Source organism: Ferrimonas sp. YIN67 (genome assembly GCF_057219095.1).
This window is the reverse complement of the sequence record NZ_JBXVVJ010000002.1, coordinates 115,343-173,013: the sequence shown is the minus strand read 5'-3', so window position 1 is coordinate 173,013 and position 57,671 is coordinate 115,343. Positions and strand designations below refer to the sequence as shown.

Genomic DNA, 57,671 nt, shown 5'->3' with positions numbered 1-57,671 from the left:
GTCACTGCCATCAGTCTTTTTCAGAACCAGCGTCAGGGTCGCACTTTCTCCTACCTTTAACAGAAGATTATCCGCACTGAGCGTCGATTGTGAGCCGCTGGGCGCAGGATCTGAGAAGGTGACGCTCTGCGACCCTATCAACTCGCCATCGTAACGCACAGCAATACTCATGGACCCTGCCTGCGTGGCACTAAAGGTGGGATCATAATGGCCACTGCCCAGCGCCCCCTTGGACACTAGGCTGACGCCTGCAGGCAGATCGAAGGTCACCAGGCTGTCAGTACTGACAAAATCGTCCCCAGCAAAGTCCTTGAGCTGAATGTGCAACTGCACCGTGTCACTGCCATCGGCCAAGGCCGTGTTCGTCATGGTGCTTAAATCCGCCCGAGCGGGATCCAGCGCCGCCGTGAAGCTGGCGTTTTCAGTGCTGCCCACGACACTGCCGCCGTAGGTCGCTGCCACCGTCACCGCGCCCGCCGTGGAGCTGGTGTAGCTCTGGCTGAAACTGCCATTGCCGTTATCCACCACGCCCCCGGATGGCGTCATGCTGCCACTCGGTGTAAACACCACCTGGCCACCGTCACCGGCGATCCCATTGCCCTCAAAGTCATTGAGCTGCACCGTCGCGGTCAAGAGACTGCTGCCATCCGCGGCCACACTCGAAGCCGACAGGCTCAGGGTCGAACCACTGAGATCCAGCGCCGCCGTGAAGCTGGCGTTTTCAGTGCTGCCCACGACGCTGCCGCCGTAGGTCGCTGCCACCGTCACCGCGCCCGCCGTGGAGCTGGTGTAGCTCTGGCTGAAACTGCCATTGCCGTTATCCACTACGCCCCCGGACGGCGTCATGCTGCCACTCGGTGTAAACACCACCTGGCCACCGTCACCGGCGATCCCATTGCCCTCAAAGTCATTGAGCTGCACCGTCGCGGTCAAGAGACTGCTGCCATCCGCGGCCACACTCGAAGCCGACAGGCTCAGGGTCGAACCACTGAGATCCAGCGCCGCCGTGAAGCTGGCGTTTTCAGTGCTGCCCACGACGCTGCCGCCGTAGGTCGCTGCCACCGTCACCGCGCCCGCCGTGAAGCTGGTGTAGCTCTGGCTGAAGCTGCCATTGCCGTTATCCACCACGCCCCCGGATGGCGTCATGGTGCCCGTTGGAGTAAAGACCACCTGGCCACTGTCACCGGCGATCCCGTTGCCCTCAAAGTCATTGAGCTGCACCGTCGCGGTCAAGAGACTGCTGCCATCGGCGGCCACACTCGAAGCCGACAGGCTCAGGGTCGACTGACTCAGATCCAGCGCCGCAATAAAGCTGGCGTTTTCGCTGCTGCCCACGGCGCTGCCGCCGTAGGTCGCTGCCACCGTCACCGCGCCCGCCGTGAAGCTGGTGTAGCTCTGGCTGAAGCTGCCATTGCCGTTATCCACCACACTCCCGGTCGCATCCATCGTGCCACTCGGCGTGAAGACCACCTGATCACTGTCGCCCGTCACCGGGTTGCCCAGATAGTCGTTAAGCTGCAAAGTCGCCACTAAGGCGCTACTGCCATCGGCGGCGACGCTGGGCGCCGACAGACTCAGCGTCGACTGACTGAGATCCACTGCCGCAGTAAAGCTCACGTGTGCTGAGCGCTCCAATGCCGTACCGCCAATACCGGCCGTGATCTCCACATTGCCGGGTGTGGTGGCGGTTAGCGTGGCGTTATAACTGCCGTCGTTGTTGTCGATAACGTCACTCGTCGACACCCCATCGCTAGGGGAAACGAACAACTGGAGCTCGCCGCTGCTGGCACTCCTGGCGTTGCCAAAGCTGTCGGTTTCCTGAACATGGATAGAGATCTCAGTACTCCCATCAGCGGGAACCGACGCTGGGGTTGCAGTTACGGTCGATTGAGCATAATCGATGGGATCATCCGCCATACACCAGGACTGAGACGAGACCAGCGGAATAAAGATCTCGATGACCTCATCCTCCTCGGCGGTGAACTGATAGCGCCCGCTCCACCAATAATACTGTTCAAACTGGGTATAGGCATATGTGTAGTAGTCCACCGAATCAACCACTGCATTAAAAAATGCCTCGCCGTCGGCGTTTGCGGTTACATATTGATACTGGCTGTAGTCGGTGCTGTAGGTCCAGTCCCGAGCCCCCTCGGCCGGTCGTGACTTGAGGATCGTGCCATCATCATCCAGACATGCCAGTGAGAAGGTCGCACTCTGACGGATGGTGGGACACGCCGCGAGATTGTCGAGGACGATGTCAATTTCGCCTTCAGCGGCAACAAACTCGGTTCTCGCCCGGGCCTGACCGCCATAGTAATAGAGGTTATAGGTTGAGCCTTCTGTCAGATTGGTCAGGGACAGGGTATCCCCCTCCAGGTAACCCCAGGATACCCAGGTATAACCCTCTCTAACGTAGTACCAGCCCTTGGTGACCTCACTGGTCTTATCCAGATCAATGGGACAGGCCATACTCAGCTTGAGTCCGGCATCCACCCTCGGTGGGTTATCCACCGACAGGGTGGCCTTAAGAGTTTTGACTTCATCCTGGCCCACGCCAAAACAGAAGTTATCCAGGGATACGCCATTATCGCCCGCATCGTAGATCTGACCATCAGCCTCGATGGACCCCAGGATACCGTTGCCCGCACTGTCTAGAAAATCAATGGTTCCGGCAAAGGCCGGAACCCGGGCGATCTCCAGTTTATTTAACGGTTCCCCCCAGCCTGACTTAGTTCTTGCCCAGCCGCCACCGGCTTTGGCAAACGCCAGCGTCACACTCTGGTTATTGGGGTCCCCTTGGGCGTCGACAACATCGATCTCCAGCGAGCATCGATCGCTGCCATACCAGTCCAGATTGTACCGTGACAGATGCGTTAGCTCAGCCTGAACCGCCAATGTGTCCTCGGAAGAACCCACAATGGCGGCATCCCCCTCATAGCGCCAGCCCTGCTCCGACTCACTGTAACTCCATAAGGGGATGCTGCCATCCGTCTCCGTCAGGGCAACGCCCGTCTCTGGATTGAGGGTACTTTTGGGCACATTCATAGTCAGGATGGCACTGTCCCCGGCAAAACCGGTCGCCTGATTGCCCTGATCGTCGCGGATCTCGATCAACACCAACCCGGCACTGATAAAGTAAAAGCCGTTGCTAAGATCTACGCCTTCAGGACCATCACCTAAGATACCGTCGATGTCCATGCCTCCGGGAAAGTTCAGCAGAGGGCTTTGTGCCGGAGGTGTCAACCCCTTGGGATCGGCGGAGAGCAACATCGCCGAGATCGTCACCTCACCCTGAGGCTCAAACGGCTGGCCATCACTTGCCAACAGCTCAAGCCCGGCCGGCAGGGACAACCAAAATGACGCTCCATCGAGGATGGCTGCCGCCTCTGAATCATCGGTTAAGGCGGGCGCGGAGAGTATTAGAGGCGCAACCAGTTCATTGCCAGCAAGCTCAAGGGTCTGCTCAACATACAGTGCGGGGTGCTTATCGTTGCTGCGTTTGGCCAGCAACTGCACCTCATGCTGTTGGCTTGTATCTTCCGTCAAGAGATCAATGGCCAGGCTCTGATAAAAATACTCATCCGATATCATTCCCAAGGTAAGCTGAGCAATCTGATCCACGCTACGGACCAATTGATCAGAACGCACCTCCAGTACCAGGACGCCAGAAGCCGGAACCTTAATATCTCCCAACTGAGTGCTCGACTGCGAAGACCAGCGCGCGACCGGTTGTTCATCGATATCCAGCACCAGAACCTGAGCTTCGGGATCCTGCCCAGTCAATGTCAGCGCTGTGGTGATATTGAGCTCACTCAGATCCCCGCCATCCACGACATTCTCAAAGTGGATGATCAACTCAATCGAGCCTGCCGGGACCACCACAGGCGGATCGACTTGATCAGGTTCAATGCGCTGATCACTGCAAGCGCTCAGGAGCACAAGGGATAGGAATGATAAAAATAGCCATATCACGCGACCGCGTGTCCGAAGATGATTTAACCGGGTGAGCATGGGTGATCCTCCTTGATTCTTCCCTATTCGAGTATAGACGGCATTTTGCCAACCCATTCGGCTTTCCCCTTTATTTACAGCAAGTTCGCGCCGAACAGTCGCGTCAGAATAACGCGCCACCAAGCCGCACCCGCCCAGCCCAATACACTCCGCACCAGCTGCAACTTAGAGGAAATGTTCACAGACAGCTAAAGGTGCCTTCGGCAGAGGGAAAATAATCCGGTTAAATAGCCACCCAACGCCTCAGGCTACCAACAGATCCGACAGAGGAACGTCGTAGTGCGCGCACAGACGCCCCAGATGGCAAAACGGCCCGCAGCTGAGCTTGCGGGCCGTTTCTCTCTTTGGATGCGGGGAGCTTTACCCTTAGCCTTTATAGATCTTGGGGTTAAAGGCTTCCTGCAGCCAGTCGCCCAGCAGGTTGATCACCAGCACCAGGGCCACCAGCACCAGGCCGGGGAACAGGGTGATCCACCAGGAGCCGGAGAAGATGTAGTTGAAACCTGAGCTGATCAGGGAGCCCAGTGACGGCTGGGTCGGTCGTCGGTCGGTCGGTCGGTCAGCATACGCCACACAGCAGCCATTCGACAAAAACGGCTCAGACTTTCACTTTTCGCTCATTTTATGTATTTGGCCTGTCCGCTTCCCCTAATCTGGGAACAATCGCCCAAATCGTTCTTTGCCTGATCGGGCAAATGACACAGGCCAGCGGACGGCATCGTCAGTTCCAGGCCAACACCGTCACTAAACGCCGTGTGCTAAGCCTGTGCTATCTCGGGCTGCGTTTACTTCATGCCAACAGGATAAGTTTCACGCCCCAACAGTGGGCAGACGCCATACAGCAATTGGAAGCAACAACAAGGAGCTAAAGCGATGCTTGGCTTAATTAAATTCGTTGGGCCCCCTCAGACCCTAAGTATTCTTTTACTACGAGCTTGATGTCTTTGACCGAAGCACATTGCTTGGCTTTCATTCCATCGTCCCAATAGATTTCTAGCATCTCACCGCGAAGGAAGACAAATCGGTCTCGGGCAATCAGAGAAAACCGGGGACTTTTCGAAAAGGGGTATACAATACCCGAGGTAAAGCGATTTGCGATATCTGTTCGGACTTCGAATTCAGGACGCGGAGTAAGGTTGATCTCGAGTTGAAGACTCTCTTTACCCAACCTTTCGTGAAATACGCTAAGCCATCTACCCATAATTTCCGTCCGGAAAGTCATGCCAAAACAGGAAAATGTAATCGGCCTGTCTGCTGGGTAAAGCTTGATAGCGGGCCAACCATTTCCCACATCAGCAAAATATATACGGCCTTGTATTGAAACTCTGGCAAGTCGATGCACTTCTTGCCCCCTGATAAAACCAGTATGCAAGGCAGCATCAACTCCCGCTTCTGTAGCCGCAGCAATGAAGCTGAGTGTTTTATCAGAGCAAGTTCCTCCAGGAAGGCTTTCAAACACCGGGTCTCGGAACTGTCTTGCCAGATTATGAAACGGCTCTGTGGCGAACTTTTCCCACAGCAAGCCCTCAACCTGCCGCACTTTGCTTAGGTGACCGCTATCCATCATCGATGCTGTTCCCCCCTTTGATCGATCGCGGCGTCAAAGACGGGATAGCGATGAAAATAGGCAGGTTCGGCATCGTGTTGAAAGCACTGTGTCCAGATCCGTTTCAGTGCCAACCGTTCGCTTTGCCCATTGCGCCTTAAGTGGCGGACCACCAGGCCTCGGATTCCACTGCCGACATCACAGGAGACTTTCCGGCGCCCAATGATCTGTGCAGGTAAATGTTGGGCGAATGCCTTGCGTAAAGCGATTTTATTGTTGGTCTTACTGTACAGTTGTTCGTAGCTCAGCGTTTGCGCTGCAAAGCACACTGCGGGGTCAAGAAAGGGACACCGTGGCTCAACACTATGGGCCATGCAGCTTAAATCCAAACGACGCAGTTCGGTGTACTCCATATCGTCAATCAACTGTTGCCGTGTCGATTGCCATGGCGCTAGCCGGGAAAACTGATGATAACCACCAAAGAACTCATCAGCCCCCTCCCCAGTCAGAACCACTTTAATGCCAGCCCTATGCGCAGCTTGCGCCAACAAATAGGTCGCCAAGCCGTTACTGACGATCGACGGATTGAAGCTCTCGGTACAATAGACCACTGACTTCAATAATCCATCGAGCTCTTCTGGCTTGGGCAAAGCTATGAACCTCAGATCCTGGATTTGCAATGCTTGAGCCACTAACCGAACGGCCGCCACATCTGGACTGTCCGCCTCTCCCAAGCAAAAGAAAGTCGCATTGGGGCGATGTCGCATCACAAGGTAGGCAATGATAGCGCTGTCTAAACCACCACTGAGAAATACCCCCAGAGGCTGGTGCGCCTTGGGAAGACGTTTGCGAACACTGTTATTCAACAACATCTCGATCGATAAGGTAGTTGGCTGTACCGTATGCTCGGCTAACAATGTCAATTCGCCCGTGTTGAGATCAAACACGGATAGTCCCTTAGGCAGGGCAGTAAAGTCGCTCAGTCCCTCAATGGCTTTCAGCTCACTCGTGATAAAGTGCTCACTACCCGAGGTGCCGACAAAAAGTGGCTTCTTGCCCATCCGGTCCCGAAAGCAATAGACCCGTTGGACTGCTGGGTCAACAATCACCCCTGCGTAGAATCCATCCAGATTGGCCAGAACCTCAGTGCCTAGGCGATGAAATAAGGGCAAGATCACTCGCGTATCACATTCAGTAGCAGGCAGATCAAAACCTCGAGTTAATGCCTCGTGGTTGTATATTTCACCATTAAAGGCTGCCACCCATCCATTACTGCGGTAGGGTTGACGTCCCGTCTCCCGGTCACCATTGATCGCCAATCGGTTAAAACCCAGGGCCAATGTGCCCTCATTCCAAATGTCAGTATCATCCGGCCCACGGTGGCGCAGACGTTTGAGCCCCTTCGCCAAACGGTCATGAGCTTTGGGGCCACTCATCAATAATATTCCACACATATTAACCGTCCTAGCTAACGCGACTCGTCTGCACACCACCCTGATGAAGTTCCTCCCTCACTTGCATTAAGAGCACGCCTAATCGGTTCCGGCCCGAGCCGTCCCCTCCATCGCCCCAATAAGGATCCAGCTCAGTATGTTCGATCAATTGGCTTTGACCACTGGAGAGTAATCTGGTTGCCAGATCGGGATGCTGGTCGAATTTAGCACGCAGTGCCTCAAGCATAACCAGCTCCTTTTTGTGTTCCCAGCCAGGAATCACAGCCAGCGCTCCAGCACCGTTAGCAGTGCGCTTGGCGGCCATTGGTGTCAAACACTGCCTTATGGTTTCCTGAAGGAAAGTTCCCCCAAACTTCTGGGCTTGATAGTAATGTTCAACGGTTGGCCATATACGATTTTGTAAATAAATTGCATGCGCAGAGAAGTTAGACAGCTCTCCCCAAGATTGATCTGAATGGTAGAAGTGGATCGCTTCAGTGGCGGCCACCGGTGTTGTCAGGGGTAACCGATGTCCAAGTTTATTGTTTTTACTATGCAGGTAGTCCACATTCTCGGCACGGATCTTAGGGTGCGTGCTAACCGCCTTAACCCGGATTCCTCCCTCCTCGAGATAAGCTATCTTACGAGGGTTATTCGTGATTAACCGGACCTGATCAATACCTAGCTCTCGCAACATGGTGATAGCGGGTTGATAGCTCCGAATATCTTGTTCCAATCCCAAGGACTCGAAGGCTTCCACCGTATCCAGATCATCACGTTGCATGGCGCGCACGGCACGGATTTTTAAAGAAAGGCCTTGCCCACGACCCTCTTGATGGAAGTGAACGATGAGGCCTCGCCCTTCTAAGGCTATTTGTTTCATACCTTCACGCAGCTGTTCAGCGCAATCGCAGTCCAAGGCACCAAACACTTCCGAGGCTAAGCAAGATGAGTGCAGTCTCAGCAGCGGTGCGTTCCCTTGCTGATATAGATCGCCAAGGCAAATCAATCGCACCGACTCATCGCCTGTGTCGTACATCCGAAATTCCCCCATGGGGGTCGGTAATACACACCAGTTTTCAAGTTGTTTCACCAGTCTTCTCCCTTCACCTCGCGGAGGCACTTTTGCTCTGTCTCTTCCGGACAGAGTTTGACATCCTTGCCTTTGGCATAATCTTCAGCTTGAGCGCACAGATGACTCAAAAATGCGCCGACCTGCTCAAAATCGATTGTCTGTAGTTCATCTCGCAACCGGGCCATGGTGGCACCGCTGATATGGTTATCCAAATACTGCAACAACGTTTTGGGCTGTTGATCTTCTGGTAACCGCTGTAAAGTTATCTTCAGTCCTTCTATACGGAAAACACTTTGGCTTAGCCGCAGAATTCGAGTTTGCAGATGCTGCTGAAGCCGCTCTACCAGTTCATGTATCTCTGCATCCTTAAACCTCAAGTTATGATCTGCTTTGATGTTGAGAAAGTCACCCAGTGCACCATAGAGAGCCGCCCCCACCATCTCTGCCCGTACCTTTGACAGATTCAGTCCCTCTACCTGCTGTGCCTGACTTTCATGAAAGACAGGAAAGTTGACCGCTTCAAGACGCATTCCCCCGATCTGGCGATTGAGCATTGCCCAGATCATGTCAGATCGTCGAGCCTCCTCCCCAAACAGACGGAGGGTCAAGTTGGGCGTCAAAGTCAGGGATTGCGCATTAAACACAAAAGTGCAGCCACCACGATTGACCGAGGGCTTGGCGGTCAAAAGCGGTTGCTCTGGTACCTCTGCAACAAGCGCCCGGGTCAAGGGTGCACCATAAACACAGGCATTGGCCTGGGCTAAAAGTCGAGCCAAGGCCTCTTGGACTGTCTCTCCAACGTATGCTGGTTCAACCCAAAAAGGGGTTTCAAGGTGACCAGTGTGCTTGCGAGAAAGGTCGTAATAGTAGTCAGGAAAGCGCTGACGTAACCGCCGGTTTTCCGCCCGACGATCCGGTAGCAGGGCATGCTCAGGTAACTGATTCAGCCAAAGTAAGTTATGCCACAAATCCAGCAACTGCCCCCTTAAACCATGCAGTGGTGGGTTGGGCGAACTGCCTTCATAAGCTCCAAAAAGAACGTCTACGCCTTGCTCTTTGAAGCTGGGTAACCAGGACAGACAATCGTATGCCCGCGGCTCCAACCGCATATCCTCATCCAGCAAACAGCCGATGGCGCCCGGCTCAGCCATCATTCTGTCACCGAGGTATCGTTGAATCATGGTTCTTGCCTGTGCAATCCCGACTTGTCCCTCAGGCCGATGGCAGTAGACCGTTCCAAACCGACCAGCCTTCGCATCACGCCTCTGTTGTTGCTCAGCTATAAACGTCAGTGACAAGTTAGATGCATCGGCAAAGCTTTCCAGTATGTCCTGATCGCTACTACGGCATCCATTCGCCAATATCATCACCGACACCGCCCGGATTACAGGTTGACGCTTTAGAGGAACGAGTGTGCGTAAAAGCGGCAGTGCCGTGTCAGCTTTACTGACGATGACTCCAACACAGAGGCTATACGAGTCTTTCTGCGGTGCATTGGCCGCTGCAGTGCTGCCCATCGGTTGCACCAAGCTGCACCACATAGGCGCCGAAAGTTGGGCTTTGAAGCGTTGATAGCCTCGCATTTCCGGGATCGAGAGATCCGTCAAACAACTGCGCATCAACTGTTTAAGATCCGGGCGTTCAGCACAGTGGAGGGTGAGAAATGCACGGCGGGCCATGTGCTCAAAACCCAAGACACTCCATGGTCGAATATCCGAACCATAGTCGATCAGCTTCACCTCATTATCGGCGGTGATAATCAGGTTCTTGGGATGCACGTTATTGCAAACGATCCCGGCTTCTGCACAATCATCAAGTAGTTGGACAATGGCTTGTTCATACCCTCCCCGATAGGGCTTACTAGGCTCAAATGGGTACGTAAGAATCACCCAAGGTCCGTCCTCGATCAGTGCTTTAATGGCATATAAACCACGCTTTCCTTGCCATCGACCCACTTGTCCACGAAGAAACGCCAATTGACTCTGGGGCAAATGGGTTTTCCAATAATCGATGCACTTATAGACAGTCTTACCGTCCGTCAATACCACCGCCTCTGAGCCCTCACCCAGCACGACAACGTCGGAGTGACCAAAATGATGGCTAACTCGATGACACGCGCTGTCAACTCGACTTTGCCGTATACTCGCTTCAATTCGCTCCGTTGCTGCATTGCCGTCAGCGAACCTCGCTGAGCGGTCGGTGGATATCGTCCGTGCCCCATGGTGAGCCAACCATTTTTCAGTGCAAGTTTGAGGAGCCGCTGAGTCGACCACTATCGCAGACGGCAGTAGACGGATCTCGACCCCAGGACGTTCCACCGCAACGCGCTGGCAGCACGCATTCAATGTTTCCTCGTAGGTTAAGCCGTCGTCATTCTTGGAATACTCATGCAAAAAACAGCTAATGCCCGCATTTCGTAGTCGCTTGGCCAACCAATATGCCCGCTCTGATGCAACTCGGTCTAGCGTTACCCAAACCACGTCTAAGCCTACTAGCTTGCGATCTTGCGCGAGGTAACAAAGAGCCTCAGTCACCGGCTCCATTTCATCAATACCAAGACAACTGACGACCATTCCCACCACAGCAGCCAACCTCGGGTTGATGTCACTCCCGCATAGATCATCAGCCAAGCCCATCTTGGGAGCCTTCCACTCAAACAGTGTCGAGGCTCGATGGGTAAAAGCCGTTTTCTGCCTGGTGCTCATACGCGATTGGTATTTGCACCAAAAGGAGCTAAGACCCTGCAGCTTTCTTGTTGAACCGGGCGAACTTAACCGCTGACGGTCGGGTTCAGCATAATGGCGGACAAGGGGTTGAGGCAGTCGTGCATACTTCACTGTACCCAAGTCGGCTAAGCGAATGCATAGATCCCGGTCTGTCGTACTGGCTAGCGCCTCATCAAATCCCCCTGCTTGTAACAAGGTCGTGAGCCGAATGAAGAGGTTGGAACCTTGGATGCCTGGGTTGCCGACTAAAAAATCATTGGCCCTCAAACGCTCAGGTGCCGCTTGGATATCAGCATCGCCCCTGTCGGACGAGGTCCGCTTAATATCGGCAGCGATCATATCAAGTCCGTCGGCTCTGACACGCTCGACGCAATGGCTTAAGTACTCAGGTGACCATGCATCATCGTCATCCAATATGGCAACGAAGAGTTGTTCTGGCTGCTCGGCTTTGCTCAGAAGTAGATCGAGTGCAGTATTCCAACTGCCAGATGCACCACGACTGCGCCCGTTAGTTAGATAAGTAACATCGCCACCACTAATGGATAATGTATCTACGAAATCTTGATTTTCTCGTTGAATATCTTGCGAAGAGTCATCTACTACGACTAAATAATCCGGAGGCAGTAACTGAGTTAGAATGGATGGGAGGGAACGCTGAGAAAGCAGCGTAAATCGATTACTTGTCGCGACGACAACTGCAACTTTAATGGGAGACATAACCTTTCCAAGCGCAGTCTCAATGAATATGCCCGCAGGCAATACATCCTTGTGACTGGTTAAACCATCCCTACCAGACCACTCGCTACAAAGAGCCTAGTAGAGTTAACCTATAGCACTTCGATTCCGCCTGATGTGCCACCAGCAGTGTTCTTTGAAATCATGTTCATGTCAATAGCAATGTAGCCCTAATGACTGGCTTCCAAGAGTATTTTGAATAATTTAAGTTTATTTTCCACAGTAAAACCCAAGGACACAAAATAAATAATGTGCCAGCCGTAGATTTAAAGAAGCAATAAGTATCCAAATAGATTAAATATCCCACCATTCATATGATTTTACTGAACTAACCGATCCCCCTGCTGTTCTTCGCCGCGTTTGAGTCGCTCGAACCAAGTCGACTGATTGATGACCACCTGCTTGGGCTTGAGCCGCTCTGGGTGTCAGTTAGGTGCCTATGCCACTCCAAAAAAACGGCCCGCAGCTGAGCTTGCGGGCCGTTTCTCTCTTTGGATGCGGGGAGCTTTACCCTTAGCCTTTATAGATCTTGGGGTTAAAGGCTTCCTGCAGCCAGTCGCCCAGCAGGTTGATCACCAGCACCAGGGCCACCAGCACCAGGCCGGGGAACAGGGTGATCCACCAGGAGCCGGAGAAGATGTAGTTGAAACCTGAGCTGATCAGGGAGCCCAGTGACGGCTGGGTCGGTGGCAGGCCCAGACCCAAAAAGGAGAGCGCCGCCTCGGACATGATGGCGTTGGCCACCTGCACCGTGGAGATCACCAGAATGGGCGAGAGGCAGTTGGGCAGGATATGGCGGAACATGATCCTTGGGGTCCGAAAGCCCATCACCCGTGCCGCTTCGACATACTCTTTCTTCTTCTCCGCCAGCACCGAGGCGCGCACCGTCCGGGCGTACTGGGGCCATTCGGCGATCCCGATCACCAGCACCAGGATATAGAGGGCGTATTGGCCAAACACCTCACCGCCGAAGGCCGCCTGAAACAGGGCGGTGATGATGATCGCCACCATCATGGTAGAGAAGGAGAGCTGCACGTCGGCACAGCGCATCAGCACGCTGTCGATGCGGCCACCGAAGTAACCGGCGCTCAGGCCGATGGTCACCCCGAGGACGAGTTGCAAGATCACCGCCAGGATCCCGATGGTCAGGGAGATCCGCAAACCATAGAGGATGGTGGAGAGCATGTCCCTGCCCTGCTCGTCGGTGCCCAGGACAAACTGGGCTTCCCCATAGTCCATCCACATGGGCGGCAGCTCGGAGTCCATGATATCCAGCGAGGCCAGATCATAGGGGTTCTGCGTGGCCAGCAGGGGCGCAAACAGGGCCGCCAGCAGGAACAGCGCAAAGACGATGAAGCTGGCGATGGCCACCTTGTCCCGGCGGAAGAAGTAGAGCAGATCGGATGCGATAAACCGCTGCCAGCGGCTGGGGTACGTTGCACCAGTCATGGTTATGCCTCCTTGGCCATCAGGTTGACTGTAGGGTTGATCAGGCCATAGAGCAGATCGACCAGGGTATTGGTGATCACGAAGATCAGGCCAACGAAGATGACATAAGCAGTAATGAGCGGCGTATCGACCCGGTTGATCGCATCGAGGAACAGCAGGCCGGTGCCGGGCCACTGGAACACACTTTCCGTCAGAATGGTGTAGGCCACCATGGTGCCGATCTGGACACCGCCGACGGTGATCACCGGCAGCATGGTGTTCTTCAGGGCATGCTGAAAATGCACCTTGCGATCGGGTAGGCCCTTGGCCCGGGCAAACTTGACGTACTCACTGCCAAGGACCTCCTGCATCTCGCTGCGCACCAGGCGGATAAACAGCGGGAGCATGATGGAGGCGAGCGCGATCGCCGGCAGCACCAGGTGGCGCAGACCATCCAGGGTTACCAGACCCGACTGCCAGAACAACAGGGTGCCGGTTTCGCCCCGGCCATAGGAGGGCAGCCAGCCCAGCTCGATGGCGAAGACGTACATCAGCATGATGGCCGTAAGGAAGACGGGGACGGAGATCCCTATGCTGCTGATCGCCATGGCGGCCTTGCTCAGCAGGCTTTTCGGCTTGATCGCCGCATACACGCCCACGGGGATGGAGATCCCGATGATCAGCAGGGCCGACGCGAAGACCAGCTCCAGGGTCGCCGGCAGCTTCTCCAGGATCACTTCGACCGCAGGACGCTTAAAGAAATAGGAGGTGCCCAGATCGCCCTGGACCGCATTGCCCAGGAAACGGGCGTATTTGGTGATGAAGGGATCGTTGAGACCCAGTTCATCGCGCAGCGCCTGACGCTCCGCTTCGGAAACCGACTGACCGACCAGCTCACGCAGCGGATCGCCCAGGTTATCCTGGATAGCAAACGCAACCAGGCTGATCACGAACATCACTATCAGTGCCTGATACAGGCGTTTCGCCAGGAAAGTTAACATGTAAAGTCCTACCCATGAACGCGCCCGGCCGAGAGCCGGCACGGCGCGTATTGGTTAAAGAGGTGGACCGTCCCAAAGCCCGGCTCCGGGACGGCCCAAGCGGGTTACTCGACCACCAGATCGCCGAAGTACGGGAAGTTCATGGCGTTGACGATGTCGCCCGCCTTGATCCCGGACTTCACGCCCCAGGAGAGGTTTTGCCAGTGCAGCGGCACGTACGCGGCGTCCTTGTAGAGGATCCGCTCCACTTCCTGCAGTTGCTCAGCACGCTTGGCCGGATCGGTTTCCACGTTCGCCGCGATCACCAGGTTGTCCACGGTCTCATTGGAGTAGTACCCGCAGTTGTACTGGCCCATGCCGGTCTCTTCGTTGCGGGTCATGGTCAAAAACTCCGTCATGTTGGCGGAATCTTCGGTATCGGCGTGCCAGCCGATCATCATCATGTCCGCCGCACAGACATCGAACTCCGGCCAGTACTGGGCCTTGGGCAGGGTCTTGAGATCAACGTCGATGTTGATGGCCGCCAGCATGGTGGCGACCGCCTGGGCGATGCGCGCGTCGTTGACGTAGCGGTTGTTCGGCGCCATCAGGCTCAGCTTGAAGCCCTTCTCGTAACCGGCTTCCTTCATCAGCTTTTTGGCCTTGGCCACATCGAAACGCGGCGTCAGCTCAGGGGCGTAACCGGCGTAGCCTTCCGGCCCCTGCTGGGCCGCCACGGTGGCGAAGCCACGCATCACGCGAGAGACAATGGCCTCGTTGTTGATGGCATGAACGATGGCCTGACGCACGCGAACGTCGCGCAGGGCTTCGTTACGCTGCTGGTTCATCTGGAAGGAGATCAAACGGGTGCCGGACATGGTCACCAGCTCAACATTTCTGGTGCTCTCGACGCGGCGGTGATCATTGGGAGCCACCGGGGCGATCAGATCCACGCCGCCGGACAGCAGGGCCGCGACCCGGGTCGCGTCTTCCTTGATCGGCACCAGCGACAGCTCAGCGACGTTACCCGGAGACTGGGTATCCCAGTAGCCGTCGAAGCGCTTGAAGTCGACCCGGACGCCCTGCTGACGGTGGGTGATCACGAACGGGCCGGTGCCAGACGCATTGAGGGACGCAAAGGAGGCGCCGTGCTTGACGATCTCATCCTTGGCCTTACCCTCGGCGGTCTGACCGCTGTAGAACTTGCTGTCCATGGGGAAGATGTAGGTGGCGGTCTGCATCACCAGGGGGAACGGGCCCTTGGTAATGATATCGACGGTGTAGTCGTCGACCTTGTTCATGCCTTCAAAGGGTTCGAAGATCGCCTTGAAGTCCGGGGACTCCTGCAGACGCTTGAAGGTCCAGACCACATCATCGGCGGTCAGCTCATTGCCTGAGTGGAACTTAACGCCCTGGCGCAGGGTAAAGCGGACGGTCTTGTCATCCAGACGCTCCCAGCCGGTGGCCAGACGGGGCTCGAAATCAAAGTCCTGGGTCCAGCGAACCAGGGGATCAAACAGCTTGTGTGACAGCTGCAGGGTACCGCCGGAGAGCTGCTCATGGATATCCAGGGAAACCGGATCCGAGTCGTAGGCGATGGTGATCTTGGCATCGCGAACGACGTCGCCAGCCAACGCCATGGCCGGGGTGATGGCCAATGCGGCGGCCACGCTCAGGTGAGTCAGAGTTTTCATCATGATACTGCTCGCTTCCTTCTTAGGGTGTTTTTTGTTTTATTCTTTTTGTCAGCCTGGCGGGGTCCGCTCAGGCCGTTTGGGCTCGGTTCGTTTGCTCATCCAGTCCGGTAAAATGCGGAATAAAGGAGAGCAGCTCTCGGCTGTAGGGGTGCTGTGGCGACTCAAACAATTGCTCGGTCGGCGCCACCTCCAGCAAAGTCCCCTTCTGCATCACCCCGATCCGATCACACATCTGGCGGATCACCGGCAGATCGTGGCTGATAAACAGCATGGTGAGGTTGAGCTCCTGCTGCAGATCCTTCAGCAGGTTGAGAATTTGCGCCTGCACCGAGACATCCAGCGCCGAGGTCGGCTCGTCACAGATCAACAGGCGCGGCCGGGTGGCCAGCGCACGGGCGATGGAGATCCGCTGACGCTGGCCCCCGGAGAATTCGTGGGGGTACTTCAGCCCGGCATTGCGGCCCAGGCCGACGTGATCCAGCAGATCGGCGACGATCTGCCGTACCTGCTGCTCGCTTTGCGCCAGCTTATGGAAGCGGATGGGCTCGGCGATGATCTCCTGCACCTTCATCCTCGGGTTCATCGAGGTGTAGGGGTTTTGAAACACCATCTGCATCTGACGACGCAAGGGACGCCGTGCGGCCTCCGACTTCAGCGCCGTCATGTCAGTGCCCTCGAAGATCACCTTGCCCGAGTCAGGCTGGTACAGGCCGGCGATCACCCGGGCGATGGTGGACTTGCCCGAGCCGGACTCCCCCACCAGGCCAAAGGTCTCCCCTTCGTTGACCTGGAAGCTGATCCGGTTGGACGCCTGGACGTACTCGCGGCGACTGGGCAACAGGGAATCCTTGGTGGTAAACCTCAGGTTCACCTCCTCCACCTGCAACAGAGGCCCGGTGTACGCCCGTTGATCCTGACTCTGACCCAGCCAGTGGGTCTTGAGATCCAGCGAGGTCATCTCATGGGCCTGCTCGATGTAGTTCACCGTGGGGAAACGATCGAGCTTGATGTCCGAGCGAGGCACGGCAGAGATCAGGCTGCGGGTGTAATCATGGTTGGGGCGGCGCAGCACCTGCTCCGTTTCACCCAGTTCAACCAGCTCGCCCTTATACATCACGGCTACCCTGTCCGTGACATTGGCGACCACGCCCATGTCGTGGGTCACCAACAGGCAACCCACGTCCCGTTGCTTACACTGCTGCCGGATCAGGGTCAGGATCTGATCCTGGATGGAGACATCCAGTGCCGTGGTGGGCTCATCGGCGATGATCAAGTCCGGCTCACCGGCCAGGGCGATGGCGATCACCACACGTTGGCGCATGCCGCCGGAAAACTGGTGAGGGTATTGTTTGAGGCGAGCCTCGGGCTGAGGGATCCCCACCTGCACCAAGAGTTCCAGTGCCCGCTCCTTCGCCTGCTCCTGAGTCAGGCCCAGGTTATTGACGATGGTTTCCGTGAGCTGACGCTCAACGGTGAACAGGGGGTTCAGCGAGGTCATGGGATCCTGGAAGATGAAACCGATCTTGGCGCCACGCACCTGGCGCATCGCCTCAGGTGCCAATCCCGAGATCTTGTCACCGTTTAGGAAGACGTCACCGGCGGCCACATGCCCTGGGGGGCTGAGCAGATCGATCACCCCGTTGCCGACCGTGGACTTTCCCGCACCGGACTCCCCGACTACGCCCAGGATCTCCCCGGGCTCGACGGTCAGGGAGAGATCCCTGACGGCGTGATGGACGCCATGTCTCGAAGGGTAATCAATCCTGAGATCTTTTATCTCCAGCAATGCCATGTACAAACCTCTAAATTCGGGGAATTGCTATCTTCCAGGTAAAAAAGTTGGGATAGCGATGCAATCAATGCGCAAAATCTGTCACACACGTTAAAGGTTTCTTAATTTTTAAGTCAATAAATCAACCGGCAGCGAAAGCAGATGACACTCTCTAATATCGAAACGGCAGAGTTAATCTTTACCCTGCGCCACAGCCTGACGATAGCAATAGCGCAACAAGCCGCATCAGCCAGAAACATCTTCCAGGTGTTTAGTCGGCTTTTTAACCATGGAACGCCTTTATTATTATCAATCCGGCCAGAAGACTCACCAGGCATTGCAAATAGCAGCCGTACTCAATAAGCGTTACTTATGGTCAAATGGTCGGCTACGTCGGCTAAATATCATTAATAACCATCATTGCTGGCCCTGTTTTTCACCCTCGATAGGGATGCCCTCTCATAGATGTGTGGCACTTCGGATAAAACATCAGCGGACCATGGCGAAGAAAGGGGCTCAACGGTGAGCAGGAAACCAGTCTTTGGACAGCCGGCCTCAGACGGCGAAAATCCAGGAAAAATCCCCTTCATGCCCTTGTAATCCCGCCCGGCGATCCCCATAACCCTTCTAAGATTATTTTCCATTACGGCCGCCTCAATGAGTCACCAACCCATCGATGAATTCAGTGCCAATTTCCATATCGATATCGAAGGAAATGAGCAGCAGAGCAACGGCGATCTGCTCCCCGCACTGCCCCAGCATCCAGACGTTTTGCCGGTCATGCCCCTGCAAAACCGCCCCTTTTTCCCTGCGCAGATCATGCCCGTGGCCGTCAAAGGCGGTGCCTGGTCCGATACCCTGGATGCGGTAGAGAAGAGCCCGCATAAGATGATGGTGCTGTTCCACACGGAGCAACAAAATGCGGCTGAAGGCGACCTGAATGTCGACCTGCTGGCCGATACCGGCACCCTGGTACGGATCCATCAGATCGACAAAACCGACGACGGCCAATATCAGTTCATCGCGGAAGGGATCTGCCGTGCACAGATCGTACGCTGGCTAACCGAAGAGCAGCCCTACCTCGCGGAGATGAGCTACCCCTACGATGAACATCCTGACAGTAAAGAGATCAAGGCCTACGCCATCGCCCTGATCAGTGCCCTCAAGGAGCTGGTGCCACTGAACCCGCTGTACAGTGAGGAGCTTAAGCAATACCTTGAGCGCTTTGGGCCCCACGAACCTTCACCCCTGACCGACTTTGCCGCGGCCATTACCACGGCTAAACCGGACAAGCTGCAAGCGGTACTCGACACCGTTACCCTGCTCCCTCGCATGCAGAAGGTGCTGGCCCTGCTCAAGAAAGAGCTGGATGCCGCCAAGTTACATGGCGAGATCTCCGATCAGGTCAACCAGAAGCTGGAGAAACGGGAGCGAGAATTTTTCCTGCGCGAACAGCTCAAGGTGATCCAGCGGGAGCTGGGAGTCTCCAAGGACGACAAGACCGCCGATGCCGAAAAGTTCCAAGAGCGCATGGAGGCAAGAGTCTTGCCCGAGGCCGTGGCAAAGCGGTTTGAGGACGAGATGCAGAAGCTCTCCATCCTTGAGACCGGCTCCCCCGAATACGGCGTCACCCGGAACTATCTCGACTGGCTGACCCAGGTGCCGTGGGGCATTTATTCCCAAGACAGTATCAATCTGGCCAAGGCCCGCAAGATCCTCGATAAGGGCCATGACGGCCTCGACGACGTAAAGGATCGGATCCTCGAGTTTCTGGCCGTCGGCAGCTACAAGGGCGAGATCGGGGGCTCCATTATCCTGCTGGTCGGCCCGCCGGGTGTCGGCAAGACCTCCATCGGCAAATCCATCGCCGAATGCCTGGGTCGTCCCTTCTACCGCTTCAGTGTCGGTGGCATGCGCGATGAGGCCGAGATCAAGGGCCACCGCCGCACCTATATCGGCGCCATGCCGGGCAAGCTGGTTCAGGGTCTGAAGGAAGCCGAGGTGATGAACCCGGTGATCATGCTCGATGAGATCGACAAGATGGGCAAAAGCTACCAAGGCGATCCCGCCTCGGCGCTGCTGGAAACCCTGGATCCCGAGCAGAATGTAGACTTCCTCGATCACTACCTGGATCAACGACTGGATCTCTCCAAGGCGCTGTTCGTCTGTACCGCCAATACCCTGGACAGCATTCCCGGTCCGCTGCTGGACCGGATGGATGTGATCCGCCTCTCCGGCTACCTGGCCGAAGAAAAGGTCGCCATCGCCAAACACCACCTGTGGCCACGCCAACTGAAAAAGGCCGGCCTCAAGCGCAGTCAACTGCGCCTGTCCGAGCCGGCACTGCGCATGGTGATCGACGGCTACGCCCGGGAGGCAGGAGTTCGTGCCCTGGATAAGCAGTTAGCCAAGCTGGTGCGTAAATCCGTGGTAAAAATGCTGGAAACCGGCAGTGACAAGACCAGCATCGGCATCAAGGACATTGAGCCTATGCTCGGCATGCCCCGCTTTAAACCCGACGACATGCTCAGTGGCAAAGGGATCGTTACTGGCCTGGCCTGGACCTCCATGGGGGGGGCGACCCTGCCGGTGGAAGCTCGCCGGGTGCATCAGCAGGCGCGGGGACTCACCCTCTCCGGCCAGCTCGGCGACGTGATGAAGGAATCCGCCGGGATCGCCATGAATTACATCATCGGCGCCATTGCCGAGGGGGGCTCCTTGGCCCGCTACCCTCTTCAGGCTAACTTTTTCGACAAGGCCCATATCCACCTGCACGTTCCGGATGGCGCAACGCCAAAAGACGGTCCATCTGCCGGTGTGACCATGGCCACCGCCCTGCTCTCCCTCGCCCTGGACAAGGCACCACGTAAGGGTGTCGCGATGACCGGTGAGCTCAGCCTGACCGGCAAGGTCATGGCCGTGGGTGGTATTCGGGAGAAGGTGATCAGCGCCAAGCGCCAGAAGATCTATGAGGTGATCCTGCCTGAAACCTGTCGAGGTGACTTCGAGGAGTTACCGGACTACGTGAAGGAAGGGATGACGGTACACTTTGCCAGCGTGTACGACGACGTTGCCAAACTCATGTTCTAAACACTGATGTTCTAAACATAGAAACGGGGCCTTTTAAGAGGCCCCGTTTTTTGTCTCTTGGTATTTACGTCAAGATCCCGTAGCCGCCGAACAGCACCGCCAGCAGCATGGTCACCAGCAACACCAGCATCAAGGTCTTCCAATATCCCGAATGACTCAATGTCGTTTCAGGATAATCCGGATGCAGATCTTCCTCATTGATATCCAGTAATGCCGGTTCGGCCGTCAGATCTATGCCAATCCCCTTCATCTGGGAACATAACTGCTCTCGTCGCTGAGGACTTGCCTGGGACAACAGGTCCTGACGATACAAGATCCAATTATCCTGGATCCTTGCCCCCAATGCTCCGCTGGCATGATGATTGTCATCATAGCCAAACTCAAAGCCGCAACTGCAACTGCATCGCTTAATCGGCCGATGGGTTCGATAAGGGGGCTCTGCCAGCTCCGCAGAGCCACACACCGGGCAGTACCACTTCCCACACTCAGCACGGTACAGAACCAGTTGCTCACCACTAGGGACAGTGACAAGATGACGCTTCACAATGCCTCCGGACGTTCTCAACACCTAAGTTGACGCTAGCACAGCGAACCGTTTTCAAGCACGCGCCCGATCACAAGTTTGCAACTGGCGCCGCCCAGCCCAGGGCTTTCCCTGCATAAAACGCCAGGCATTTGCCAGGTAGGCCCAACCCCCAATCCGTCGATAAATCTTCTAACGCCCCTCCAGATGGTGGTTTCACCTGCCACTACCCACCGCATAGATGACGCCAAACTGTTCCAGCTGGATCAGGTAGAGCCGGGCATCCAGCTCCAGTTGATGATAGTCCGGCAACATGTGCTGACACAGCTGATAGAACGCCTTGCCGTGGTTGAACTCCTTGAGGTGCGCCAATTCATGAACCAGGATCATATCCAACAGGGGCTGGGGCGCTTGGCGAAACAGGGTACTGATCCGGATCTCATTCTTACTCTTTAGCTTATTGCCCTGTACCCGAGCGATGCGGGTATTAAGTCCCAGCGCATGCTGAACCAGGTGGATCTTGGGATCATAAACCACCTTGCTCAGACTCCCCGCACGCTTCATATACCTTTGCTTCAACTCTTCGGCATAATCCCGCAGTGCCTTGTCACTGCGCAGCGTGTGCGCAACGGGATACTTCCCCAGCAGGTAATCGCCCAAACGCTGCTGCTTCACCAGCTGGGCAACCTGCTGACGTAATGAATCGGGATAGTGCGCAAGGTATTTGAGGCTGTCGGTCATTACGAAGGTCCAAGGGATAAAACGCCCGGCACTCTACCCTGTCGCGCCAGAGATGTCACCACGCCACCACCAACTTGGTTACACTATCCATTTATAATCAATATGCTAAGCTCAACTCTAACCCCTGCTCTTGGAAAGCAGGGGAAGGGATCATACGTACAGGGAATGGCACAATGTCGCACAGAATACTCTCTACCACACTGTTCCTGTCGGCAACTCTGTCAGCGGTGCCGTCCCAGGCCAGTGAATTCGGCGACCGTTGCGCCCTTCTTGTCGAAGATATGGTGATCGAATCCGTTTTGCGTCGGGAGCAGCAATTTAATAACTGCTTTATCATCCAAGACTCGAAGATCCAGACCCTTGAGGCCCTGTATGAAGGATTCCAGGACCAAGCCATCGAACTTCACCTGTTTGGCCTGGGCGAAGACGGCCTTCGCACTCCTCTGAATATTACCGGCACCAACCTGTTTCGGGTCCTTGCCCTCTCCTCCAATGCTCCCGCTCATTACAACCAGGTCGGATTCAGCTTGCGCCCGGTTAATTACACCGAGACTGACAAGAAGATAAGGATCAGCTACCAGACCTATCAGCAGGCCGGAGCACTCTACATACAGGCTGAAAACCTTCCTCTGAACTGAGCCAGGGCCCGCTTGTCTCCTGCCAGCCCTATCCGTTCAGACCCACGCCCGGACGACCTTCCGACATGCCGCTCTGCCATCTTCAGGCCTGGCCCGTAATGCAAAAGGCACGAGCCGGTTAAGGTTCACGCCTTGACAGTTGAGTGTTTGTTCTAGCCAACGGACGGAGGGTGGTCCAAAGTCACATTAGACAGCCTGGGGATTACCCAGCAGGTTGCGGCCCGGTGCCACACCGGTAAGCTTGTCATTCTCAATGACGATCAGACCCTCACCCCTAATGCAGTCGCAGCCAATCGCCAGCTGGAGGGCTCTCTATAGATCGCGTTGCTGCTGAGCTGCTCGAGATCGAAGATCCGCACAGGCACCCTCCTGCACACGCCCCTTCTTGGAGAAGACCGGCGCCAGATCTTGCAGCCGTTTGGCCAGCTAGGAACGGTCCTTGGTAAAGGCTTCAAACAGGGTCAGTAGCTTTTCATCACGCACATAGTGAAAGAGCAGGCGACTGTCGGTGCCAGCACCGTTTGGCGCCGCTTTCAGATCCGCACTGAACGACGGCTCAGCGTCGGTGGCGACCATCATCTTCGAATGAGTCATCGCCTCGCGCAGCCACTCCCCCTTCCTCCTGTGGTGGTGAGTGATCCCGTCGCGGCCTGTTTGCCGTTTCTGATACCTGGTTTCCCCGATGAAGTACTGGCCGATTTCCGTCCATCGGAGACCCTCGATAGAGAGGCCAAAGAAGGTTTTCCAACCATACCGAAACCGATCCACGAACCTGCTGGTGGATTGCGGAGTAAAGGAGAAGATCTCCATGGTATGTCGGCACCATTCTGGTTAGCCTCATCGATCGTCGCCACTTCCATGATCACTAGACTGCAACCCAACAAGGATAGGCAGATGACTGCTCAGCCCGCTAACGTAAACCACATGCCTTAGCTCCTACATTAAGTGTGTTTTTCGTGACCGAACCCAGCCAAATTCAAACTGTTGACCCAATCCCCCTAGAGTCAGAACAGTGCTCCTGATATGTTTGGTTTTTTCCAACATATATGCCACCCAATGGGTCATTTCACCTTTGATCAACTCGAAGCCTTTGTCGCCGTCGTCAAACACGGCTCCTTCAGTGGTGCCGCCCGCGCCTTGGGCAAGGATCGATCCACCGTCCATCAGCTGATCAGTTATCTGGAGATCGACTGGGATATCCCCCTGTTCGACCGCAGCAAGAAACAACCTCGGCTACGGCCCGAGGCCGAGCGACTCTATGCCTACGCCAGCTCTTTTCTCCAGCAAAGGCGCGAGGTAAACCACTTCGTTAACAGCCTCAAGGGCAGTCAACACGAACAGGAGATCACCCTCAGCTACGATCCCCTGACGCCCAAGGCTCTGCTCAATGGCCTAATGGATTTTATCCTGGCGCATTACCCAACCGTGACCGTTCACTGGTTGAGCCAAACCAAAGAGATAGGCTTAACGGCACTGAGCCAGGGAGCCGTGGATCTCTCAATCCAGATGGTTTCCCCCCGCTCAAAACCGATGGAGGGTCTGTTTGGCGTGACCATTGGCTCCATGAACAATGGTCTGTTCTGTGTACCCGGCGCCGACTATATTGACCAACACCCCTGCCCCTTGGCCAAGCTGCAACTTCGCCCCCAGATTGTTCAGGAGAGCTACCTCAAAGCCGGGCTGCGGGACATAACGGTATTCAGCGCCATTACCAAAACGATGGCATCGCTGGAGCTCTCCATCGATCTGATGGAGAAAGCCCCGGAGCACTTCACTATCCTCCCACTGGCCTCGGCCCAACCCTATGTGCAGCAAGGGCGCCTGGTGCGGCTGCATACAGACTTTACCTCGGGCTCGGATCCCTGGAACTGGGTCTGCCTGCGTCGCAGCGCTGGCGTCGAAAGCCAGCTACAACAACAACTCAAAGAGGAGATGATCAGCCTGATCAATGCCCTCGAGTAAAGCCGGAGCGTCTCAATTAACCGATGGCTTTCACCTCAGTTGACAGGCTTAACGCGTGGCAACGCCCTCAACCTCAATCACCGACTTCGCGCAGGTCCGCTCAATGATCTTGACCAGGGTCGATTGGATGAGCTCACTCTCTCTGGCATCCGTCTCGCTGGAAAACCGCTCCTCAAGCAGATCCTCGCCTTCACTGAGGACCAGCTGGACTAAGACTTCATTGGCACACTCTGAGGTTTTGCCAAAATAGGACAGGGTGATCTGGGGGTAACCCTTAAAGCCTTTCTTAACCTGTTTCGCAATACGCTTTTTTGCTTTATCGATATTCATAGGAACCCCATGCTCTGAGTAATTTAACACCAACTACCTTAACCCAAGGCACATCCGTACCCAGTGAACTGTCGCATCTTTACATACAACTGACTTTATTGTCTTTCTCTATCTGAATAACAACACGTTTATGGACCTCATTGCGAGTAACATGGCCACAATCACCAAGGATCACAACCCCCCTGTCGAGCATAAAGTGATATCGATAGATCCCCTCTGTTTGATCCAGAGCGTAATACAGGGTATTGCTGCGTTCGATGGCGACAGAGCCGAAGTCCAAATGGCTGTTTGGCAGCGTCACATCAGCCTGATGGATGACACTGCCCGAACCGTTCACTATGGTGACACTGGGCATGATGAAAAAAGCAGAATAATACAAAGCCACAATGGTAATAATTGTAAAGAGTAAGGCCTTAACTATAATTTTCATCTTGCCCTCAAACCTAATAATGGCTTAACGCGGCGTTAAGCTGTGAACAACGCGCGGAGCTTATTCTTGTACGACCTTGACCCATTCGGCTCGCCAACCTTGCGCTGCCATAGGGTCGGGCCAAAACTCTTTTTGCTTACGGATCCGTCCATTTTCAACCGTATGGAAAGTAATAGCTCGTGCTTTTTGAACACCATCCGTTATTGAGACATCAGTGACAACCGTTTTCCCGTCACAGACAACAGAATGAATCTCAAATTTCCAGGTGCCATTGGCAGGATAATAGGAGTTGATTGCTGTGAAGTTCTCTCTACCAAGGATAATCTCACCCGATTGAGGCCAGAAACCTTCGAAATCCGGACTCAGCCATCCGCTCGCCTTCTCAAAATCATTCGTTTTCATTGCATCCCAAAACGCCAGGACCACTTCCTTTGAATTCATTTTCACCTCAAGGTGCACAAGACTCAAACAAGGTACGAGCTAACAGCTAGCGAATATGTTTCACGAAGCGAAACTGTGTCAACCGCTAACGGCATCGCTTTGCTTTCTTGTTGTGAAAACATTTACCACAGAGCGTGAAAAACAAGCTCTAGTCAATCCTTGGAGTTATCTTTACTCAATTCCACTGAAGCTTCAAAAGATATCTTGAGAGCTTCAATCTCCATTTTCAATTCGGCGACATCGTTTTTTGCTTTCATGGCATAAGATAAAGCAGCCAGTCCAAAAACAAACCCTAAAATCCCCATGGCTTCCATATTATCCCCGAATTAAATCGTTATAATGCTACATTAAGGTGTGAGCAACGCTCACCATTACACCATAAGCACAAAACCCAACACCAAGACAAGAATGCCAAGCGTTGGGAATGATGTGCCCGACAAAGTGAACACCTCATTGTTATGCAGCCAGCTTCTCATACTGAACCAGGCTTTGATAGCCCAAGCCCGTATGAAGCCGACGGCGGTTAGAAAAGGAGGGATCCACCTCAATCTAATGGATTTGACTGCCCGCTAAACCGGGTCGACTTCAACCCCGCCATACCCTTTACTTGCCCGTGGCTCGACGCTCTTCAATCACAGGAGTGGGAGATCGGGCGGCCCATAGGGCACGGTAAAATCCGTGCGCAGCAATCTCCTCCCTGCTCAGCCTTTTTATTGGCCCCATATCATCCACAATGACACTGATGTATGGTCGGCTAATGGCCCGTAACAAGTCTTTTGATCTCTTGTATGGCGGGCGTGATCCGTGACCAAAACAAACGCTTCTGTAGCGGGAAACCCCGCGTCAGATCGTATCTGCGTCACGCAATAAGAATATCGCGCAAGGAGACAGCACACATGCAACGCGAACAATGGGGCTCACGGACGGGGTTTATCCTGGCCGCCGTGGGTTCAGCCATCGGCCTGGGGAATATCTGGCGCTTCCCCTATATGGCCTATGAAAATGGTGGCGGCGCCTTTTTGATCCCTTACCTGTTTGCCATGCTGACAGCCGGGATCCCCTTTATGATCATGGAGTTCGGACTGGGCCAGCGGTCCCGCCGTGCCGCCCCCCAAGTGTTCGCCAAATTTGGCAGGCACCTGGAGAGCCTGGGTTGGTTTCAGGTGCTGATCGCCTTTGTGATCGCCGTCTATTACGTGGCGGTCATCGGCTGGGCCATCTCCTATCTGGGCTTCTCCTTTACCCAGAGCTGGGGTGCCGATCCCAACGCCTTCTTCTTTACCGAGTACCTGAAGTTAGGGGATAACAGTCCGAGCAACCTCGGCAACATTCAGCAGCATATCCTGGTGCCGGTATTGCTGGCGTGGCTGATCACCTTCTCGGCGGTGTTTACCGGTGTCCGGGGCGGCATCGAGCGGGCCAGCAAGATCATGATGCCACTGCTGTTCGTCATGGTACTGACCCTGGTGATCCGGGTGGGTATGCTGCCCGGTGCACTGGATGGCCTTAACTTCCTGTTCAAGCCCGACTTCAGCCGCATTCTGGACGCCTCCGTCTGGTCGGCCGCCTATGGCCAGATCTTCTTCACCCTCAGCGTGGGGTTCGCCATCATGCTGGCCTACTCCAGCTATCTGCCGAAAAAATCCGACATCAGTAACAACGCCTTTATGACGGTGCTGATCAACTGTGGGTTCTCCATCCTGGCGGGCACCATGATCTTCGCCATCCTCGGCTACATGGCCGCCGAGCAGGGCGTCGCCATCACCGAGGTGGTCTCCTCCGGGGTCGGCCTGGCGTTTGTCACCATTCCCGCCGCCATCAACCTGCTGCCCGTCCCCTATATCTTAGGGCCGCTGTTCTTCCTGGCCCTGACCGTCGCCGGCCTGAGCTCGATGATCTCCATCATCGAAGCGGTGACCTCTGCGGTGATTGACAAGACAGGTTGGAGCCGCAAAATCGCTGCCAGTGTGGTCTGTGGTGTGGCGCTGTTCACCTCCATCTCCTTCACCACCAATGGCGGCCTGCTGCTGCTGGATGTGGTCGACTTCTTTATGAACAACGTCGCCCTGCTCTCCAGCTGCCTATTCGAACTGCTGCTGCTGGGCTGGCTGGTGAAACAGATCCCCCAACTGCGCCAATACGCCAACGACGAATCGGAGTTTCGTGTCGGCCAATGGTTCGAGATCTGCATCCGCTTTATCAGCCCCGCGTTTTTGGCCGTGATCCTGGGTAAAAACCTGATCGATGTGATCCGCAACGGTTATGGTGGCTATGAAACCCTGGATCTGATGACCTACGGCTGGGGCACTATCGCCATCATGGTCGTGGTTGCGGTGATCCTGCGTAAGCTGCCAGGACAAAGCCCGGATAACATGGAACAGGAGACCTGATATGGATCCCAGCGCAATCATCATGATGCTCTTCGGCTTCGGCTGCACCTGGGGCGGCGCCCTGGTTTGTATCCGCATCGCCATGAAGTCCGCCAAGCAAAGCGGCCAGTAAGTCCTAGGTAAACCTTTGGTGCGACCAACCACAACCGTCGACCCGTCACAGGATCGGCGGTTGTGGTATCTGGGAATTCTGAGCCTTTAGCTCCCATCATGCGGATCAAAGGTCCAGCTCAAGGGTTCAGCGCCTTGTCCTTAGCCCACGAATCGCTCTCTTGAGCAGGAACCCTCGACCTGACTGCAGAGCCCTATCTGATTTTGCTTGGAGCCTGGCTTGAAATGTCCGTTTTCCTATCTTGTCGACAAGTATGTAGCATTCCAATCCAGGGGATTTGAGTAGCCCCTCAGTCAGATCGACTTACGGCTCGACTTGGCCCAACAAAGTGATAAAGCAAAGGGCTGCAGACTTTAGGTCATTAACACAGATGGTCCCTCTGGATCGGACAAGTCCTCCATCCCTAGAATCGCCAGCCTAGGACCAGACGGCCAAAGTGGGTCCAGGCCTGGGTGGCCCCCCGATATTCCCGGCTTTCGTTGTTGAGCATAAACTCGCCAAAAAACGCACCATAATGGCCTCTCACACCCGCAATGTAGCCAGCTTGCAGGGGCTCAACTTCCACATCCGGTGCGGTCACTGGGCGCGGCCCCTGCAGCGTGATGTCATTGAGTCGAACCCGCCCCTCCAGGCCAAGATAAACCGACCAGCCCCAGGGAGCAGGGCTGATACCGGTCGCCTGGGACCAGTGACTGCCCAGAACCTGATCACCACTGTGACGCCCCCAATGCACACTGCTTCCCAATGCCACCTCGCTACGATAGTTACCCACGCTGGCTCGGGCATGGCTGTACCAGTGTGTCTGATATAACTCTCCCCCCTGCCAGAGTCGATCGTTACGGGCCCAGCTCAGCTGAACCAGCAGCGCGTCTTCGATCTGGTCCTCCCAGCCCGAAGGCGCCGTTGCGCCAAACCATTTATGGGTCGCCTTCTGTACCGCTTCGGCACCCGACGAGGGGCCAACCACGCCGATCCCCAGGCCATATCGAATGTCGCGATCAGGCGCCAGTCGACCCAAGGAGATCTCGCTGATCAGGGTGCCAGCGTAGGGGCGCTCGATAAGCGCCTGCTCCTCTTCGGACAGGGAGGATGGCGTCCACATCCGCTGGGACAACTGCCAGTGCCAGTAGTTGATCCCGGGATCCAGCGCCCGGGCAAAGGGCCTGAGCAAAGCTGGCCCCCTGTCGGCAAAATCGTCAATTGGTGCACTGGTCCGGTCCAGGAGAAATCCGTTGGTATAGTCCCCATCGGCCTGGACGACCACATCATTGTCCTGGGTGAACTGCCAGTCCGCCCCCTGTACCGTTATCCAGGCTGGCGCCAGTGTGAAGGCGCAGCCCAAGGCCAACCAGCTGGATCTCGCCATACCCCTCTCCCTCCTTACCAACAGGCCCAACCCCAATGGAACACAAATGGCAAAAATGATCAAAAAACAATGCAAAGCAACAACTTAAATCGCCAAGGTAAAGGAGTCACCTCCCCAGTGCGCTCCGACAGCGGATCAGAATCAATGAGAAGCGAGGGAGTTAGGGTGGATCATTGGGGCAGGTAGAGAGCCGACTCCCGTAAATGCCTGACATCGACAGGATCTCTTCGCGTCTTGACCGGCAGGATCCGATCACGGCAGTAGCTAAGGGGCAGATCCGCTTCGACCGCCCCCAGCCAGACATGGCGCCAATACCAATCAAAGGGTTGAAGTTTAGGGTCGATCTGCAGGGCACGGTAGCAGTATGCCTGGGTACGACGCCCACCCGCCAACGACAGTTCCAAGGATACCCTGCGATACCCACCTTCCAACTGATCGAGAAGAGGCCAGTCCTGGTCGCAAAGTCGGTAGAGTCGCCCGAAGGTTTGCTCATCGCCCTGAGGGGATACGGGGATCACGTCGCACTTGGCCGAGCCGTCCCGTCCAACTTTATGAAAACAGAGCCGGAAGTTTTCCAGGCAGGCCATCTCCAAGGGTTGGGCCTTTGGCAGGCGACTCAACAACCGCCGCCGGGACAAGTTGGAACCATAGGCAAAATAAAGCAGATTGTTTTCCGGCACCGCGCACCACCCAATGGCTGTCAATACAAGTTGCGGCCCACCTCTAACTGCAAGCCTCTAGCTGTGTTCACCGTTTCACTCCCCCAGTAGGAAAAAGGATAGTCCAGGATAATTCGGTGCGGCTCGACGCAAAGGGCGACCCATACCTGTTAATCCCTCCCTGTGGCTGACGCTCAGCGAAAGTGGGGCAACACAGGAAAGCGTTCACAGCGAGTACAAACGAACATGGGCTCGTTATTTCATTTGGAGAACCCAGTTCACTCAAGTAGGGTTGACTCAGACTTGGTTCAGGTTGCATTCAGGAACGATCCCATGCTTTACATGCTCTCCTTGCTCGTGATGGTGGTCGCAGGCCATCTCCTTCAACGCGCCTTGCTGCGTCTGTGTTTAAGTTGGCTCTACCGTTTCCAGCAGTAAGCAACGCCCCCCCTTTCTTCAAGGCTCCTAATGCCCCCGTCGGCGGCGCTCAAACGCGGGTATATCCATGGGATCGATAGCCTGATCCTGGGTTTTCATGCCGATCAGCTCTGGGATGCTGACAAGCCGTTCCCTCGACAGCGTCGATGTGGCCGAACGCGACCGCGCCATATTTTCATCGGGTCGGGAGGCTAGCACTTTTTGCCTCTCCTGTGCCGCCAGGCCAGTTGCCAAGACCATCACCTCAAAGGGGCTGCTCAGTGATGGATCTTGGGACACCCCCATCACTACCAGAGGCGTGCTGCTCAACTTTTCTCTTACCAGCCTGCCCAGTGCACTGAACGCCTTGAGTGACACGCGATCCACCGTGGCGATGTTGACGATCAATCCCTGCGCAGTAGTGAGATCCAGGCTCGCCACCAGGGGATCATTGATCGCCTGCTCGGTGCATTCGAGCAGTTCATTCTCCTGCTCACAGCGGCCCACACCAAACACCGCCCGGCCCGGATGCGCCATAACTCGGCAGAAATCATTGAAATCCACGTTGATCAACCCGGTCTGGGTCAGCATGCGCGCCAGGGCCGCAACGGCAGATCGCAGGACCTCATTGCTGGCATTGAAGGCGCTGGCCAAATCAATCTCCTCATCCAGCACTTCCACCAGGCGATCGTTGGGTAAGACCACCAGCGCATCGGCCTGCTCCGCCAAACGGTCAACGCCTGACAAGGCATGTTCCGTGCGCTGTTCCCCCTCAAACTCAAACGGCAGGGTGACCAAGGCCACGGTTGGCAGATGTCGTTGTCGAGCTAGGCGGGCAAGCTCTGGGATCGCCCCGGTGCCGGTACCACCGCCCATGCCCGCAACCAAAAACAGGATCTCCGCCTCGCCGATCAGGCTTTCCAGCGCCTCTTCAGACTCCAGGCTCGCCTGCTTGCCCTGCTGGGGATCGGCACCCGCACCATAGCCCCGGGTGGTCTTTGGCCCCAGGGCCAGAACAGTATCGACCCGGCAAGCGGCTAAGGCGGCCTCGTCAGTATTGACCGCTGCCGTTTGGATCCCATCGGGCAACGCCTCGGGCTGCAGGTAACTGACGGCATTGCCGCCACAGCCACCGATCCCCACCACCAGAATGCGGCTTTGCGTAGTCACTGCGTCCATCTCTATTCCTCTGGATCCCTAAGTTGAAACAAGGATGGAAGATTGGCACGACAGATCCTGTCGCGGGGCTGCGCCATGCTTTACAAGGCGATTGGCGGGACCAGAGTTTCGTTGATATGGTATTGAATACGATGAGAATAACGGACATCTCATGAGCGGAAGCCTATTTCGCAAGATGGCGATATTACACCTCTTGCCCCCCCACCCTCGTAAGATCAGCACGGCGGAACTTCAGCAGCGCCTGATGATCGAGGGTTTCAACACCAGTCTGCGCACGGTGCAGCGTGATCTGAACGATCTCACCGAACACTACCCCCTGCTCAGCGATGAGGAGAACCCTGCCGGTTGGTGTATCGCTCGCAACACTCGACTGGATCTGCCAGATATGGATGGCGATACGGCACTGGCGTTCGCCCAGCTCGATCAGCATACCCAGCACTTCCTGCCGCCCAATACCCATGCCCAGCTTGAGCCCTACTTCCGCCATGCTCGCCAGCGCCTAAGTCAGGATCACAACCGGGCACGGGCTCGTTGGCAGGAGAAGATCCGCTTCCATCCGTTGGGCCCGGTCCATAAGCCCGCCGAGATCCGCCATGAGGTGGCCTCGGCGGTATACCAGTCCCTGTTCGACGATACCGTGCTGGAGATCAGTTACTACCGTGACAACGATTTTCAGCGGCGTCAGGATCGGTTCCACCCCTGTGCCATCGTCCATCGGGATGCCAGCAGCTACCTTATCGGCCGATGCGACGACGAGGCCCTGGCCAGGGCAATCGCCCTGCATCGCATTGATAAAGCTCAGTTAAGCCATGATCCCGCCACCGGCCCAAAAGGGTTCGTATTGGATGACTGGCTGGCACAGGGGCACCTGGGCCAGCGCACGCAGGCCCAGGCCCGAGTGTTGATCCAGTTTCAGCCCCAAGCGGGCTGCCATCTGTTCGATACACCGATCAGCGACGATCAGGAGTTGTGCTTTGTCGATGACACACTGCAGCTGTGCGCCACGCTGGCCATCAACGAGGAGTTGATCCGCTGGTTGCTGGGCTTTGCCGGCAATGCCCAGGTGCTCGAGCCCGAGTCCCTGCGCTTCGAACTGCAAAACCGGCTCAAGGCAGCCCTGACAGGGTATGAATCACTGCCTTCACCCAAGGCACTGGCACCAGTGACCGCGCAATCCGCCTGAGCGTTATACCCCCTGGGGCTAACGCTATAGCCAAACACTCTAGCCTCAGGGAAAGCCAGCCCGGCTTTACCCTCTCTATGTTGGAGGTACTCAACCTAGAGAGGCAAGCATGAGTCATAACACCCCCTTGAAACACACACTGGCTGGCATGGTGATCGCCAGCTTTGCCCTGGCCTCGGCCCAAGCCTTGGCGGTACCGGATCAACCCAAGAACTGGGAAAAATGCGCCGGAGTCGCCAAGAAAGGGATGAACGACTGCGGTGCGCTGGACGGCAAACACAGCTGTGCCGGTCAGGCCACCCTGGACAATGATCCCAATGAATGGGTCTATGTGCCCGAGGGCACCTGCAAGAAGATCGGCGGTAAGGTCGCCAAGGTTAAGCCGGCCAAGAGCGAATAATCCCATGGCCAATGCCGGGATCAGCCTGCGGGAGGTCCATCTGGCCCGCCTCCTGGCCGAACGTCCGCCTCTGCCCTTTGTTGAGGTGGTGGCGGATAACTTCCTGGCCCGTCGTGGCCCTCATTATCATCAACTGCGCCAGCTCGCTCAACACTACCCCATTCATCTGCACTGCGTGGGATTCTCCTTTGGCTCCGCCGAGCTGGTGCCAGAATACCTGGCGCAGATCAGCGCCATGGCCCAGGAACTGGGTGCCCTGACGGTGTCGGATCATCTCAGTACCAGCCGAGTTGGCGCGATCCCAGTACCGGATCTGCTGCCGGTCCACTACCACAACCACAGCATTGCCCCCCTGTGCCGCAACCTGGCTCAGGCCCAGACCGCCCTGACCTGCCCCCTGCTGCTGGAAAATCCCTCCCGTTACCTGGCTTACCAGGACGACACCCTGAGCGAAGGCGCCCTGATGCGCGCACTCCATACGCGGACGGGGATAGGCGTACTGCTGGACATTAACAACCTGCATGTCACTGCCCACAACCTGGGCGTCGACAGCGAACGCCTGCTGCAGGACTACCCCGACGCCGTTCACCTCTACCATCTGGCCGGCTACACGCAAGCGCCCCCTCTGCTGATCGACACCCATGGGACGCACGTGTCCCTGCCTGTCTGGCAGCTCTATCAAAAGGCAATAACGCGCTTTGGTGCACAGGATACGGTGATCGAGTGGGACCATGATCTGCCCGAGCTGGATACCCTGCTGCGTGAAGCGGACAAGGCCAGAACATATCTGGATCGCCCCATTTCCACCCACGAAGGGGGCGGGCCATGAGCCGGGATCCCCTGCGCCATTTCCAGCAAAGGGGTCAGGCAGGCTTTGCCGGGACCGACCCCAAACGTCTTGAGGCTGCGCTGACGGTCTATCGAAACAACCGGCTGGGTGCCCGGCTACAGGCACTGGGACTGAGCTATCCCCTGACCGAGCAACTGCTGGGCCCGGACCGTTTTCGCCCCATGGCAAAGGCGTTTTGCCTCTCACTGGATGAAGCCTGCCCTTTGGGGCGCTCCGGCGAGATCTTACTGCCCTGGCTACGCCTTCAATCCCAATCGTCGCCCCTGTTCAACGACTACCCCTTTTTACCCACCCTGCTCAAACTGGAGTGGGCCTATCACTGCGCCTATCACAGTCCGCAAATCTCCCCCGTCGCCATTGATGACTGTGACAACTGGCTGCGTGCCCCGAATGGCCCTGTCCCCTGGTGCCTGCATCCGGCGCTGTCGGTGATCACCAGTCGCTATCCACTGATGGCGATACGCCGCACACTGCTGGCCCTGGGCCGGGGGGAAGACCCCGAACTGCTCATCACCCCTTCCCCGCGACAGTGCTGGGCAGTCTGGCCCGAGCCGGACAGCGTGGGGATCGCCCTGCTGTCCACCTCACAGCGACACCTGCTTGACTGGCTCAGGCGTCCCACACTGCCTTGTCGCGCCGATCTCTTCACTCCGCTGCCCCAACTCCTCCAGCGTCAGTGGCTCGTCCGGGCCCAAGCCAAATCAGCGTCGTTTATTGCCGGATAGCGTAAGAGACTGCTAGGGTTGAAATAACGCCATAGGAACAGGACTGTTCACCATGCCAGATCGGGAGCGCATCGCCCTTTTCATTGACGCGGATAACGCACCGGCGGCCAAGATAGAGCGGGTGCTGTCCGAGCTGGCGCGATACGGCGTCGTGACGATCCGCAAGGCCTACGGCAACTGGAAGAAGCCGGCACTGATGAGTTGGGAAACGATCCTGCACGAGCACGCCATTCAGCCGGTTCAGCAGTTTGATCTGGTTAAGGGCAAGAATGCCACCGACATCGCCCTGGTGATCGACGCCATGGACGTACTCTACCGCGACAAGATCGATCTGATCTGCCTGGTTTCGTCAGACTGTGATTTTACCCCCCTGGTCACCCGGGCGCTGGCCGACGGTAAGCGGGTGTTCGGTTTTGGCTCCCGGCAAACCCCAGTCCCCTTCGTCAACAGCTGCTCCCGCTTCCTCTACCTGGACGAGCCTGACACCAGCCCCTCGAAAAAGGCGCCTCCCTCGCCCAAGGCAGCCTCCAAGCTGAAAGGGGATGCACGGCTTATCAACCTGCTTCGCCAGGCGGTGGAAGCGGTGGAGGACGATGACGGCTGGGCACAACTTGGCCCCATCGGCAGCCATATCTCCAATCACGCCTCCTTTGATCCCCGTAACTACGGCTTTACCAAGTTGAGTGATCTGTTCGCCGCCATCGATCTGTTCGAGATGAAACGGGGCGGTGGCAATGGTAATGGCACCCATATCTTTATTCGGGATAAGAAACGGGGGAAGATCTAATACCATTGGTATCAGTCCCTTCGACAGCCCAAGCCGTCGTTCGAGTACCTTAGGGTCCAGAAAAGCAAAACGCGCCGATGGAAACCATCGGCGCGTTTTCTCTGCATACCTGAAAGACGGAGGCGATCAGCGCTGCTGTGTGTCGTACATCTTTCTCGCCAGGACCGGGGCGTTCCACAGGGAAGGCAGCAGGATCAGCGATACCGGCACCGCCGCCACCACGATAAAGGACTGCAGCGCACCCACACCACCGGCACCGATGGAGATCAGGATCGCCGCCAGGACGCCCATGATCACCGCCCAGAACACCCGAACCCCGGTATGGGGATGATCATAGCCCGTCATCACCATGGAGATGGTGTAGGTCATGGAATCACCTGTGGTGGCCACAAAGATGGTGGTCAGTACCAGGAACAGGACGGAGATCAACATCCCCAGGGGCAACTGCTCGGTAATGGCCAACAGGGCCGCAGGCAGGTTCATGCCGGTAAAGGGTTCGGAGATCACGCCGGGGTTGGCCAGTTCAAAGGCGATCCCGCTGCCACCGACTATGGTAAACCAGAAGCAGGTGATCACAGGTGCCACCAGGGAGATCAACAGGACCATCTGACGGATAGTGCGCCCCTTGGAGATCCGGGCGACGAACATCGCCATCAGGGGGCCGTATCCCAGGAACCAGCCCCAGAAAAAGACGGTCCACCAGCCCAGCCAGGCTTCATCCTGGCGGAAGGTCGCCATGGGAATAAACTGGTCGATGTAGGTGCCCATCCCCTGGATATAACCGTTGATGATAAAGCTGGTGGGGCCCAACAGCAGCATGTAGATCATCAGGAAGGCGGCCAGGATGATATTAAAACGGCTGAGCAGCTGGATCCCGCGGGTTACGCCGCTGATGGCGGAGGCGGTGTAGATCATTACCAGGCCTACCAGGATCACCATCTGACTGGTGAAGGTGTTGGGGATGGCAAACAGCTTATCCAGGCCAAAACCCACCTGCAGCGCCAGGAAACCGATGGGGCCAACGGTACCGGCGACCACCGCCAGCACACAACAGGCATCCACCACAGCACCGACCCAACTTGTCATGATCCTTGGGCCAAACACGGGATAGAGCAAGGTTCTGGGCTTAAGGGGCAGCCCCTTGTCATAGTGCAGGTGGGCAAACACGATACTGGTCAGGCTGCCGAGGATCGCCCAGGCCAGGAAGCCCCAGTGCATAAAGCTCTGGGCCAGGGCGTTATAGCCCGCTTTTAGGGTATCCGCCTCATCGGCAAAGAGGGGAGGCGCAGAAACAAAGTGCGCCATGGGCTCGGCGGCGGCCCAGAATACGCCCCCGCCGGCCAGCAGGGTACACATGATCACCGACACCCATTTGAAGGTGCTGATCTCCGGAGTGCCCAAGCCACCCAGGACCGCTTCGCCACTGCGGCTGGCCGCGATATAGAGGCCAATAAAGAAGGTGGCCAACAGCAATACCTGCCAATAGGCACCAAAATACTGAGCCGACACGCCAAATGCCTGGTTTACCGTGGCACTGACCCATTCGATGTCGAACATGGCCGCCAACGCAAACAGGACCAGGCCGCCACCACTGAGCATCAACACCGGAAGATCGATGTCGCTGTACCAGTGGCTCGGTACGATCAGTGTTTCTTCAACGTCCGCAGACGTACCTGTTGTATGACTCATAGATAATACTCCGTACTCGCCGGACTCTGGGTTCCAGCGATAGCGTAGAAAAGGCCGTTCGTGGCAAAGGGAAACAGCTTGGCAGTGGCAAGCCGTAAAAAAGAGGCGCGACCCACAATATCGAGCAGGTGCATACAGCTAGTTGTAGCGGTCATACCGCAAAATAGAAAGGCTTGGCTCTGTCAGGGACAGGATCAATGCCGCCAGCGCGCTGTCCCATCGGGAGCAACGACGACACCTCGTAGGGGGACAAGGTGCTGGCCACTATGCCATCACGACCGAGGAACACGGCCGGGGGATAAACGCTAAAGATGGGCAAGCCAGCCCATCTTTCATTCAGTTCCATGTCATTGAGGAATGGAACAAATGGCATATGCGCGCACTATAAGACACTCTTTTGTGGATCTCAAGGTGGGTTCACGACACAGATCACGCCCCCTGGAGCAACGTGATCTGTCACTCAGTTCTACCAGGGTTCAAGCCCCGAGCCTGGCGGCTTCAGGGGGTTACCAACTCGGCAAAAATCGCCTCCAGTCGGTCCAATCCCTCCTGCCACTGCGCCTGGGGAATGGTCAGGGGCGGCAGCAGACGCAGGACATTACCCCGGGTGCCACAAGCGAGCAGGATCACGCCATGATCCAGTGCTTTGCCCAGTATCGCCTTGGTCAAAGCGGCATTGGGCCGGCCCGCATCCCCCTGCTCCACCAGCTCGATGGCGATCATCGCCCCCATCACCCGCACCTCTCCTATGCATTGAGGGTAGGCTTGCTGCAGCGCCGTCAAACGCTGCTGGGCGTACTCACCGATATCCAGTGCCCGAGAACACAGCTGCTCCTGCTCGATGATCTCAAGCACCGCATTGGCCGCCACACACCCCAGGGGCGAGCCAGCGTAGGTGCCGCCCAGTCCGCCGGGCAACGCCGCGTTCATGATCTCCGCCTTGCCGGTCACCGCCGCCAGGGGAAAACCACCGGCCAACCCCTTGGCCAGGGTGATCAGATCCGGCTCGATGCCAAATGCCTCGCTGGCAAACAGACGCCCGGTACGGCCAAAACCTGTCTGGATCTCGTCACAGATCAACACGATGCCATGCTGGTCACAGATCCGGCGCAGCGCCTTCATAAAGCTCACCGGGGCCGGGTAGAAACCGCCCTCCCCCTGCACCGGCTCGATAATGATGGCAGCCACCTGGGAGGGGGCCACATCACAGTGGAACAGCTGCTGCAACGCGTCCAGACACTGGACCTCGCTGGTGTCGTGATAGCCGATGGGGAACGGCACCCGGTAGATCTCCCCGGGGAAGGGACCAAATCCCGCCTTGTAGGGCGCCACCTTACCGGTCAGCCCCATGGTCAGGTTGGTTCGGCCGTGGAAGCCGCCGTTAAAGGCGATCACCCCGGCCCGACCGGTGTGGGCCCGGGCGATCTTGACCGCGTTCTCCACCGCTTCGGCCCCGGTAGTCACCAGGATAGAGCGTTTCTCACTCTCCCCCGGCGCCAACCGGTTGAGGCGCTCTGCCAGGGTGACCATGGGCTCATAGGGGGCCACCATGCCACAGGTATGGCTGAACCGGTCAAGCTGGGCGCGTACCGCCTCGGTGATCCTGGGATGGCTATGGCCGGTATTGGTCACCGCGATCCCCGCCGCCAGATCGATGTAGGCCCGGCCCTCCACGTCCCAGAGGGTGGCATTGTCGGCCCGCGCCACATAGAGGGGATAGAGGTTGGCCATGCCATCGGCAAAGGCCGCCTGCTTGCGCTGTTGCAGTTGGGTATTGTTCATTGTCCTTCCTTAGTCGGCCAGGCCGCCCATGCAGAGATATTTGATATCGAGATAGTCATCGAGACCGTACTTGGAGCCTTCCCGACCGTGGCCCGAGGCCTTGACACCGCCAAATGGCGCCGCGGCGTTGGACAGGATCCCTTCGTTGATCCCCACCATGCCGTACTCCAACGCCTCGCTGATCCGAAAGACCCGCCCCAGATCCCGGCTGTAGAGGTAGGCCGCCAATCCATAGTCGCAATCATTGGCCAAGGCGATCGCCTCCTGCTCACTGTCAAAGGGGATCAGTGCCGCGACCGGACCAAAGATCTCCTCCCGGGCCACCGGCATGGCGTTGCTCACCCCGGTCAACACCACGGGCGCGCTGAAACAGCCCTCACCCGGAGGCTCACTTCGGTAACGCAACTGTGCGCCTTCGGCCAGGGAGTCCGCCACCAGTTGGTCCACCTTGGCCACCGCGTCGGCGTTGATCAGCGGACCGATCTGCACCCCCTCCTGGCACCCACTGCCCAGGGAGAGACGCGCCACCTCATCGGTCAGCCGGGCGGCAAACGCCTCATACACTCCTGATTGGACGAAGATCCGGTTGGCACAGACACAGGTCTGGCCGGCGTTACGAAACTTGGCGGCCATCAACCCCTGCACCGCAGCGTCCAGATCGGCATCATCCATGACGATAAAGGGCGCATTGCCCCCCAATTCCATGGAGGTACGTTTGATCCCCTCGGCGCACTGGGCCAGCAGCTTCTTACCGGTCGCCGTGGAGCCGGTAAAGGAGAATTTGCGCACGTCCGGATGGCCCGTCAGCACCTCGCCGATCGCCTGGGAACGCTTGCCCACCACCACATTGAACACCCCGGCAGGTATGCCGGCGCGCTGGGCCAGCTCCGCCACCGCCAGGGCCGACAGGGGCGTCTCCGCCGCCGGCTTGGCCACGAAAGTGCAACCCGCCGCCAACGCCGGTGCCGCCTTGCGCACCATCATGGCGTTGGGAAAGTTCCAGGGCGTGATGGAGGCCACCACCCCCACCGGCTGCTTTACCACCAGCAGCCGCTTGTCGGCGGAGGGAGCCGGGATGGTGTCCCCGTAGATCCGCACCGCCTCCTCGGCAAACCACTTGATGTAGCTGGCGCCATAGGCGATCTCGCCCCGCGCCTCCGCCAGCGGCTTGCCCTGCTCCAGGGTCAGCAGCAGGGCCAGATCCGCCTGATGCGCCAGGATCTCATCGTGCCAGGCCATCAGCAGCGCACTGCGGCTGGCCGCTGGCCTGGCCCGCCACTGGGCCAAAGCCCGCTGGGCCGCTTCCACCGCCGCCATCGCCTCTTCACTTCCGCCGTCGCTGATCTGGGCCAGCACCTCACCATTGGCCGGGTTGCTGACGGGAAAACCGGTATCGGATCCCACCCACTGGCCGTCGATATAGCTGTCGGTGCGCAGCAGCCTGGGGTCGTTCAATCCTTTCATCCTGACATTCCTTCTAACTGGGTTGCATCCGCACACTGCGGACGGGGGATCTGCTGAGTAATGCAGTGAATGTTGCCGCCGCCAAGAAGGATCTCCCGGGCGGGCACGCCCACCACCTGGTGATCCGGCATCGCCGCCTGAACGCGAGCGAGGGCCTGAGGATCGGTCACAGGATCCAGCAGGGGCAGCAGCACCCGGCCATTGGTGATCAACAAATTGGCGTAGGAGCCGCCGAGACGCTCCCCGGCCTGACGCTTCATGCCGCCGCTGGGCTCTATCCCCGCCGCTTCCGCTTCACTCAGGTACAGGGGTCCTGGGATCGGCAGTTTGATCACCTCGATGCGGCGGCCCTGCGCATCCCGGCTGTCCGCCAACACCGCCAGGGCTTGGCGAGAGATGGCGTACTGGGGATCCGCCGGATCGTCACACCAGGAGAGCACCACCCTGGCCGGGGCGATCACATGGAGCAGGTTATCCACATGGCCGTTGGTTTCATCGTTAAACAGGCCTCGGGGCAGCCAGATCACTCGTTCGATCCCCAGGTAGTCCCTGAGGTGGGCTTCCAACTCAGAGCGACTCAGGTGGGGATTGCGGCTGGGGTGGAGCAGACACTCCTCCGTGGTGTAGAGGGTCCCTTCACCGTCACAGTGGAACGCCCCGCCTTCCAGGACAAAAGGCGCCTGGTAGTGATCAAAACCCATGAGATCGGCGATCTTCGCCGCCACCTGATCATCCTTATCCCAGGGGAAATAGAGGCCATCGGACAGGCCACCCCAGGCATTGAACTGCCAGCTGATCATCCGTACCTCACCCTCGCCGTTAACCACACTGGTGGGGCCGATATCCCGCATCCAGGCATCATCGAAACTCATCTCCACCACCCGCACCGGATCGGGCAGGCAGTGGCGGGCGAAGGGGTACTGGGCGGCGCTGGCCGCCACGGTGATCGGAGTCACGGCGGCGATCGCCTCGGCCACGGCGGCAAAAGCCTGTTGGGCCGGTTTTCCGCCCAACCGCCAGTTGTCAGGCCGCTCAGGCCAGGCCATCCAGACATGCTGCTGGGGGGCAAACTCCGCCGGCAGGATAAAGCCATCCTCCCTGGGGCTTGAGATCCTTTCCATGGTGCCTCCTTGATCAGCTTGGGGTTTGCCCGGTCAATGACGCCAGCGCACCATACAGATCGGGCCGACGATCCCGGAACAGGCCCCAGGCATGGCGCGCTTTGGCCGTGGCATCGAGATCCAGCTCGGCATAGAGGATGGTCTCCTCCTCCCGTCCCGCCTCCGCCAGCTTGGCTCCGGTATGATCCGTGATGAAAGAGGAGCCATAGAATCGGGTCTCTATACCATCGTCACACTCGACGCCCGTGCGATTGGCGGCGATCACCGGCACCAGGTTGGCGGCCGCATGGCCCTGCATGGTGCGCTGCCAGTGGTCCTTGGAGTCCAGGGTAGGATCCTGAGGCTCGGAGCCGATGGCGGTGGGATAGAAGATCGCCTCGGCACCGGCCAGGACCAGGCTGCGGGCCAGCTCGGGAAACCATTGGTCCCAGCAGATCCCGGCGCCAAAGGTACCGTAGCGGGTGCGCCACACTTTGAAACCCGTGTCGCCCGGACTGAAGTAGTACTTCTCGCTGTACCCGGGTCCATCGGGAATATGAGACTTGCGGTAGTTCTCCAGCACGGTGCCATCGGCGTCGATCATCACCAGAGAGTTGAAGAAGCAGTTACCGGCCTTCTCGAAATAGCTCACCGGGATCACTACCTGATGCTGACGGGCCAGCTCACTCATCCGCATGATCAGCGGACTGCTTTCGAGTTCCTGCGCCAGCTCAAAATAGCGGGCCTCCTGCTGCTTGCAAAAATAGGGGGCGGCAAACAGCTCCTGCAGCACCACCACCTGGGCTCCCTGGGCCGCGGCCTCGGCAACCGCCTTGGCCACCTTCTCCAGGTTGGCCTCCAGATCCCAGCCGATCGCCAACTGAACCGAGGCAAACGTCACGTTCTTACTCATAGGGTTGTCCTTAATCCTTCGAAGTTACAGGGCCAGCTTGTCCCGCAGGCTGTAGTAGGCGGCCCCAATGGCCGTCAATGGGATCTGCAGATGACGCCCGCCGGGAAAGCGCAGATGGGGCAGGCTGGCAAAAGCATCGAAGCGCCGGGCCTGACCCGCCAGGGCTTCGGCCACCAGCCGACCGGCCAGGTGGGTGCAGGTGACGCCATGGCCCGAGTAGCCCTGCAGGTAATAGACGGTGTCATCGATCCGGCCAAACTGGGGCATGCGCGAGTAGGTCAGCAGGAAGTTGCCGGTCCAGCGATAGTCGATGCCGATCCCCTTGAGCTGGGGAAACAGTGCCTCCATCTTGGGGCGGATCAAGCGCTCAATGGAGGCCGGCTCCCGCGCGCCGTACACCACCCCGCCGCCAAACAGCAGGCGCTGATCTTCGGTAAGGCGGTAGTAATCCAGCAGGTAGTTACAATCCTCGACGCAGTAGTTTTGCGGTAGCAGCTGTTTCGCCAACTCATCGGAGAGGGGCTCTGTGGTGATCACCTGGGTACCACAGGGGATCGCCTTGGATCCCAGCTGAGGCTCCAGGCCACCGGGCAGGTAGGCGTTACCGGCCAGAATGAGGAACTTGGCTTTGACCCGGCCGTGCTGAGTATGGGCCACAGGGTTGGCCCCCTTGTCGATACGGCTGACCGGTGACTGCTCGAAGATCCGTCCACCCAGGGCCGTGATCGCCTCGGCCTCACCCAGTGCCAGGTTGAGGGGATGAATATGGCCCCCGCGCTTGTCCAGCAGGCCGCCAACGTAGGCCTGGGTCCCCACCACCTGGCGGATCCCGTCGCCATCCAGCAACTCCAGCTGATCATTGCCCAGGGCTTCCCAGTTGGCCTTCTGCTGCGCCAGCTCCTTGAGCTGTTTCTGATTCAGGGCCGCAAACACCCCACCGCTTTGGTGGGCGCAGTCGATCTGGTACTGGTCGATGCGCTGGCGAATGATCTCGCCCCCCTCGAAGATCATGCTGCAGAGCAGATCGGCGGTGGCCTTGTCGTACCGTTTGCGGATCACATCCACGTCGCGGCTGTAGCTGTTGACGACCTGCCCGCCGTTGCGCCCGGTGGCGCCAAAGCCGACCCGGGCACTCTCCAGCAGCACCACGTTAAAGCCCTGCTCGGCCAGGTGCAGGCCCGATGAAAGGCCACTGAACCCGGCCCCGACGATGCAGACATCACACTCCACCTCTCCCTCCAGCATGGGATAGTGAGTGCGGCGGTTGGCGCTTGCGGCGTAATAGGATTGAACATGTTCGGTCATCTCGCGCTCCTTGTCAGTAGCTGCCCAGCCGCAGCCAGGTGGTCTTAACTTCCGTGAATTTTTCCAGGGCATGCAGGGATTTATCCCGGCCGTTACCACTTTGCTTGTAGCCACCAAAGGGCACCGTCATATCCCCGTCGTTATAGTTGTTGATCCACACCGAGCCGGCCCGCAGTTGCGACGCCACCCGGTGGGCCCGATCCAGATCACTGGTCCACAGTGCCGCCCCAAGGCCATAGGGGGAGTCGTTGGCGATGGCCACCGCCTCGGCCTCGGTTTCAAAAGGGATCACGCACAGCAGGGGCCCGAAGATCTCCTCCCTGGCCACCGCCATATGGTTCTCCACATCGTCGAGGATCATGGGGGTGACAAAAGCCCCCGGCCCTTCGAGATCGCCGCCGCAGCGCAGGGTCGCGCCCGCCGACAGCCCCCGGGCCAGGTAGTCGAGCACCTTGCTCTTGTGCTCCTGATCGATCAGGGCCCCCATGCAGGAATCGGGATCCAGAGGATCCTTGGGGGCAAATTGTTCGGCATAGGCCACCACCTTGGCGACGAATGCCTCCTTGATGCTGGCGTGCACCAGCAGACGGGTGGCAGCCACGCACACCTCCCCCTGGTTGTAGAAACAGCCCGACGCGGCCTGGCGCGCCGCCTCATCGAGGTTCTTGTGATCGGCAAAGACGATATTGGCGTTTTTGCCGCCGGCTTCGGCCCAGATCCGTTTCATGTTGGACTCACCGGCACAGATCATCAGCCGCCGTGCCACCGCCGTGGAGCCGGTAAAGGTGAGACAATCCACATCCATATGCAGGGCCAGTGCCTCGCCCACCTCATGGCCAAAGCCCGGCAGGATCTGCAGTACCCCAGCGGGGATCCCCGCCTCATTGGCCAGTTGGCCCAGGTAGATTGTCGTCAGGGAGGACTTCTCCGACGGTTTGAGGATCACGCTGTTGCCGGCCGCCAGCGCCGGACCCAACTTCCAGCAAGCCAACCAAAGGGGGAAGTTCCAGGGCACCACGGCGGCGACTACGCCTATGGGCTCATGCTTGATAAAGGCGTGGACATCGTCCTGGGTGGGTGCCACTTCGCCGTAGCACTTGTCGATGGCCTCGGCATACCAGCGGATGGCACTGGCCGCACCGGGAATGTCCGTGCTGCGGCTGTGGGCGATGGGTTTACCTGTCTCCAGGGTTTCCAGCAACGCCAGAGTATCGGCATGGGCCTCGATCCCATCGGCCAGGCGCATCAGCACCGCCTTGCGCTGGGCCGGGGTTTGCCCCCGCCAGTCGCCCCGCTCGAACGCCACCCGAGCCAACTCCACGGCGTTGTCGGCATCGGCGCCGTTGCATCGGGCCACCTGGCCCAGCACTTCGCCGTCCGCCGGATTAAGGGTGGCAAAAGTCTCGCCGCTGATGGCCGGGCGATATTCGCCTCCGACAAAGGCACGGGTTTCCAGTACCAGTTGCTGTTTCAGGGCGTGCCACTGAGCTTGATTATTTATGGGCATAATGAGGCGTCCAGATCAGAAGTTGGCAGGGCTGTGGGCGCTGACAATACGGCACACCCCCTGGCTGTGATTGATGAATTGGTGAGGAATATTGGTGTCGAACAGATAGCTTTCACCGGCCCGAATGGTGTGCCGGGCTTCCCCTAGGATCAGGGTGATCTCCCCCTCCAGCACAGTGCCCGCTTCTTCGCCGTCGTGGACAATGCGCTTGTCACCGGTGTCGGCGCCGGGCTGATAGGTCTCCAGCAGGAACCCCAACTGACGCTGGGGCCGACCGTCACACACCAGTTTCATGGAGACTCCCTCATTCCCAAGCTCCACCAGTTCATCGGGACCCAGCACGGTCCGTGAAACATGGGGAGGCTTATCGAAGGTAAAAAACTCCGCCAGGGAGAGGCCAAAGACCTGCACAATTTTGTGCAGTGATCCTACCGAAGGGCTGACCTTGCTGTTCTCGATGGCGGAGATGGCGCTGTGGGTGATGTCCGCCTGCTCCGCCAGCTCCCGCTGGGAGAGCCTGTGCTGTTTGCGCAGTTGCGCGATCTTGCTGCCGATCTGACCCTCTAACATGCTTCCTCCCGGCGCCCGGCGCAGTCGATAAAGTGACGAAACAGGCGCTGAGAAAAGGGCAACTCGGTGGCCTGCCACTCGGGGTGCCACTGCACCCCGACAAAATAGGGGTGATCCGCCAGACTGAACGCCTCGATCAACCCATCCTCGGCGGTCGCCTCGATCCGCAACCCGGGAGCCAGTTGCAACACCCCTTGGTTATGCAGCGAGTTGACCGGAAACTGGTCGATACCGGGCCACCAGTGAGCGATATGCCCACCGGGTGTCACCCGTACCTGATGCTGATGGGCATACTTGACGGCAAAATCGCTATCAGCGGGTTCACGATGGTCCAAGGCACCGTCGCGCTGGTGAACGGCGGGATCCAGGGTGCCCCCCAGGGCCACGTTGATCTCCTGAAAGCCGCGGCAGATCCCAAGCAGGGGGATCTTCAACTCGACGCACAGGCGGATCAGGGTAAAGGCGAGTTGGTCCCGCCCCTCATCCGGACGAGCCTCATGGTGACTGGCGCCATATCGATGGGGAGCAACATTGGAGTGACTGCCGGGCAAGAGCACGCCATCGAGCCGTTCAAGCAGGCGCCGCACACCGGCTTCATCATCACCGGCGCTCAACACACAGGGAAGACCACCAAAATCACGGACCGCCTGTATATAGAAGTCGTTCACCGCGGCAATGGCGTAACCTTCGTTTCGCTTTCGACAACTCACGATCCCAATCACCGGTTGCTGCTGCATCATCCACCCCAGCCGTTCACTATAATGAGCACTATCCTAGGCAGGCATGGAAGATAAAATCAACACCGGCGCAACACTTGGGAAAAGTTCATTTAACGGACATTTGGTATCTTTTGCTGAAAACGGTCCATTTGACCGATTTTTCTTCTGTTGCAGGCCAGCAGGGATTGATCTAGATCACAAATTAAAGGCAAATTCAGCATCTCTTGTGCAAAAAATCAGCAGGAGGGTGTTTGCTTTTTTGACCATGGCTGTGAAATAAATAAAACACGTTCGGTCAAAATCGAGAACACTCAGCATGGATGAGCTTCGAGAAAGGGTTAATTATATTAGACAGTCTTGGCCTGAGATCCGCTTCCTGGACCTGATCTTCACCGATCTCAATGCCATTCCCCGGGGCAAGCGGATCGCCATCGACGACGCGGAGAAGCTCGCCAAGGGGGTATACCTCCCCCTCTCCAACAATGCACTGAGCATTAAAGGCGCGGTGGTCGAGGACTCCGGCCTGGGGCAGGAGTGCGGCGAGCCGGATCACATCTGTTACCCCATAACGCCATCCCTGATCCCCAGTGCTTCCCCCGAGATAGGCCAAGTGATGCTGACCATGATGGATGAAAACGGTCTGCAACCCTGTCCCCTTCAGCCCCGCAACGTACTGGCCAACCTGCTTGATCAATTGGCCGAGCAGGGACGCTACCCGGTCGTGGCATTGGAGCTGGAGTTCTATCTGGTGGACCGCCAACGCAACGCGCAGGGTGAGCTTCAACCCCCCATCAATCCGGTGAGCGAGGACAGGGAGAGTTTCTGTGACATCCACAGGATCGACAACCTGGATGACTACACCGAGTTTCTCGCCGAGCTCAACGATCTCGCCCAGGCTCAGTGCCTCAACACCAGTGGCGCCGTCGCCGAGGCGGCACCGGGCCAGTTCGAACTCAACTTCCACCATCAGGGCGATCTGCTCGCCGCCTGCGATCAGGTGATCTACGCCAAGCGGCTGATCCGCAAAGTCGCCCAAAAACACGGGTTCGACGCCACCTTTATGGCCAAGCCCTTTGCCCAGGAGGCGGGCAGCGGTATGCATATCCACCTCTCACTGATCGACGCGCAGGGCAACAACCTTTTCTCCAATCCCGATGGCAGCGCCAGCGATCTCTTTGCGCAAAGCATCGCCGCACTGATCGCCGCCATGCCCGAGTCCATCGGCCTGCTCTGCCCCAATATCAACGCCTACCGGAGATTCAGCGCCGAGCTGCTCACCCCCACCCAGGCGGACTGGGGTGAAAACCACCGGGGAGTCGCCCTGCGCGTCCCGGTGAGCGATCCGCAAAACCGGCGCATCGAGCACCGCATCGCCGGCGCCGACGTCAACCCCTACCTGCTGGCCGCCGTGCTGCTCTGTGGCCTGCTCGAAGCCGGGCAACTCAGCCCAGACCAGTGTCCACCGCCTCTGTCCGATCATGCCGCCGCCCTGCCGATCCGCATGTCCGACGCCCTCTGGCTGCTCAAACGCAGCGAGATCTTCCCCAAATACCTGGGACAGGAGTTCCTGTCTCTGTACCTGGCATGCAAACAAAGCGAACTGGCTGAATTCGAACAAAACATCACCTCGCTTGAAGTTACTTGGATGCTGCATTCAGCCTGACAAACAAAGGACGATGCCATGACTACCGATACCACCGCCGTGCTCCCCGCCGGCATCAAGCTACCCCTGCCACGGGGGGCGATCATCGCCCTGATGCTGGCCACCGTGATGGGCTTTGTTGCCATCGGCCAGAGCCACACGGCGGACACTCCCTTCGGCTGGCTCAGCCTGCTCCCCACCCTGCTGGTGCTGGTGTTTGCCCTGATCACCCAGCGCACCGTGGAGTCACTGTTCTGCGGTGCCGCCGCAGGCCTGCTGATGCTGCAACCCGCCGAGCTGATTGGTGGCGTGGTGGATCTCTCCATGTCGGTGATGATGGACGAAACCATCGCCTGGCTGATCCTGGTGTGCGGCCTGATGGGTGGCCTGATCACCCTGCTGGAAAAGGGCGGCAGCGTACTGAGTTTTTCCAATGCCATGGTCAAGCGGATCAAGAGCCGCCGCCAATCCATGCTGACCACAGTCGCCCTGGGACTGCTGGTGTTCATCGATGACTACCTCAACGCCATCGCCATCTCCTCGTCGATGAAGAAGATCACAGACAACTACCGGATCTCCAGGGAGAAACTGGCCTACCTGGTGGATTCCACGGCGGCTCCCATCTGCATCCTGGTGCCCATCTCCACCTGGGCCGTGTTCTTTGGCTCCCTGCTTGAGGCCAACGAGATCACCAGCAGCGGCAACGGCCTGCGGGCCTACATCGATGCCATTCCCTACATGATCTACGGCTGGGTTGCCCTGGCCGTAGTGGCCCTGGTGGCCTGGGGCAAGATCCCGGATCTGGGCCCCATGAAAGCGGCCGAAGCCCGAGCCCTAGCGGGACAGCCGCGCCCCGAGGGCAGTGAGGAGATCAGCTTCGGCCCCGGTGAAGCCCCCAAAGATACTGGTGCCCTGGGCGTGCTGAACTTTGCCCTGCCCATGGTGGTGCTGGTGGCCGCCAGTTGGTACTACGACATCGATCTGCTCGCTGGCGTCGTCGTGGCGCTGATCTTTACCATGGTCCTCTACGGACTGCAGAACCTGGTGACCCTCCATGGCATGTTCGATGCCGTGTACGATGGCATCAAGATCATGCTGCTGCCCATCGCCACCGTGGTAGGCGGCTTTATGCTGAAAAACGTCAATGACCGCCTCGGCCTGACCCAGTACGTCATAGAAACCGTGGCACCCTATCTCTCTGCGGGACTGTTCCCGGCCATCATCTTTCTGGTGATGACCGCCCTGGTGTTCGCCACCGCGTCCTCCTGGGGCCTGTTTGCCGTGGCCATGCCCATCGTCTTTCCCCTGGCCGCCGCCGTCGGCTCGCCCCTGCCCGTGGTGATCGGCGCACTGATCTCCGCCTCGGCGGCCGGCAGCCACTCCTGCTTCTTCTCTGACTCCACCGTACTGTCCGCCCAGGGCAGTGGCTGCAGCGCCATGCAACACGCCTTCACCCAGATCCCCTATGCGCTGATCGGGATCCTGATAACCGCCCTGGGCTTCGTCGCCCTCGGCATTTTCTCCCTGTAAACCTCAAGGCACAGGCACGCCCTTGGCGTCCTGTGCCTGCTCTGTCTCCTCCCTTCTGGCCAGGCCAAACCACCCTCGACACACCCGGCTGATAAACTGCTTATGGATAATCTGCTGCCGAGCACAATGCCAGGCGACAAAAAGCTCATGGTAAACCCGGAGCAAATCCCTAATGGCTTGGCCCAACAGCACCAGCGATATTCACTGCCGATAACAACGCAGGTAGAGGTATTGGCCAACGAAGACTCAGCTTTACTTCAATCCGGGCAAAGCTCTTCTGAGCCCTTCCCAAAATCAACGCCATCCCATACGCTGTTGCCCTAGTTGGTGGTAAAAGAGTGGCCGTCAAAATCAAAGTCGTAGCAGTCAATTCCGTCAGTTCGCTGCCACTCGATGTGATGGCAAACAGGTTCGCCCGTACCCTAATCCGTACTCTCAATGACTGGGCGTACCTTGGGAAGATCACCCTGAGCAATGGATGCTGCACTAACGTTCCGATACTTCGCCCGATGCCCTTTCCGCCGGACTGCAGTCACCATATTTTGCGGTACTTCCTGTTTTATTTGTACATATTGCCTCCAACCTTACAAGGTAGGAGAAGCTTGCAAGGTAACGCAACCTTGCACGGTCGGACTAATACACTGTTAGATAGACTTATGAAGTGGTTACAAGCAATCCTCATCGTCTTTCTCATTTGGGGGGCGATAGAGCTCTATGAGAGTGATGTTTCAAGTGAAGCACTCGTGCTGTATGCGACGAGTGAGATTGAGCTAAACCGTACCGAAGATTGGTTCAATGGCAACGGTGATCTACGGGTCTTAGAAAGTGGCTCTTACGCTAATGTGGAATCTTGTAGAGAAGATGGGAAAGGCGATGTCCATTTAGTCATTGAGTTGGATGGAACCACGTATTATGTGAGAGGGAATGCTTTCCTACTGAATCGGGTTGAGATGGGCTGGTTCGACTTTCACATCTTACGAAAAGGCGCAAGCGGTTGTTTAAATGAGTTTGGTAGGCATAAGTACAGTGCCAATGACTCGTCTATCTAACAAGCCCAATCAGAAATGCGCACTGCGTGCGCGGGATCTCGCTACGCTCGTCCCCTGTTGGGGGCGTTAAGTTTCAACAGGTAGTTCAAATGAACAAAAATACATTTTACAAATATAAATCACTAGGTAATTTTGAGTTCGTATTGGACATATTGCTTCGAGAAAGATTGTATGCCAGTAAGTATAGTGAGCTTAATGACCCCATGGAGGGAGTGATTAAGGTTGACGGTACGATCCCTGATGACCTAGAGGAAGTGTGGAAAAACGTACTCGAAGATCTTCGAGTGTGTTGTTTTACTCCTGACGATTCAAACATATTGATGTGGGCACATTATGCAGATGGTGGGCGTGGTTGTGCCATTGAGTTTGAACTGCTAGAAAGTTCGGAACCAGTTAAAGTTTCTTATCGAAACAAGCCAAAGGTTTCTAAAAATCAATTAACAAAAGACAAGGCGATAGAAATTTTAAAATATAAGGATTCGAGTTGGAAGTATGAGAAAGAGTTCCGCTGTATCACATCGGACATATATGTACCGATTGCAGTGAAAAAATTGATACTCGGACCAAAAGTGCAATCTTCCACAGTTGAACTCTTACAAGGGATTCTTCGGTGCTGTAAGCCAGAGTTGCAAGTTGTTCAACTTAAAGGCAGGGGAGACAGCGTTGTTGAACGTGTACAAATGACCGTTGGAAGTAAAAGGGTTTATTACCGTGAAAGCGAAGAATGCTCAAAATGTTTGGAGTTGGGGCATTACAGAGAACAGTTTGTCCATCGGTAAAAGAAACTTAACAAACAATTTAAGAGTGATTCAGCACGCTTGGCATTTTTGGCTTGGGTCGAGTTCAGCGATTACGGTGGTCAAATTAAGTATAGTGGTTGCGTGCTTCACACCTTAATTGGGCGTTAGGCAATTCATATAATCATCTAATTTTGCATTGGAGTTAACTTAGTGGAAAACAGCGTTTTTGTAATGACAGGTGATACGCCTTTAGCAGAAACAAGCCTCAAGAGATTGGTTGTTCAACATCAAAGCATTGGATTCAGTCATATTGACGATAAAGCGATAGTTAATGATGGCGAAGTCTTTGAAGACTTTGGCTCTATGACAACTGTTTGGGGTGATAGAGGCCATTACCCACGAGTTGATGATTACGATGATTTATATCATGACTTAATGAAAGGTCTTGGAAACCTCACTAATCGAAGAATAGTAAACCTAATTCATTCAAGTGATGTAAAATCGATAGACCCTGCATCATATTGGATTGCGCACAATGCTGCTTTATCACAAAAGTCGTTAGTAAGAAGTGCCGCAATAGATGCAACTGACTCCAAGCTTCCCTTTAGTTTGCCTAATACGATAGTCAGTGGCGGTGGGTTTGCGCCAAGCGGGCTAAAGTCTAAGCATGAAGTTCCATATCGGCCTAGGGTGACATTTGAAGATATTAGTGATGATTGGTTAACAATCGCAAACTTACGTGTAGGCAGGGCGCTAAAAGCCATTCGCGTAGCTCAAGCTATAAGAGCCACTCCTATAGCTGTTGACTCTATTAATACGAATATATCTTTAGAGTATCTGAAATCTAATTCAAGCGTATATAAACAGCACAGCTCTATTATCGACTTTTCATTCGAATATAGCGTTATTGATAACGATAAGCTTGAAGAGGTGCTCAAGGATGCATCATGGGAGGATGTATTGCACATCAGGAAGAAAATATTGCCGATACTTGCTCAGACAAAAAGCTCAATCTCTAAAAAAATGAATAAGATGGACCAATATGACAATAAATCGCCAGAAGAGCTGATTAACTTTGTTACTAACCTCCATCACGAATTTTTCAACCTAAAAGAAAGAGAATATGAAGCTTGGGAAGCACTAAGAATTGGTAGTGTGTTAAAGGCGGGGGGTACTGTTGGGGCCGCTGTTGGAGCCTGGAATCTAGGTTCTGCAATTATTCCAATGACGATGGGGGTAACGGAGTCAATTACTTCACTATTAGCAACAGGTCTTGTCGCTTCGGCGGCTATGAAAGATGAACTTCAAGCGCTTATTCCGGCCAGAAGAAAGTTAAAGGAGCATCCATTGTTTATATTAGATGGCTGTAAATCTTTTCCGTTGTCCGAAATTGCCTAACAAACAATTTAATAGGGATTCCCAACGCATGGCACTTTTGCTTCTACTTAAATTTTAATGGTTACGGTACAATGCTTTAGGTAGGGCGGTGGCGTTGCTCACCCCTTAATTGGGCGTTAGGCGAATAATGTGGAAACGGTAGATGGCAATGAATTATTACATTATCGGAAGTAAGTATGGAAATCAGAGTCGCGGGTTCGATGACATCTTACCTTTAATGTTAAAAAGAGGTGTTATTGCAACAGGATTTAATTGGTATGAGGACATGCAAGAGTTCGTAGGTAAAACTCATGAAGTCATAATCACGCACTTAAAAGAAAAGGCAGAATCAAAAGAATCTTATTACACGCTCAAGCATTTTCTTAATTTGAAACCAGGTGATTTGGTTGCTATAAAAATACACAGCGCACCTTCAGGTAAACAAGCACGCCTTGTAATCGGGGCATATGCAATTGTTAAAGGTGTAGGCTTACCAGTTTATAAACACTGTGATGATTTAGGTCATACAATAGAGGTTGATTTTATTGAAACAGGTTTGGATTATGAGCTTCCGTTTGGCTACGGCCAGACTATTCATAAGGTTGAGGACCCAGAACGAATCAAGCCAATTTTTGGCTATTATTCATATGAAGTGGCTAAACCTGAGTCTAAAGGAAGTCAGCTTCATTTGAAAAATACTGATGACGTAATAGTTGAAGCTACGGCTGGCTATGTTTCTTCTCGTGCTCATAATAAGATTCAGAATTTACTGGCTGATGAATTAGTAAAAACACATGGTTTAGAGTGCGTGAAAGTGGAGAAAAACTTTATCGACGTACTAGTTGAGTTAGAAGATAAGTTCATCCTGTATGAGGTTAAGTCATATTTTTCCTCTGATCGTTGTATACGAGAAGCTCTTGGGCAGGTTTTACAATATGGGCACTTCTTGAAGGCTCGTTCTGGTAAAGCTGTTGAGTATGTAGTTGTTGGTCCCTCTAATGTAGATGACTCTGAAGATTCCTATTACACATATGTATCTAATACTCTAAAAGAGACATTCACGTATAAACGAGTATTCGCCTAACAAACTGTTTAAGAGTGATTTGAAGTTGACCCGTTTTAGTGGACACTCAATCGCTAATGATTGAGGTGTTAGATGCCTGCCGACAGGACAGGAAAACGGACGCAGCAGTATGGCGTCGAACTCACGGTCAAAGCAGTAACCTGATCACGACTTGACCGCGGTAACGCCTTAGCCCCGGGTCCTCATGGCTGCCGGGAGGTGCAGCGTTGTTTGCCGGGCTGAGTCCAGGCTGGCGCCCCGCCACCATTGCCAGCATCCATGGCTTTCGATACTGTGCATCAACCCCTAATTGAAGATAACAAAGGCGGGGGGCCGATCGTGAAACCCTCACCGCCAACAAAAGATCGACAGGAAGTACCCAACCATGAGCTCAAAGAAGACCGCTAGCCAATTGATCTCCGCCGGCCGGGAAGCCCAGTATGCACACGGGGCCGTGAATCCCGTGGTTCAACGGGCCTCCTCCCTGGTATTTGACTCCGTAGCCCATAAGAAAACAGCCACGGCAGGGCGCGCCACCGGTGAGCTGTTCTACGGTCGTCGCGGCACACAAACCCACTTCGCCCTGCAAAAGGCAATGACCGAGTTGGAGGGGGGCGCTGGCTGTGTCCTCTACCCCTGTGGTGCGGCGGCGGTGACCAATGCCATCCTCTCCTTCGTTCAGGCCGGTGATCATGTATTGATGACCGGGGCTGCCTACGAGCCGACCCAGGACTTCTGTAACATCATGCTGGCCAAGATGAATGTGGCCACCAGCTATTATGATCCCACCCTGGGTGCTGGCATTGCCGATCTGATGCAGCCCAATACTCGAGTGGTGTTCCTCGAGTCCCCCTCCTCCATCACCATGGAGGTTCAGGACATTCCCGCCATCGTCGGTGCCGTTCGCGCGATCAATCCGGAGGTGGTGATCATGATCGACAACACCTGGGCGGCGGGGATCCTGTTCAAGGCGCTGGAGTACGGCATCGATATCTCCATCCAGGCCGGTACCAAGTACATCATCGGCCACTCCGATTATATGCTGGGCACCGCCGTCGCCAACGAGCGCTGCTGGGCACAGTTGCGGGAACAGTCCTACCTGATGGGCCAGATGGTGGATGCCGACACCGCCTACATGGCCAGTCGCGGGCTGCGTACCATGGGCGTCCGCCTGGCTCAGCACGCCAAGGCCAGCCTCGAGGTCGCCCAGTGGCTGAAGACCCGGCCGGAAGTGGCGCGGGTGAACCACCCGGCCCTGCCCGACTGCAAGGGCCATGAGGTCTTCCTGCGGGACTTTACCGGGGGCAACGGCCTGTTCTCCTTCGTGCTGAAACAGCGGCTGAGCGACAGTCAGATGGCCGAGTTCCTGGATAACTTTACCCATTTCTCCATGGCCTACTCCTGGGGAGGCTTTGAGTCATTGATCCTGGCCAATCAGCCCGAGGAACTTAACCAGATCCGCCCGGCCGCCCCGGTGGACTTCGAGGGCACCCTGGTACGGGTTCACATCGGTCTGGAGGATGTGGAGGATCTGATCGCCGATCTGGCCGCCGGCCTCGCCCGCATCGCCTGAATCCGCTCGCGACACCTGCCCTGGGACTTCCCCAGGGCCCCTCTATTGCCACCCGCCCTCTTTATGTACCCTGTCGCTTCTTGAGCACTATCCCCAATCGCCTGTCAGTCTAATTTTATTTACCGGCCCGCTTGGTCGTCTCGACTGAGTGCATCGTACATTTTTGATCGCCCCTAGAGCTTATCGGGGCCGATCTCATGCCCGGAGCGTGATAGCCGGTGAGCCTCATCGGTACCCCGCCAGGGCCAAGCGATCGCTCACACCGACTCCAGGCCTTTCGGCCGATAATGACAACAAACAGCAGCGTGGATCAGATGCACCAAAGCAACCCCTTCAAACGCCTTATTGCCAACATCGAGTATTCAACCGAAGCGGCACAAAACAGAGAAGAGCTGATCGAGGTGATCAACCTGGTCAACGAGTATCCCGGCACCCTGCGCAGCAATGCCCGCAGAGAAAATTGGCTCGCCCTGGCTGTGCTGTCGATGAATCTCCCCTGGTTGCTGTTCTGCTTAAACAGTGGGCTGAGCCTGGCCTGGCTGATTGGCACGATCGGTTTGGTGATCGCCGCAATTTTTATCCGCCGTTACGGTCGTGAAAAAAATGCCTGGATTGTGCGCCTGTCAGACCGGATCTTCGAAAAAGACATCCACTTCAACGATACCCTTAAACCAATCCATGCCAATGCCAAGCTGGAGGCCAAGAAACTCGCCAAACGCTTTAGCGAGTTTCAGCGCGGCAACGCCAGTCGCCAACTGCTTGCCTGGTTCCACGGTAAGTTTGAGAGTTCTGAACTGAAGTTCGAGTATCACTTCTATCAGCTCCACTATCAGGACCAGCTCGAACTGGACACGACCAAGCCACTGGAGCGGGTCAAGTCGGCACTGGGAGAGCCTGTGTCACTGCTGGACAGCTACCGCAACGGCATTCTTGTGCCCTTTACCCACAGCCCGTTGAAAGGGATCAGCATCAGTGCCGATCCCGAGATGACCTCGTGCAATCATCACCACCAAACCGGCAATCCTACCTTCGATGCCCACTACAAGATCCAGGCCGACGCCGAGGTGGATCCCGGTGTCGTACTGACCTCGGAGATCGTCGACGCCCTGGAACTGTTGCTCGATGAACTGGACGCCCCCCACCTGGAGATCAGCTCGGATGGCCACCTGTGCATCTCTTTCCAGGATGAAGGCCCCCTGCCCACCCGCCGCCAGTTCGGCCTGGATCAGCCTGACGACTTTGCCAATGAACTGCGCCACCATGGGGCCATTCCAAAGCTGGCTTGTCTGGTGGAACTGGTCAACCTGCTGGTCTCTCGCCTGGATACCCGACTCAACAACACTCAGGCGGCTTGATCTCCGTGCGGCTTCGGCCGCTATTTGCACTGGGATAGCACGATTGCTATCCTTGCGCCCCCGCTGAACCGGAGTTTTTTCTGTGACCCCTCTGCTCGAACGCGACATCTACCTGTTTGATCTCGATAATACCCTCTATCACCCTGACAACCAGATCATCGAACAGATCATCCAGCGCTTTCGCGACTACGTGGCTGAGGCCTTGAACCTGTCACCAGAGCAGGCTGACGACTTGTGCCACCGCTACTATCTCAAGTACGGCGGCACCCTGCGCGGCATGCAACTGCACCACCCCGAGGTCGATCTGGAAGCACTCTCCTTCTATGCCCATGACGTCGATCTCACTCAGGTCCGCGCCGCACCACAACTGGCCCAGGCATTGCTGGCCAACAATAAGACCCGCTACGTCTTTACCAACTCGCCGCGTCCCTACGCCGAGCGACTGTTGGAGCATCTGGGTTTGCGCCACTGTTTCGATGGCCTGTTCTCCGTCGAGCAAACCGATTACAAGATGAAGCCCCACCCTCACGCCTTCCAGACCATCTGTGATCACTTCGGTTTCGAGTCTCGCACGGCGGTGATGTTTGACGATCAGCCATCCAACTTGACCACGGCGCTGGAGATGGGGATGCGTACCGTCCTGGTGAACCGAGACGATCTCAGCCAGT

The 57,671-nt window shown here is 56.5% G+C and carries 51 protein-coding genes (2 of these 51 running past the window's edge); 21 read left to right on the top strand and 30 right to left on the bottom strand.

Going from position 1 to position 57,671, the window contains the following annotated elements; all coding sequences use genetic code 11:
• From AC2D8U_RS04465 to AC2D8U_RS04420, 10 genes are all read right to left on the bottom strand, one after another.
• Positions 1-3,882: the 5' portion of a beta strand repeat-containing protein gene (locus tag AC2D8U_RS04465; RefSeq protein WP_484617850.1), read on the bottom strand. The gene continues 489 nt to the left of window position 1, outside the view; only the first 3,882 of its 4,371 coding nucleotides appear in the window; its start codon is at positions 3,880-3,882; the stop codon falls past the left edge of the window.
• Between the two features lie 495 nt (positions 3,883-4,377).
• A complete protein-coding gene (locus AC2D8U_RS04460) occupies positions 4,378-4,584 on the bottom strand; it encodes a hypothetical protein (protein ID WP_484617849.1) in 207 nt (68 codons plus the stop codon).
• Positions 4,585-4,897: 313 nt separating this feature from the next.
• Positions 4,898-5,578 (bottom strand): arylamine N-acetyltransferase family protein, encoded by a 681-nt coding sequence (locus AC2D8U_RS04455; RefSeq protein WP_484617848.1) that lies wholly within the window; start codon positions 5,576-5,578, stop codon positions 4,898-4,900.
• The gene (locus AC2D8U_RS04450; RefSeq protein WP_484617847.1) at positions 5,575-6,993 is read right to left on the bottom strand and encodes an asparagine synthetase B family protein; all 1,419 of its coding nucleotides are present in this window, start codon (positions 6,991-6,993) and stop codon (positions 5,575-5,577) included. Before AC2D8U_RS04450 ends, AC2D8U_RS04455 begins: the two co-directional genes overlap by 4 nt.
• Positions 6,994-7,021: 28 nt before the next feature.
• Positions 7,022-8,083, bottom strand: coding sequence for a riboflavin biosynthesis intermediates N-glycosidase (ybiA, locus tag AC2D8U_RS04445; RefSeq protein WP_484617846.1), 1,062 nt, complete (start codon positions 8,081-8,083; stop codon positions 7,022-7,024).
• Entirely contained in the window at positions 8,080-11,508 is a 3,429-nt protein-coding gene (locus tag AC2D8U_RS04440; RefSeq protein WP_484617845.1) for a glycosyltransferase family 2 protein, read from the bottom strand. Before AC2D8U_RS04440 ends, ybiA begins: the two co-directional genes overlap by 4 nt.
• 531 nt (positions 11,509-12,039) lie before the next feature.
• Positions 12,040-12,975: an ABC transporter permease gene (locus tag AC2D8U_RS04435; protein ID WP_484617844.1), complete on the bottom strand. Its 936-nt coding sequence runs from the start codon at positions 12,973-12,975 to the stop codon at positions 12,040-12,042.
• A 2-nt stretch (positions 12,976-12,977) separates the two neighbouring features.
• Positions 12,978-13,955: an ABC transporter permease gene (locus tag AC2D8U_RS04430; RefSeq protein WP_484617843.1), complete on the bottom strand. Its 978-nt coding sequence runs from the start codon at positions 13,953-13,955 to the stop codon at positions 12,978-12,980.
• A 104-nt stretch (positions 13,956-14,059) separates the two neighbouring features.
• Complete coding sequence (locus AC2D8U_RS04425) at positions 14,060-15,631, bottom strand: ABC transporter substrate-binding protein (protein ID WP_484617842.1); 1,572 nt, start codon at positions 15,629-15,631, stop codon at positions 14,060-14,062.
• Positions 15,632-15,698: 67 nt separating this feature from the next.
• Positions 15,699-17,423, bottom strand: a complete 1,725-nt coding sequence (locus tag AC2D8U_RS04420) for an ABC transporter ATP-binding protein (RefSeq protein WP_484617841.1) — start codon at positions 17,421-17,423, stop codon at positions 15,699-15,701.
• A 141-nt stretch (positions 17,424-17,564) separates the two neighbouring features.
• On the opposite strand from AC2D8U_RS04420, the gene AC2D8U_RS04415 reads away from it, so the two are divergent.
• Positions 17,565-17,765 carry a hypothetical protein gene (locus tag AC2D8U_RS04415; RefSeq protein ID WP_484617840.1) on the top strand — a complete coding sequence of 67 codons (201 nt, stop codon included), beginning with the start codon at positions 17,565-17,567 and terminating at the stop codon, positions 17,763-17,765.
• 44 nt (positions 17,766-17,809) lie between these two features.
• On the opposite strand, the gene AC2D8U_RS04410 is transcribed toward AC2D8U_RS04415, so the two are convergent.
• Positions 17,810-18,046, bottom strand: coding sequence for a hypothetical protein (locus tag AC2D8U_RS04410; RefSeq protein ID WP_484617839.1), 237 nt, complete (start codon positions 18,044-18,046; stop codon positions 17,810-17,812).
• A 13-nt stretch (positions 18,047-18,059) separates the two neighbouring features.
• Between AC2D8U_RS04410 and lon the strand changes: the two genes are divergently transcribed.
• A complete protein-coding gene (lon, locus tag AC2D8U_RS04405; protein ID WP_484617838.1) occupies positions 18,060-20,492 on the top strand; it encodes an endopeptidase La in 2,433 nt (810 codons plus the stop codon).
• A gap of 64 nt (positions 20,493-20,556) precedes the next feature.
• On the opposite strand, the gene AC2D8U_RS04400 is transcribed toward lon, so the two are convergent.
• The gene (locus AC2D8U_RS04400; protein ID WP_484617837.1) at positions 20,557-21,036 is read right to left on the bottom strand and encodes a hypothetical protein; all 480 of its coding nucleotides are present in this window, start codon (positions 21,034-21,036) and stop codon (positions 20,557-20,559) included.
• A gap of 195 nt (positions 21,037-21,231) precedes the next feature.
• Complete coding sequence (locus tag AC2D8U_RS04395; RefSeq protein WP_484617836.1) at positions 21,232-21,756, bottom strand: M48 metallopeptidase family protein; 525 nt, start codon at positions 21,754-21,756, stop codon at positions 21,232-21,234.
• A gap of 173 nt (positions 21,757-21,929) precedes the next feature.
• Here AC2D8U_RS04395 and AC2D8U_RS04390 point away from each other — a divergent pair, with 173 nt between their 5' ends.
• Entirely contained in the window at positions 21,930-22,394 is a 465-nt protein-coding gene (locus tag AC2D8U_RS04390) for a hypothetical protein (RefSeq protein ID WP_484617835.1), read from the top strand.
• Between the two features lie 426 nt (positions 22,395-22,820).
• On the opposite strand, the gene AC2D8U_RS04385 is transcribed toward AC2D8U_RS04390, so the two are convergent.
• The gene (locus tag AC2D8U_RS04385; protein ID WP_484617834.1) at positions 22,821-23,204 is read right to left on the bottom strand and encodes a hypothetical protein; all 384 of its coding nucleotides are present in this window, start codon (positions 23,202-23,204) and stop codon (positions 22,821-22,823) included.
• 246 nt (positions 23,205-23,450) lie between these two features.
• Between AC2D8U_RS04385 and AC2D8U_RS04380 the strand changes: the two genes are divergently transcribed.
• Positions 23,451-24,356 (top strand): LysR family transcriptional regulator, encoded by a 906-nt coding sequence (locus tag AC2D8U_RS04380; RefSeq protein ID WP_484617833.1) that lies wholly within the window; start codon positions 23,451-23,453, stop codon positions 24,354-24,356.
• A gap of 48 nt (positions 24,357-24,404) precedes the next feature.
• Here AC2D8U_RS04380 and AC2D8U_RS04375 read toward each other — a convergent pair whose 3' ends face one another.
• The 4 genes from AC2D8U_RS04375 to AC2D8U_RS04360 form a co-directional block, all read right to left on the bottom strand.
• Positions 24,405-24,686, bottom strand: a complete 282-nt coding sequence (locus AC2D8U_RS04375) for a hypothetical protein (protein WP_484617832.1) — start codon at positions 24,684-24,686, stop codon at positions 24,405-24,407.
• A 79-nt stretch (positions 24,687-24,765) separates the two neighbouring features.
• On the bottom strand, positions 24,766-25,116 hold the full coding sequence (locus tag AC2D8U_RS04370) for a hypothetical protein (RefSeq protein WP_484617831.1): 351 nt from the start codon (positions 25,114-25,116) through the stop codon (positions 24,766-24,768).
• A gap of 60 nt (positions 25,117-25,176) precedes the next feature.
• Positions 25,177-25,557, bottom strand: coding sequence for a nuclear transport factor 2 family protein (locus AC2D8U_RS04365; protein WP_484617830.1), 381 nt, complete (start codon positions 25,555-25,557; stop codon positions 25,177-25,179).
• A gap of 152 nt (positions 25,558-25,709) precedes the next feature.
• Entirely contained in the window at positions 25,710-25,871 is a 162-nt protein-coding gene (locus tag AC2D8U_RS04360) for a hypothetical protein (protein WP_484617829.1), read from the bottom strand.
• A gap of 582 nt (positions 25,872-26,453) precedes the next feature.
• Between AC2D8U_RS04360 and AC2D8U_RS04355 the strand changes: the two genes are divergently transcribed.
• Together AC2D8U_RS04355 and AC2D8U_RS04350 are read left to right on the top strand one after the other, a co-directional pair.
• Positions 26,454-27,947, top strand: coding sequence for a sodium-dependent transporter (locus tag AC2D8U_RS04355; RefSeq protein ID WP_484617828.1), 1,494 nt, complete (start codon positions 26,454-26,456; stop codon positions 27,945-27,947).
• Between the two features lies 1 nt (position 27,948).
• Positions 27,949-28,059 (top strand): MetS family NSS transporter small subunit, encoded by a 111-nt coding sequence (locus AC2D8U_RS04350; RefSeq protein ID WP_484617827.1) that lies wholly within the window; start codon positions 27,949-27,951, stop codon positions 28,057-28,059.
• A gap of 403 nt (positions 28,060-28,462) precedes the next feature.
• Here the strand turns inward: AC2D8U_RS04350 and AC2D8U_RS04345 are convergent, their stop codons facing one another.
• The 3 genes from AC2D8U_RS04345 to AC2D8U_RS04335 all read right to left on the bottom strand — a co-directional run bounded on the left by AC2D8U_RS04345 (position 28,463) and on the right by AC2D8U_RS04335 (position 31,680).
• Entirely contained in the window at positions 28,463-29,425 is a 963-nt protein-coding gene (locus AC2D8U_RS04345; protein ID WP_484617826.1) for a lipid A deacylase LpxR family protein, read from the bottom strand.
• A gap of 170 nt (positions 29,426-29,595) precedes the next feature.
• Positions 29,596-30,105, bottom strand: coding sequence for a gamma-glutamylcyclotransferase family protein (locus AC2D8U_RS04340; protein ID WP_484617825.1), 510 nt, complete (start codon positions 30,103-30,105; stop codon positions 29,596-29,598).
• Positions 30,106-30,549: 444 nt separating this feature from the next.
• Complete coding sequence (locus AC2D8U_RS04335) at positions 30,550-31,680, bottom strand: cell division protein FtsZ (RefSeq protein ID WP_484617824.1); 1,131 nt, start codon at positions 31,678-31,680, stop codon at positions 30,550-30,552.
• A 151-nt stretch (positions 31,681-31,831) separates the two neighbouring features.
• Between AC2D8U_RS04335 and AC2D8U_RS04330 the strand changes: the two genes are divergently transcribed.
• The 5 genes from AC2D8U_RS04330 to AC2D8U_RS04310 all read left to right on the top strand — a co-directional run bounded on the left by AC2D8U_RS04330 (position 31,832) and on the right by AC2D8U_RS04310 (position 35,625).
• Complete coding sequence (locus tag AC2D8U_RS04330; RefSeq protein ID WP_484617823.1) at positions 31,832-32,863, top strand: helix-turn-helix transcriptional regulator; 1,032 nt, start codon at positions 31,832-31,834, stop codon at positions 32,861-32,863.
• Positions 32,864-32,972: 109 nt separating this feature from the next.
• Entirely contained in the window at positions 32,973-33,263 is a 291-nt protein-coding gene (locus tag AC2D8U_RS04325) for a BufA1 family periplasmic bufferin-type metallophore (RefSeq protein WP_484617822.1), read from the top strand.
• A gap of 4 nt (positions 33,264-33,267) precedes the next feature.
• Positions 33,268-34,092 (top strand): MbnB/TglH/ChrH family RiPP precursor modification enzyme, encoded by an 825-nt coding sequence (locus AC2D8U_RS04320; protein ID WP_484617821.1) that lies wholly within the window; start codon positions 33,268-33,270, stop codon positions 34,090-34,092.
• Complete coding sequence (locus AC2D8U_RS04315; protein ID WP_484617820.1) at positions 34,089-34,838, top strand: HvfC/BufC family peptide modification chaperone; 750 nt, start codon at positions 34,089-34,091, stop codon at positions 34,836-34,838. Before AC2D8U_RS04320 ends, AC2D8U_RS04315 begins: the two co-directional genes overlap by 4 nt.
• A 52-nt stretch (positions 34,839-34,890) precedes the next feature.
• Positions 34,891-35,625: an NYN domain-containing protein gene (locus AC2D8U_RS04310; RefSeq protein ID WP_484617819.1), complete on the top strand. Its 735-nt coding sequence runs from the start codon at positions 34,891-34,893 to the stop codon at positions 35,623-35,625.
• 126 nt (positions 35,626-35,751) lie between these two features.
• On the opposite strand, the gene AC2D8U_RS04305 is transcribed toward AC2D8U_RS04310, so the two are convergent.
• The 9 genes from AC2D8U_RS04305 to AC2D8U_RS04265 form a co-directional block, all read right to left on the bottom strand.
• Positions 35,752-37,314 (bottom strand): BCCT family transporter, encoded by a 1,563-nt coding sequence (locus tag AC2D8U_RS04305; RefSeq protein WP_484617818.1) that lies wholly within the window; start codon positions 37,312-37,314, stop codon positions 35,752-35,754.
• 498 nt (positions 37,315-37,812) lie between these two features.
• Complete coding sequence (gene gabT / locus AC2D8U_RS04300) at positions 37,813-39,096, bottom strand: 4-aminobutyrate--2-oxoglutarate transaminase (RefSeq protein WP_484617817.1); 1,284 nt, start codon at positions 39,094-39,096, stop codon at positions 37,813-37,815.
• A gap of 9 nt (positions 39,097-39,105) precedes the next feature.
• On the bottom strand, positions 39,106-40,560 hold the full coding sequence (locus AC2D8U_RS04295; RefSeq protein ID WP_484617816.1) for an NAD-dependent succinate-semialdehyde dehydrogenase: 1,455 nt from the start codon (positions 40,558-40,560) through the stop codon (positions 39,106-39,108).
• Positions 40,557-41,681 carry an agmatine deiminase gene (aguA, locus tag AC2D8U_RS04290; RefSeq protein ID WP_484617815.1) on the bottom strand — a complete coding sequence of 375 codons (1,125 nt, stop codon included), beginning with the start codon at positions 41,679-41,681 and terminating at the stop codon, positions 40,557-40,559. The genes AC2D8U_RS04295 and aguA overlap by 4 nt, the downstream gene beginning before the upstream one ends.
• 13 nt (positions 41,682-41,694) lie before the next feature.
• Positions 41,695-42,573: an N-carbamoylputrescine amidase gene (gene aguB / locus AC2D8U_RS04285; RefSeq protein WP_484617814.1), complete on the bottom strand. Its 879-nt coding sequence runs from the start codon at positions 42,571-42,573 to the stop codon at positions 41,695-41,697.
• Between the two features lie 24 nt (positions 42,574-42,597).
• The gene (locus tag AC2D8U_RS04280; protein WP_484617813.1) at positions 42,598-43,878 is read right to left on the bottom strand and encodes an NAD(P)/FAD-dependent oxidoreductase; all 1,281 of its coding nucleotides are present in this window, start codon (positions 43,876-43,878) and stop codon (positions 42,598-42,600) included.
• Between the two features lie 13 nt (positions 43,879-43,891).
• Positions 43,892-45,385: an aldehyde dehydrogenase gene (locus AC2D8U_RS04275; protein WP_484617812.1), complete on the bottom strand. Its 1,494-nt coding sequence runs from the start codon at positions 45,383-45,385 to the stop codon at positions 43,892-43,894.
• A 15-nt stretch (positions 45,386-45,400) separates the two neighbouring features.
• Complete coding sequence (gene puuR, locus AC2D8U_RS04270) at positions 45,401-45,955, bottom strand: HTH-type transcriptional regulator PuuR (protein WP_484617811.1); 555 nt, start codon at positions 45,953-45,955, stop codon at positions 45,401-45,403.
• A complete protein-coding gene (locus AC2D8U_RS04265; protein WP_484617810.1) occupies positions 45,949-46,695 on the bottom strand; it encodes a gamma-glutamyl-gamma-aminobutyrate hydrolase family protein in 747 nt (248 codons plus the stop codon). Before AC2D8U_RS04265 ends, puuR begins: the two co-directional genes overlap by 7 nt.
• Before the next feature lie 43 nt (positions 46,696-46,738).
• Between AC2D8U_RS04265 and AC2D8U_RS04260 the strand changes: the two genes are divergently transcribed.
• From AC2D8U_RS04260 to AC2D8U_RS04215, 10 genes are all read left to right on the top strand, one after another.
• Entirely contained in the window at positions 46,739-46,954 is a 216-nt protein-coding gene (locus AC2D8U_RS04260; RefSeq protein WP_484617809.1) for a hypothetical protein, read from the top strand.
• A 36-nt stretch (positions 46,955-46,990) separates the two neighbouring features.
• Positions 46,991-48,337, top strand: coding sequence for a glutamine synthetase family protein (locus AC2D8U_RS04255; protein ID WP_484617808.1), 1,347 nt, complete (start codon positions 46,991-46,993; stop codon positions 48,335-48,337).
• Positions 48,338-48,355: 18 nt separating this feature from the next.
• Positions 48,356-49,846 (top strand): Na+/H+ antiporter NhaC family protein, encoded by a 1,491-nt coding sequence (locus tag AC2D8U_RS04250; RefSeq protein ID WP_484617807.1) that lies wholly within the window; start codon positions 48,356-48,358, stop codon positions 49,844-49,846.
• A gap of 656 nt (positions 49,847-50,502) precedes the next feature.
• The gene (locus tag AC2D8U_RS04245; protein WP_484617806.1) at positions 50,503-50,895 is read left to right on the top strand and encodes a hypothetical protein; all 393 of its coding nucleotides are present in this window, start codon (positions 50,503-50,505) and stop codon (positions 50,893-50,895) included.
• Positions 50,896-50,984: 89 nt separating this feature from the next.
• Positions 50,985-51,674, top strand: coding sequence for a DUF2971 domain-containing protein (locus tag AC2D8U_RS04240; RefSeq protein WP_484617805.1), 690 nt, complete (start codon positions 50,985-50,987; stop codon positions 51,672-51,674).
• Between the two features lie 171 nt (positions 51,675-51,845).
• Positions 51,846-53,033, top strand: a complete 1,188-nt coding sequence (locus tag AC2D8U_RS04235) for a hypothetical protein (RefSeq protein ID WP_484617804.1) — start codon at positions 51,846-51,848, stop codon at positions 53,031-53,033.
• 142 nt (positions 53,034-53,175) lie between these two features.
• A complete protein-coding gene (locus AC2D8U_RS04230; protein ID WP_484617803.1) occupies positions 53,176-54,096 on the top strand; it encodes a hypothetical protein in 921 nt (306 codons plus the stop codon).
• A gap of 364 nt (positions 54,097-54,460) precedes the next feature.
• Positions 54,461-55,648 carry a cystathionine beta-lyase gene (gene metC / locus AC2D8U_RS04225; protein WP_484617802.1) on the top strand — a complete coding sequence of 396 codons (1,188 nt, stop codon included), beginning with the start codon at positions 54,461-54,463 and terminating at the stop codon, positions 55,646-55,648.
• Positions 55,649-55,935: 287 nt separating this feature from the next.
• Positions 55,936-57,003 (top strand): hypothetical protein, encoded by a 1,068-nt coding sequence (locus tag AC2D8U_RS04220; protein ID WP_484617801.1) that lies wholly within the window; start codon positions 55,936-55,938, stop codon positions 57,001-57,003.
• A gap of 82 nt (positions 57,004-57,085) precedes the next feature.
• Positions 57,086-57,671, top strand: partial view of a pyrimidine 5'-nucleotidase gene (locus tag AC2D8U_RS04215; protein ID WP_484617800.1) — the 5' portion only. Its footprint extends 68 nt past the window's final position; 586 of the gene's 654 nt are visible here — the first part of the coding sequence; its start codon is at positions 57,086-57,088; its stop codon lies off the right edge, out of view.

What these genes read in the sequence shown, in the direction of transcription:
- AC2D8U_RS04455 (WP_484617848.1), bottom strand. Translation starts at nt 5,578, where the DNA reads ATGATGGATAGCGGTCACCTAAGCAAAGTGCGGCAGGTTGAGGGCTTG.
- AC2D8U_RS04450 (WP_484617847.1), bottom strand. Translation starts at nt 6,993, where the DNA reads ATGAGTGGCCCCAAAGCTCATGACCGTTTGGCGAAGGGGCTCAAACGT.
- AC2D8U_RS04440 (WP_484617845.1), bottom strand. Translation starts at nt 11,508, where the DNA reads ATGTCTCCCATTAAAGTTGCAGTTGTCGTCGCGACAAGTAATCGATTT.
- AC2D8U_RS04435 (WP_484617844.1), bottom strand. Translation starts at nt 12,975, where the DNA reads ATGACTGGTGCAACGTACCCCAGCCGCTGGCAGCGGTTTATCGCATCC.
- AC2D8U_RS04430 (WP_484617843.1), bottom strand. Translation starts at nt 13,955, where the DNA reads ATGTTAACTTTCCTGGCGAAACGCCTGTATCAGGCACTGATAGTGATG.
- AC2D8U_RS04425 (WP_484617842.1), bottom strand. Translation starts at nt 15,631, where the DNA reads ATGATGAAAACTCTGACTCACCTGAGCGTGGCCGCCGCATTGGCCATC.
- AC2D8U_RS04420 (WP_484617841.1), bottom strand. Translation starts at nt 17,423, where the DNA reads ATGGCATTGCTGGAGATAAAAGATCTCAGGATTGATTACCCTTCGAGA.
- AC2D8U_RS04415 (WP_484617840.1), top strand. Translation starts at nt 17,565, where the DNA reads ATGACACTCTCTAATATCGAAACGGCAGAGTTAATCTTTACCCTGCGC.
- AC2D8U_RS04410 (WP_484617839.1), bottom strand. Translation starts at nt 18,046, where the DNA reads ATGGAAAATAATCTTAGAAGGGTTATGGGGATCGCCGGGCGGGATTAC.
- lon (WP_484617838.1), top strand. Translation starts at nt 18,060, where the DNA reads ATGAGTCACCAACCCATCGATGAATTCAGTGCCAATTTCCATATCGAT.
- AC2D8U_RS04395 (WP_484617836.1), bottom strand. Translation starts at nt 21,756, where the DNA reads ATGACCGACAGCCTCAAATACCTTGCGCACTATCCCGATTCATTACGT.
- AC2D8U_RS04390 (WP_484617835.1), top strand. Translation starts at nt 21,930, where the DNA reads ATGTCGCACAGAATACTCTCTACCACACTGTTCCTGTCGGCAACTCTG.
- AC2D8U_RS04385 (WP_484617834.1), bottom strand. Translation starts at nt 23,204, where the DNA reads ATGGAGATCTTCTCCTTTACTCCGCAATCCACCAGCAGGTTCGTGGAT.
- AC2D8U_RS04380 (WP_484617833.1), top strand. Translation starts at nt 23,451, where the DNA reads ATGGGTCATTTCACCTTTGATCAACTCGAAGCCTTTGTCGCCGTCGTC.
- AC2D8U_RS04375 (WP_484617832.1), bottom strand. Translation starts at nt 24,686, where the DNA reads ATGAATATCGATAAAGCAAAAAAGCGTATTGCGAAACAGGTTAAGAAA.
- AC2D8U_RS04370 (WP_484617831.1), bottom strand. Translation starts at nt 25,116, where the DNA reads ATGAAAATTATAGTTAAGGCCTTACTCTTTACAATTATTACCATTGTG.
- AC2D8U_RS04365 (WP_484617830.1), bottom strand. Translation starts at nt 25,557, where the DNA reads ATGAATTCAAAGGAAGTGGTCCTGGCGTTTTGGGATGCAATGAAAACG.
- AC2D8U_RS04360 (WP_484617829.1), bottom strand. Translation starts at nt 25,871, where the DNA reads ATGGAAGCCATGGGGATTTTAGGGTTTGTTTTTGGACTGGCTGCTTTA.
- AC2D8U_RS04355 (WP_484617828.1), top strand. Translation starts at nt 26,454, where the DNA reads ATGCAACGCGAACAATGGGGCTCACGGACGGGGTTTATCCTGGCCGCC.
- AC2D8U_RS04350 (WP_484617827.1), top strand. Translation starts at nt 27,949, where the DNA reads ATGGATCCCAGCGCAATCATCATGATGCTCTTCGGCTTCGGCTGCACC.
- AC2D8U_RS04345 (WP_484617826.1), bottom strand. Translation starts at nt 29,425, where the DNA reads ATGGCGAGATCCAGCTGGTTGGCCTTGGGCTGCGCCTTCACACTGGCG.
- AC2D8U_RS04335 (WP_484617824.1), bottom strand. Translation starts at nt 31,680, where the DNA reads ATGGACGCAGTGACTACGCAAAGCCGCATTCTGGTGGTGGGGATCGGT.
- AC2D8U_RS04330 (WP_484617823.1), top strand. Translation starts at nt 31,832, where the DNA reads ATGAGCGGAAGCCTATTTCGCAAGATGGCGATATTACACCTCTTGCCC.
- AC2D8U_RS04325 (WP_484617822.1), top strand. Translation starts at nt 32,973, where the DNA reads ATGAGTCATAACACCCCCTTGAAACACACACTGGCTGGCATGGTGATC.
- AC2D8U_RS04320 (WP_484617821.1), top strand. Translation starts at nt 33,268, where the DNA reads ATGGCCAATGCCGGGATCAGCCTGCGGGAGGTCCATCTGGCCCGCCTC.
- AC2D8U_RS04315 (WP_484617820.1), top strand. Translation starts at nt 34,089, where the DNA reads ATGAGCCGGGATCCCCTGCGCCATTTCCAGCAAAGGGGTCAGGCAGGC.
- AC2D8U_RS04310 (WP_484617819.1), top strand. Translation starts at nt 34,891, where the DNA reads ATGCCAGATCGGGAGCGCATCGCCCTTTTCATTGACGCGGATAACGCA.
- AC2D8U_RS04305 (WP_484617818.1), bottom strand. Translation starts at nt 37,314, where the DNA reads ATGAGTCATACAACAGGTACGTCTGCGGACGTTGAAGAAACACTGATC.
- gabT (WP_484617817.1), bottom strand. Translation starts at nt 39,096, where the DNA reads ATGAACAATACCCAACTGCAACAGCGCAAGCAGGCGGCCTTTGCCGAT.
- AC2D8U_RS04295 (WP_484617816.1), bottom strand. Translation starts at nt 40,560, where the DNA reads ATGAAAGGATTGAACGACCCCAGGCTGCTGCGCACCGACAGCTATATC.
- aguA (WP_484617815.1), bottom strand. Translation starts at nt 41,681, where the DNA reads ATGGAAAGGATCTCAAGCCCCAGGGAGGATGGCTTTATCCTGCCGGCG.
- aguB (WP_484617814.1), bottom strand. Translation starts at nt 42,573, where the DNA reads ATGAGTAAGAACGTGACGTTTGCCTCGGTTCAGTTGGCGATCGGCTGG.
- AC2D8U_RS04280 (WP_484617813.1), bottom strand. Translation starts at nt 43,878, where the DNA reads ATGACCGAACATGTTCAATCCTATTACGCCGCAAGCGCCAACCGCCGC.
- AC2D8U_RS04275 (WP_484617812.1), bottom strand. Translation starts at nt 45,385, where the DNA reads ATGCCCATAAATAATCAAGCTCAGTGGCACGCCCTGAAACAGCAACTG.
- puuR (WP_484617811.1), bottom strand. Translation starts at nt 45,955, where the DNA reads ATGTTAGAGGGTCAGATCGGCAGCAAGATCGCGCAACTGCGCAAACAG.
- AC2D8U_RS04265 (WP_484617810.1), bottom strand. Translation starts at nt 46,695, where the DNA reads ATGATGCAGCAGCAACCGGTGATTGGGATCGTGAGTTGTCGAAAGCGA.
- AC2D8U_RS04260 (WP_484617809.1), top strand. Translation starts at nt 46,739, where the DNA reads ATGGAAGATAAAATCAACACCGGCGCAACACTTGGGAAAAGTTCATTT.
- AC2D8U_RS04255 (WP_484617808.1), top strand. Translation starts at nt 46,991, where the DNA reads ATGGATGAGCTTCGAGAAAGGGTTAATTATATTAGACAGTCTTGGCCT.
- AC2D8U_RS04250 (WP_484617807.1), top strand. Translation starts at nt 48,356, where the DNA reads ATGACTACCGATACCACCGCCGTGCTCCCCGCCGGCATCAAGCTACCC.
- AC2D8U_RS04245 (WP_484617806.1), top strand. Translation starts at nt 50,503, where the DNA reads ATGAAGTGGTTACAAGCAATCCTCATCGTCTTTCTCATTTGGGGGGCG.
- AC2D8U_RS04240 (WP_484617805.1), top strand. Translation starts at nt 50,985, where the DNA reads ATGAACAAAAATACATTTTACAAATATAAATCACTAGGTAATTTTGAG.
- AC2D8U_RS04230 (WP_484617803.1), top strand. Translation starts at nt 53,176, where the DNA reads ATGGCAATGAATTATTACATTATCGGAAGTAAGTATGGAAATCAGAGT.
- metC (WP_484617802.1), top strand. Translation starts at nt 54,461, where the DNA reads ATGAGCTCAAAGAAGACCGCTAGCCAATTGATCTCCGCCGGCCGGGAA.
- AC2D8U_RS04220 (WP_484617801.1), top strand. Translation starts at nt 55,936, where the DNA reads ATGACAACAAACAGCAGCGTGGATCAGATGCACCAAAGCAACCCCTTC.